52 protein-coding genes, 1 tRNA gene, 1 pseudogene and 1 riboswitch (2 of these 55 only partly in view) are annotated in these 57671 nt (G+C 37.6%); of the genes and pseudogenes, 34 read left to right on the top strand and 20 right to left on the bottom strand.

What is annotated here, in order from left to right; translation table 11 throughout:
* The 3 genes from KHA97_RS15550 to KHA97_RS15540 form a co-directional block, all read right to left on the bottom strand.
* Positions 1 to 99 carry the 5' portion of a class I SAM-dependent methyltransferase gene (locus KHA97_RS15550; RefSeq protein WP_213125610.1) on the bottom strand. 669 nt of this gene lie to the left of the window's left edge, so only the first 99 of its 768 coding nucleotides appear in the window; the start codon lies at positions 97 to 99; the stop codon falls past the left edge of the window.
* Positions 100 to 493: 394 nt separating this feature from the next.
* Complete coding sequence (locus KHA97_RS15545) at positions 494 to 1405, bottom strand: VOC family protein (protein ID WP_213125609.1); 912 nt, start codon at positions 1403 to 1405, stop codon at positions 494 to 496.
* A 15-nt stretch (positions 1406 to 1420) separates the two neighbouring features.
* Entirely contained in the window at positions 1421 to 2146 is a 726-nt protein-coding gene (locus KHA97_RS15540) for an alpha/beta fold hydrolase (RefSeq protein ID WP_213125608.1), read from the bottom strand.
* Between the two features lie 232 nt (positions 2147 to 2378).
* Here KHA97_RS15540 and KHA97_RS15535 point away from each other — a divergent pair, with 232 nt between their 5' ends.
* The 4 genes from KHA97_RS15535 (at position 2379) to KHA97_RS15520 (ending at position 5980) form a co-directional block, all read left to right on the top strand.
* Positions 2379 to 2813: a YciI family protein gene (locus KHA97_RS15535; protein WP_213125607.1), complete on the top strand. Its 435-nt coding sequence runs from the start codon at positions 2379 to 2381 to the stop codon at positions 2811 to 2813.
* Positions 2814 to 2977: 164 nt separating this feature from the next.
* A complete protein-coding gene (locus KHA97_RS15530; RefSeq protein WP_213125606.1) occupies positions 2978 to 3412 on the top strand; it encodes a YciI family protein in 435 nt (144 codons plus the stop codon).
* A gap of 2 nt (positions 3413 to 3414) precedes the next feature.
* On the top strand, positions 3415 to 4674 hold the full coding sequence (locus KHA97_RS15525) for an RNA polymerase sigma factor (protein WP_233713590.1): 1260 nt from the start codon (positions 3415 to 3417) through the stop codon (positions 4672 to 4674).
* A 289-nt stretch (positions 4675 to 4963) separates the two neighbouring features.
* Positions 4964 to 5980, top strand: coding sequence for a leucine-rich repeat domain-containing protein (locus KHA97_RS15520; protein ID WP_213125604.1), 1017 nt, complete (start codon positions 4964 to 4966; stop codon positions 5978 to 5980).
* Positions 5981 to 6039: 59 nt separating this feature from the next.
* On the opposite strand, the gene KHA97_RS15515 is transcribed toward KHA97_RS15520, so the two are convergent.
* Together KHA97_RS15515 and KHA97_RS15510 are read right to left on the bottom strand one after the other, a co-directional pair.
* On the bottom strand, positions 6040 to 6726 hold the full coding sequence (locus KHA97_RS15515) for a lysophospholipid acyltransferase family protein (protein WP_233713501.1): 687 nt from the start codon (positions 6724 to 6726) through the stop codon (positions 6040 to 6042).
* Positions 6723 to 7454 carry a glycosyltransferase family 2 protein gene (locus KHA97_RS15510; protein WP_213125603.1) on the bottom strand — a complete coding sequence of 244 codons (732 nt, stop codon included), beginning with the start codon at positions 7452 to 7454 and terminating at the stop codon, positions 6723 to 6725. Before KHA97_RS15510 ends, KHA97_RS15515 begins: the two co-directional genes overlap by 4 nt.
* Before the next feature lie 465 nt (positions 7455 to 7919).
* Between KHA97_RS15510 and KHA97_RS15505 the strand changes: the two genes are divergently transcribed.
* The 7 genes from KHA97_RS15505 (at position 7920) to KHA97_RS15475 (ending at position 15491) form a co-directional block, all read left to right on the top strand.
* Positions 7920 to 7995, top strand: a tRNA-Phe gene (locus tag KHA97_RS15505).
* Positions 7996 to 8425: 430 nt separating this feature from the next.
* The gene (locus KHA97_RS15500) at positions 8426 to 9862 is read left to right on the top strand and encodes a M23 family metallopeptidase (RefSeq protein ID WP_213125602.1); all 1437 of its coding nucleotides are present in this window, start codon (positions 8426 to 8428) and stop codon (positions 9860 to 9862) included.
* Between the two features lie 160 nt (positions 9863 to 10022).
* On the top strand, positions 10023 to 10730 hold the full coding sequence (gene yycF, locus KHA97_RS15495) for a response regulator YycF (protein ID WP_213125601.1): 708 nt from the start codon (positions 10023 to 10025) through the stop codon (positions 10728 to 10730).
* 4 nt (positions 10731 to 10734) lie between these two features.
* Positions 10735 to 12558 carry a cell wall metabolism sensor histidine kinase WalK gene (walK, locus tag KHA97_RS15490; RefSeq protein ID WP_213125600.1) on the top strand — a complete coding sequence of 608 codons (1824 nt, stop codon included), beginning with the start codon at positions 10735 to 10737 and terminating at the stop codon, positions 12556 to 12558.
* Complete coding sequence (locus tag KHA97_RS15485; RefSeq protein WP_213125599.1) at positions 12555 to 13904, top strand: YycH family regulatory protein; 1350 nt, start codon at positions 12555 to 12557, stop codon at positions 13902 to 13904. The genes walK and KHA97_RS15485 overlap by 4 nt, the downstream gene beginning before the upstream one ends.
* On the top strand, positions 13891 to 14691 hold the full coding sequence (locus KHA97_RS15480; RefSeq protein WP_213125598.1) for a two-component system regulatory protein YycI: 801 nt from the start codon (positions 13891 to 13893) through the stop codon (positions 14689 to 14691). The genes KHA97_RS15485 and KHA97_RS15480 overlap by 14 nt, the downstream gene beginning before the upstream one ends.
* A gap of 5 nt (positions 14692 to 14696) precedes the next feature.
* The gene (locus tag KHA97_RS15475) at positions 14697 to 15491 is read left to right on the top strand and encodes an MBL fold metallo-hydrolase (RefSeq protein WP_213125597.1); all 795 of its coding nucleotides are present in this window, start codon (positions 14697 to 14699) and stop codon (positions 15489 to 15491) included.
* A gap of 414 nt (positions 15492 to 15905) precedes the next feature.
* Here the strand turns inward: KHA97_RS15475 and KHA97_RS24485 are convergent, their stop codons facing one another.
* Positions 15906 to 17873 carry a LuxR C-terminal-related transcriptional regulator gene (locus KHA97_RS24485; RefSeq protein WP_213125596.1) on the bottom strand — a complete coding sequence of 656 codons (1968 nt, stop codon included), beginning with the start codon at positions 17871 to 17873 and terminating at the stop codon, positions 15906 to 15908.
* A 107-nt stretch (positions 17874 to 17980) separates the two neighbouring features.
* Between KHA97_RS24485 and KHA97_RS15465 the strand changes: the two genes are divergently transcribed.
* The 3 genes from KHA97_RS15465 to KHA97_RS15455 all read left to right on the top strand — a co-directional run bounded on the left by KHA97_RS15465 (position 17981) and on the right by KHA97_RS15455 (position 20410).
* Positions 17981 to 18700, top strand: coding sequence for a hypothetical protein (locus KHA97_RS15465; protein ID WP_213125595.1), 720 nt, complete (start codon positions 17981 to 17983; stop codon positions 18698 to 18700).
* Between the two features lie 309 nt (positions 18701 to 19009).
* Complete coding sequence (locus tag KHA97_RS15460) at positions 19010 to 19930, top strand: phosphotransferase (RefSeq protein WP_213125593.1); 921 nt, start codon at positions 19010 to 19012, stop codon at positions 19928 to 19930.
* A gap of 240 nt (positions 19931 to 20170) precedes the next feature.
* Positions 20171 to 20410, top strand: coding sequence for a hypothetical protein (locus tag KHA97_RS15455; RefSeq protein ID WP_233713586.1), 240 nt, complete (start codon positions 20171 to 20173; stop codon positions 20408 to 20410).
* Positions 20411 to 20509: 99 nt separating this feature from the next.
* Here the strand turns inward: KHA97_RS15455 and KHA97_RS24655 are convergent, their stop codons facing one another.
* On the bottom strand, positions 20510 to 20644 hold the full coding sequence (locus KHA97_RS24655; protein ID WP_213125811.1) for a Spo0E family sporulation regulatory protein-aspartic acid phosphatase: 135 nt from the start codon (positions 20642 to 20644) through the stop codon (positions 20510 to 20512).
* A 258-nt stretch (positions 20645 to 20902) separates the two neighbouring features.
* Positions 20903 to 22006, bottom strand: coding sequence for a nitric oxide synthase oxygenase (locus KHA97_RS15445; protein WP_233713500.1), 1104 nt, complete (start codon positions 22004 to 22006; stop codon positions 20903 to 20905).
* 352 nt (positions 22007 to 22358) lie between these two features.
* On the opposite strand from KHA97_RS15445, the gene KHA97_RS15440 reads away from it, so the two are divergent.
* The 6 genes from KHA97_RS15440 (at position 22359) to KHA97_RS15415 (ending at position 29652) form a co-directional block, all read left to right on the top strand.
* A complete protein-coding gene (locus tag KHA97_RS15440; protein WP_213125590.1) occupies positions 22359 to 23576 on the top strand; it encodes a S1C family serine protease in 1218 nt (405 codons plus the stop codon).
* 171 nt (positions 23577 to 23747) lie between these two features.
* Positions 23748 to 23906 (top strand): CxxH/CxxC protein, encoded by a 159-nt coding sequence (locus tag KHA97_RS15435; protein WP_213125589.1) that lies wholly within the window; start codon positions 23748 to 23750, stop codon positions 23904 to 23906.
* Between the two features lie 195 nt (positions 23907 to 24101).
* The gene (gene rlmH / locus KHA97_RS15430) at positions 24102 to 24581 is read left to right on the top strand and encodes a 23S rRNA (pseudouridine(1915)-N(3))-methyltransferase RlmH (RefSeq protein ID WP_213125588.1); all 480 of its coding nucleotides are present in this window, start codon (positions 24102 to 24104) and stop codon (positions 24579 to 24581) included.
* 587 nt (positions 24582 to 25168) lie between these two features.
* The gene (locus KHA97_RS15425) at positions 25169 to 26419 is read left to right on the top strand and encodes a GTPase family protein (protein ID WP_213125587.1); all 1251 of its coding nucleotides are present in this window, start codon (positions 25169 to 25171) and stop codon (positions 26417 to 26419) included.
* Between the two features lie 837 nt (positions 26420 to 27256).
* A complete protein-coding gene (locus KHA97_RS15420) occupies positions 27257 to 28396 on the top strand; it encodes a DNA cytosine methyltransferase (RefSeq protein ID WP_213125586.1) in 1140 nt (379 codons plus the stop codon).
* A gap of 8 nt (positions 28397 to 28404) precedes the next feature.
* A complete protein-coding gene (locus tag KHA97_RS15415) occupies positions 28405 to 29652 on the top strand; it encodes a DNA cytosine methyltransferase (protein WP_213125585.1) in 1248 nt (415 codons plus the stop codon).
* A gap of 488 nt (positions 29653 to 30140) precedes the next feature.
* Here the strand turns inward: KHA97_RS15415 and KHA97_RS15410 are convergent, their stop codons facing one another.
* On the bottom strand, positions 30141 to 31313 hold the full coding sequence (locus KHA97_RS15410; protein WP_213125584.1) for a DNA cytosine methyltransferase: 1173 nt from the start codon (positions 31311 to 31313) through the stop codon (positions 30141 to 30143).
* Between the two features lie 87 nt (positions 31314 to 31400).
* Here KHA97_RS15410 and KHA97_RS15405 point away from each other — a divergent pair, with 87 nt between their 5' ends.
* A complete protein-coding gene (locus KHA97_RS15405) occupies positions 31401 to 32351 on the top strand; it encodes a restriction endonuclease PLD domain-containing protein (protein WP_213125583.1) in 951 nt (316 codons plus the stop codon).
* A 19-nt stretch (positions 32352 to 32370) separates the two neighbouring features.
* Here KHA97_RS15405 and KHA97_RS15400 read toward each other — a convergent pair whose 3' ends face one another.
* Complete coding sequence (locus KHA97_RS15400) at positions 32371 to 32793, bottom strand: very short patch repair endonuclease (RefSeq protein WP_213125582.1); 423 nt, start codon at positions 32791 to 32793, stop codon at positions 32371 to 32373.
* 87 nt (positions 32794 to 32880) lie between these two features.
* Here KHA97_RS15400 and KHA97_RS15395 point away from each other — a divergent pair, with 87 nt between their 5' ends.
* From KHA97_RS15395 to KHA97_RS15370, 6 genes are read left to right on the top strand one after another with little or no spacing between them, the layout of a single operon-like run.
* Positions 32881 to 35610, top strand: a complete 2730-nt coding sequence (locus tag KHA97_RS15395) for a Z1 domain-containing protein (protein ID WP_213125581.1) — start codon at positions 32881 to 32883, stop codon at positions 35608 to 35610.
* A gap of 3 nt (positions 35611 to 35613) precedes the next feature.
* Positions 35614 to 37647 carry a hypothetical protein gene (locus KHA97_RS15390; protein ID WP_213125580.1) on the top strand — a complete coding sequence of 678 codons (2034 nt, stop codon included), beginning with the start codon at positions 35614 to 35616 and terminating at the stop codon, positions 37645 to 37647.
* 3 nt (positions 37648 to 37650) lie between these two features.
* Complete coding sequence (locus KHA97_RS15385) at positions 37651 to 38595, top strand: P-loop NTPase family protein (RefSeq protein WP_213125579.1); 945 nt, start codon at positions 37651 to 37653, stop codon at positions 38593 to 38595.
* A gap of 6 nt (positions 38596 to 38601) precedes the next feature.
* The gene (locus KHA97_RS15380; RefSeq protein WP_213125577.1) at positions 38602 to 39321 is read left to right on the top strand and encodes a DUF6339 family protein; all 720 of its coding nucleotides are present in this window, start codon (positions 38602 to 38604) and stop codon (positions 39319 to 39321) included.
* A complete protein-coding gene (locus KHA97_RS15375; RefSeq protein WP_233713499.1) occupies positions 39278 to 40639 on the top strand; it encodes a DNA cytosine methyltransferase in 1362 nt (453 codons plus the stop codon). Before KHA97_RS15380 ends, KHA97_RS15375 begins: the two co-directional genes overlap by 44 nt.
* Positions 40636 to 41550: a PD-(D/E)XK motif protein gene (locus tag KHA97_RS15370; RefSeq protein ID WP_213125576.1), complete on the top strand. Its 915-nt coding sequence runs from the start codon at positions 40636 to 40638 to the stop codon at positions 41548 to 41550. Before KHA97_RS15375 ends, KHA97_RS15370 begins: the two co-directional genes overlap by 4 nt.
* 901 nt (positions 41551 to 42451) lie before the next feature.
* On the opposite strand, the gene dacB is transcribed toward KHA97_RS15370, so the two are convergent.
* From dacB to KHA97_RS15350, 4 genes are all read right to left on the bottom strand, one after another.
* Complete coding sequence (dacB, locus tag KHA97_RS15365; RefSeq protein ID WP_233713498.1) at positions 42452 to 44056, bottom strand: D-alanyl-D-alanine carboxypeptidase/D-alanyl-D-alanine endopeptidase; 1605 nt, start codon at positions 44054 to 44056, stop codon at positions 42452 to 42454.
* A 171-nt stretch (positions 44057 to 44227) separates the two neighbouring features.
* A complete protein-coding gene (locus KHA97_RS15360) occupies positions 44228 to 45172 on the bottom strand; it encodes an aldo/keto reductase family protein (RefSeq protein WP_213125575.1) in 945 nt (314 codons plus the stop codon).
* A 343-nt stretch (positions 45173 to 45515) separates the two neighbouring features.
* On the bottom strand, positions 45516 to 45857 hold the full coding sequence (locus KHA97_RS15355; RefSeq protein WP_213125574.1) for a rhodanese-like domain-containing protein: 342 nt from the start codon (positions 45855 to 45857) through the stop codon (positions 45516 to 45518).
* 15 nt (positions 45858 to 45872) lie between these two features.
* Positions 45873 to 46139 carry an adhesin gene (locus KHA97_RS15350; RefSeq protein WP_213125573.1) on the bottom strand — a complete coding sequence of 89 codons (267 nt, stop codon included), beginning with the start codon at positions 46137 to 46139 and terminating at the stop codon, positions 45873 to 45875.
* A gap of 287 nt (positions 46140 to 46426) precedes the next feature.
* On the opposite strand from KHA97_RS15350, the gene KHA97_RS15345 reads away from it, so the two are divergent.
* The 3 genes from KHA97_RS15345 to KHA97_RS15335 all read left to right on the top strand — a co-directional run bounded on the left by KHA97_RS15345 (position 46427) and on the right by KHA97_RS15335 (position 50071).
* A complete protein-coding gene (locus tag KHA97_RS15345) occupies positions 46427 to 47902 on the top strand; it encodes a multicopper oxidase family protein (protein ID WP_233713497.1) in 1476 nt (491 codons plus the stop codon).
* Between the two features lie 437 nt (positions 47903 to 48339).
* Positions 48340 to 49785: an HD-GYP domain-containing protein gene (locus tag KHA97_RS15340; RefSeq protein ID WP_213125572.1), complete on the top strand. Its 1446-nt coding sequence runs from the start codon at positions 48340 to 48342 to the stop codon at positions 49783 to 49785.
* Positions 49786 to 49912: 127 nt separating this feature from the next.
* Positions 49913 to 50071, top strand: coding sequence for a hypothetical protein (locus KHA97_RS15335; protein ID WP_213125571.1), 159 nt, complete (start codon positions 49913 to 49915; stop codon positions 50069 to 50071).
* Positions 50072 to 50390: 319 nt separating this feature from the next.
* Here KHA97_RS15335 and KHA97_RS15330 read toward each other — a convergent pair whose 3' ends face one another.
* Positions 50391 to 50705, bottom strand: a complete 315-nt coding sequence (locus tag KHA97_RS15330) for a DUF2628 domain-containing protein (protein WP_213125570.1) — start codon at positions 50703 to 50705, stop codon at positions 50391 to 50393.
* A gap of 409 nt (positions 50706 to 51114) precedes the next feature.
* The gene (locus tag KHA97_RS15325) at positions 51115 to 51855 is read right to left on the bottom strand and encodes a glucose 1-dehydrogenase (RefSeq protein WP_213125569.1); all 741 of its coding nucleotides are present in this window, start codon (positions 51853 to 51855) and stop codon (positions 51115 to 51117) included.
* Between the two features lie 177 nt (positions 51856 to 52032).
* Between KHA97_RS15325 and KHA97_RS15320 the strand changes: the two genes are divergently transcribed.
* Entirely contained in the window at positions 52033 to 52623 is a 591-nt protein-coding gene (locus KHA97_RS15320; protein WP_233713496.1) for a TetR/AcrR family transcriptional regulator, read from the top strand.
* Positions 52624 to 52992: 369 nt separating this feature from the next.
* Positions 52993 to 53619 (top strand): annotated as a pseudogene (locus KHA97_RS15315) (RNA-guided endonuclease TnpB family protein); the annotation flags it as partial.
* A gap of 416 nt (positions 53620 to 54035) precedes the next feature.
* Here KHA97_RS15315 and KHA97_RS15310 read toward each other — a convergent pair.
* The gene (locus tag KHA97_RS15310) at positions 54036 to 54632 is read right to left on the bottom strand and encodes a DJ-1/PfpI family protein (RefSeq protein ID WP_213125567.1); all 597 of its coding nucleotides are present in this window, start codon (positions 54630 to 54632) and stop codon (positions 54036 to 54038) included.
* A gap of 47 nt (positions 54633 to 54679) precedes the next feature.
* Positions 54680 to 54762, bottom strand: a riboswitch (ZMP/ZTP riboswitch).
* 575 nt (positions 54763 to 55337) lie between these two features.
* On the opposite strand from KHA97_RS15310, the gene KHA97_RS15305 reads away from it, so the two are divergent.
* Together KHA97_RS15305 and KHA97_RS15300 are read left to right on the top strand one after the other, a co-directional pair.
* Complete coding sequence (locus KHA97_RS15305; protein ID WP_213125566.1) at positions 55338 to 55709, top strand: hypothetical protein; 372 nt, start codon at positions 55338 to 55340, stop codon at positions 55707 to 55709.
* Between the two features lie 75 nt (positions 55710 to 55784).
* Positions 55785 to 56300 carry a hypothetical protein gene (locus tag KHA97_RS15300; protein WP_213125565.1) on the top strand — a complete coding sequence of 172 codons (516 nt, stop codon included), beginning with the start codon at positions 55785 to 55787 and terminating at the stop codon, positions 56298 to 56300.
* A 184-nt stretch (positions 56301 to 56484) separates the two neighbouring features.
* On the opposite strand, the gene KHA97_RS15295 is transcribed toward KHA97_RS15300, so the two are convergent.
* The 3 genes in view from KHA97_RS15295 to KHA97_RS15290 are tightly spaced (at most 49 nt apart) and all read right to left on the bottom strand, a layout consistent with a single transcriptional unit that may run on beyond the window.
* Positions 56485 to 57075, bottom strand: a complete 591-nt coding sequence (locus tag KHA97_RS15295; RefSeq protein WP_213125564.1) for a TetR/AcrR family transcriptional regulator — start codon at positions 57073 to 57075, stop codon at positions 56485 to 56487.
* 49 nt (positions 57076 to 57124) lie between these two features.
* Entirely contained in the window at positions 57125 to 57478 is a 354-nt protein-coding gene (locus KHA97_RS24075; RefSeq protein ID WP_325167462.1) for an alpha/beta fold hydrolase, read from the bottom strand.
* A 6-nt stretch (positions 57479 to 57484) separates the two neighbouring features.
* Positions 57485 to 57671, bottom strand: partial view of an alpha/beta fold hydrolase gene (locus KHA97_RS15290; RefSeq protein ID WP_233713494.1) — the final stretch only. The gene runs 509 nt beyond the window's last position; only the last 187 of its 696 coding nucleotides appear in the window; its start codon lies beyond the right edge, outside the window — the gene reads right to left on this strand; the stop codon is at positions 57485 to 57487.

Below are 57671 nucleotides of genomic sequence, written 5' to 3'. Positions count from 1 at the left end.
TTCTTTTATATAGTTATAAATCCTCAGATCAGTTTGCCTATAACTGGAATACTTCTGCCCATTCTCATCATAATTAAAGCCGGGGTCCTTTATATTCATTTGAAGCCACCTCCATTTATTTTGTAAAAAGATGTGTTTTTTAACTACTGATTTATTTATTCTTGTTCAACTAAACAGTGCTCCGTTATTTTTGAAGAATCATAACCGTTATCTTAATAAAGCCATTGCTGTAATTTGGGAATCAATTCTTTGTAATGAACTATAAAGTCTTTGATAGTAAGAACTGCAAAATATGCAGAATCCTCTTACTGAATGATCGCCACCATAATAAATATGATTTTAGGGTTAGAAAATTACTTCCGTTGATATTAAAAGGACCACACATTTAGACATATCTAAAATGTGTGGTCAATGAAAAACACCATTTCACTTAAGCAATTCCCTTAATTCTTTTATTGCTATTCCATACAACCAAGTGGTGAAAGTATTTTCTCTATTCCTTATACGCTTTCTGTATCTCCGCAAGATCAAGCTTCTTCATTTTAAGGATTACCTTATTAATACGGTCAATTTGTTCTGGTGTGCTACTCGCCATGATCTCGTCCATTTCTCTCGGGACAATCTGCCAGGACACGCCAAACTTATCTTTCAGCCAACCGCATTGCTCGGCTTCGGGAACGGCAGATAGCTTATCCCAGTAGTAATCAATTTCTTCTTGTGTGTCGCAATATACCATAAAGGAGATGGCCTCGTTGAAACTGAAATTATGATCTTGCGCGCTATCCATTCCTGCAAACCACTGATTTTCAAGCATGAAATCAGCAAACATGAGAGTTCCTTCTTTGTCAGGTTCCATGCCCCCAGGGTAGCGGGCCATTAGGCCTTGCTTTGAATTCCTAAATACGGATAAATAAAAATTGATAGCTTCTTCCGCTTTACCGCATCTATCACCGACAAACATGAGAGAAGGCAATATAGGAGGCCTCTCATCACCTTCTGGATTGGTCAGGATTAACTGCCATGACAAACCAAACTTATCTTGAATCCAGCCATATTTCTCACTAAACGGATACTTTTCAAGTGGCATTAACACTGTGCCGCCTTCGGACAATTTGTTCCAAACCTCATTAATTTTTTCACTCGCGTCTTTTTCTCGTGATGGGTCAAAATTAACGAAGAAAGACACCGACGGATTGAATTTGAAATAAGGCCCTGCACTGATTGCCATGAACTTTTGTCCCCACAATTCAAAAGAGATTAATTGGGCGTCGCCAGATGGTGTGTCATGCAGTGTTGTTTTATTCGTAATTCTGGAGTCCGGAAAAATAGAAGTATAAAATTCTGCCGCTTCATGCGCCTCTTTGTCATACCACAAATGCGGAACGATGGTTTGATTTGTTGTCATGGTTATCCCTCCTAATTATTTTGATTTTGCTCGCTGTGCAATATCACCTATAACTGAAGCTAGCTCCCCTGGACGCGACCACATAGGCCAGTGGTGTGTCGGCAGGTCAATGTATGTGACGTCATTCAGTTCTGCAAGTTCCTTCAGCCATGAATGCCCTTCTTTGACAAAAGCTTTCATCTCATCAGACGAGTGTGACGTGCAGATAACGATGCTAGGCACATCGAGTCGCTTATCGTTTTCTAAAACAGATTCCTCTCGTACAGCACCACCCGGTTCGGGAATCGCTCGCTGCTTTAATAGGTTACGGTGTTCGTCGCTCATCCCGCGGATATCGGCCTCATCGAGTTCCTCCCACAGAGGCAACGGCATCTCGATACCCTCGAAGTTAGAAAATACCGGTCCCTTTGAAGGAAAAGTATCAACATAGACCATAGCTGCGATCTGTTCGGGCATACGATCACTTACGGCGTAACCAGGAACTGCGGCTCCACTATGAACGGCGAGTACGACAGGTTTCCCAGCATCTCTCACAGCATCACATATCGCATCGATGTGGTCGGACAGGTTAACAACGGAACGGTCAGCATCAGCTGATTCGAGACCAGGCAAGGTGAGAGCCTTAACGTTATGACCATCAGAACGGAGAGCAGTGGCGACGTCATCCCACGCCCATTCGCCGAGCCAGAATCCAGGTACAAGGATGATAGGTGCATAATCAGACGAAATTTTAGAGTTCATAAAAATCTTCCACCTTTATAGTCAAATTTTTTCCTAGGCCAGTTTAGAAATCTTTACAAGACTAATTCCATAAAAAGATTATATTATCCTGTTAGTTTGCAGGAACTTTTTCACTAAAGGAAGAAATTTTAAAATAAAAGTTTTAGTTGTGTCGATTTAGTCCAATTCAATTCGTTGTATAAATAGAAGCCGTAAATGAAGCTTCACCAAAAAAATTTAGGAGGCAATAAAAATGAGATTTATGATAATCGTAAAAGCAACAACAGATTCTGAGGCAGGGATGCTTCCTAGCCCGGAGCTTATTGATGCCATGATGAAGTATAATGAGGAATTGGTAAAAGCAGGAGTATTGCTGGCTGGGGATGGTTTGCAGCCAAGTTCGAAGGGAATCCGAATTTCTTATCCGGAGCCAGGAGGAAGTCCAAAAGTTGTGGATGGACCTTTTACTGAAACGAAAGAATTAATCGCTGGTTATACACTCATTGAGGTTAAATCTAGGGAAGAAGCAATTGAATGGGCATTGCGCATGCCGGATCCACACGGATTTGGACAAGGCCAGATTGAGTTAAGGCAGGTTTTTGAGGCGGAGGATTTAACGGATAATCCTGAATTAATTGAGAAAGAAGAAGCATTACGCAAGCAAGTTGAGGAGCAGAAACAAAAGTGACGATGCCTGATACTAATTATCCTGTTTTTATTTGCAGGAACTTTTTCTATAGAGGAAGAAATTTTAAAATAAATGTTTTAAGTTGTGTCGATTTAGTCTAATTCCGATCGTTGTATAAATAGAAAGAAAACGAAGTTTCAACAAAAAATTAGGAGGCAGTAAGAATGAGATTTATGATGATCGTAAAAGCAACGTCAGAAACAGAGGCAGGAGTACTGCCGAGCCAGGAACTTATCGATGCGATGATGAAGTATAACGAGGAATTGGTAAAAGCAGGAGTTTTACTGGCCGGAGATGGTTTACATCCAAGTTCTAAGGGAATCAGAATTTCTTATCCAGAACCAGGTGGCAGTCCCAAAATTGTAGACGGACCTTTTACTGAAACGAAAGAGTTAATCGCAGGTTATTATTTAATTGATGTTAAATCTAGGGAAGAGGCGATTGAATGGGCACTGCGCATGCCGGATGCCCCCGGAGTTGAACAGGGCGAGATAGAGTTAAGGCAGGTTTTTGAAGCGGCGGATTTAACGGACAATCCTGAATTGATAGCGAAAGAAGAAGCATTACGCAAACAAGTTGAGGAGCAAAATCAAAAGTGACAATGCCTGATACTAAAAGAAAGATTGATGCCATATGGCGGATGGAATCAGCGAAGCTTATTGCTGCTTTAACACGAATGGTTCGGGATGTGGGTTTGGCTGAAGACCTGGCGCACGATGCCTTGGTGACCGCGCTTGAGCGATGGCCAGAGACAGGTATTCCAGAAAAACCTGGTGCATGGTTGATGACTACGGCAAAAAGGCGTGCGATAGATTTTTTACGCAGAAATAAGCTGCGTGATCAGAAGTATGCAGAATTGGCCTATAACCGGGATTTATATACAGAGGATGACGTAGACCCAGCAATAGACAAGGAGATTGATGACGATCTCCTTCGTCTCATTTTTATGACATGCCATCCAGTACTTTCACAAGAAGCAAGAGTCGCCTTGACATTGCGTTTACTTTGCGGTCTTACAACGGATGAAATAGCTCGTTCATTCATTACATCTGAATCAACCATTGCTCAAAGGATTGTCAGAGCGAAAAGGACCCTTCGTTCTGCTAACATACCTTTCGAGGTGCCAACAGGTGAGGAATTAAATGCCCGTCTGTCAGCAGTGCTTAAAGTCATTTACATAATGTTTAATGAAGGATATTCGGCTACCTCCGGGGACGACTGGATTCGTCCGCTTCTTTGTCAGGAAGCACTCAGGCTAGGGAGGATCATCGCTGAGATCATTCCGGATGAACCAGAAGTCCACGGATTAGTTGCCTTAATGGAGCTCCAATCTTCGCGGCTTAAAACCCGTGTTAGCCCCACGGGAGAACCCATATTGCTAATGGATCAAAACCGTGCGAAGTGGGATCAGTTGCTTATTCGCCGTGGATTAGCGGCGCTAGAACGCAGCCAAAAACTTGGACGTACTCTTGGTCCATATACGTTGCAGGCTGCCATTTCTGCATGCCATGCTCAGGCGCGTACGGCAGAGGAAACGAATTGGACTCGCATTGTCGCACTATACGAAGCGTTAGCGATGGTCATGCTCTCTCCAATCGTTGAATTAAACCGAGCGGTCGCGATATCGATGGCATTTGGTCCGGCCTATGGATTGCAAATTGTCGACGAGATAAGTACGGAGCCTTCATTAAAGGAATACCATCTCTTGCCGAGCATACGAGGGGATTTTCTGATGAAGCTGGGACGATTCGAGGAAGCTCGTACAGAATTTGAAAAGGCTGCGTCGATGACTCGGAATGTCCGCGAGCAGGAGCTTTTATTGAAACGAGCTGCTGAGTGTGAATCCGACGAAAAACGTTAAGTATCCCCACATATCGAGGCCAACTTATTCAAGTTGTCCTTTATTTTTTGGAGGATTGCTTTTCTTTCTGGAAGAAAGTCTTCCTCACCTATTAGACGAAGCATGTGGTACCGGGATGAATAAAAAAACAAGAGGAGAGAGATTATTTCTAAACCTGCTTTTCGGTATATTTCACGTTCACCGCATGTAATGACAAGGCTCATAATGGATGTAAGTATTGAAAATATACTAGAAAAATAGTAATATTTTACATGGAAAAACTTTACTATACACCAGGGGGTCTTACAACATGAAGCAATTCAAATTTTTAATGATCGCAATTATAAGTACGATTTTTCTAAGTACAGGTTGTGGCAATACGTCAAAAGATGCAACTACAGAAAAAGTGGAGTCTAGTAAGAATCATACCGTTGATAAAGAAACAAAACCTGCTCTAAAAAAAGAAATTATTAATAATAGTGTTATCAAGGATCAAGTGCTAAGAGAGTTGATCTTTGCAGACTTTTCATCGGGTGAAGGAGAAGAAATGGATCCTACATTCCCAACAAAACACGATTTAGCTAGTCTCACTGAATTATCCTATAATGGTAAAAAGAAAAAAAGAAAAATACAAAGTTTAGAAGGACTCGAGTATGCGGTTAATTTAGAAGAACTAGACTTTAGGAATAATGCGATTGAAGATTTTTCACCGTTAAAAAATTTAGAATTACTATATAAATTGGATCTTTCGAACAATCAAATTGAGAATATAGAACCTTTAAAAGACATACCAAATTTAGGTGAAGTCAATCTTAATAAAAATAAAATTAAAGATATAACACCTTTGCAGGTGGTGCCAATAGGTATAGGACGTGTAGAATTTGATGATAATTTAATAGAGGAAATCCCTTTAAATATTCCTCTTTTTAAATATACAGGGTTGGAATTAATATTTTCGAATAACCAAATTAAAAATATTGCAGGTTTAAGTGAACTTGAAGAAATCGGTTATTTGGATCTTTCAAATAATTTAATTGAAGATATTTCTCCGTTACAAAATGTAAAAACCTCCTATGAGGGATTCATTGATCTTTCTAATAATAAAATTAAAACTTTACCTTCCTTACAGGGGATTCAACAGGCAAATACGCTAAATCTTTCAAATAATCAAATTCAAGATGTTTCTCCTTTAAAAAACATTGAAGTATCTGAACTCCATCTTGAAGGGAATCCAGTTGAAGAGATTTCTCCATTAGAGAATACTATGATTTATTCAGTATATATAGACGGCAAAACAATCTTTCAAGAAGATATAGGAGATTATTAAGGAATCTTAAATTCTTGTAAAAATGAACACCTAAAGATCAAAATCACAACTATAAAAAGTCAAGTATCCCCACATATAGAGGCCAACTTATTCAAGTTGTCCTTTATTTTTTGGAGGACCACTCTTCTTTCTGAAAGAAAGTCTTCCTTACCAGAAAAAATAATTTTCTCTCCTGTAATGATCAAACGACTTCTTTTACTCGCGTAGAGAGGCACAAAACAAACATGCTGACCCGTTTTTCGATAATAATATTTTTCCAAATAGAGAAACCCATCGTACATATTCTTCGTTTCAGAAGATGCATCCTGATAATCAATATCTGGAAAAATGACAATGCTTTCTCCTTTTTGCAGTACGTCTACACTTAACTCGATCGTTTTTATTATTTTTTTTGATCCCCGATAAACAGGAATACTGCGTCCGGAGGTTAATAGTTTAGAGATGCAAAAAGAAATCGGCCAGGCAATTAGTTTGGCCAGCATCCGATTCCACCCGAATCTTTTCGTAAAAGTATAGTCTGCATAATGCTTGAAGCAAGTTTTCTGATTCATAAATACATCAAGAATCCATGCGTGAAGATGTTGTGGAAACGAAAGAAGAATGATAAAAGGCCCGAAGAGGTTTTGGTGATGGGCAATATAGACGGTCGGCTCTTTGCTAGTTGTAGGGGCAAAAACAGAATATCTCCGATAAAAAATACGGATGAAGGCTCGCACAAAACGAAAAAATGGTCCGTAAAATCTCAAGATCTTTTCCACCTATCTATTATTTGTTCCTTGAAAGGGAATAGCCCTCGAATCATGTTTTTTAAAATTCTCCAAGAATCGATTCCAGGTTGAAAATGAGAGCTGGCATTTTGATCAAAATACAAAGTTTGGATAGGGATTTCATAGATGTTAAGCCCTCTTTTAACCGCATTGATCAGCATATTGATTTCATATTCGTAGCGCTCTCCTTTTAGCTTAACAATCCAACGTAGTTCCTTCTTCGGAATTCCTCTTAAACCTGTTTGAGTATCCTTGAGCCTCCTTCTAAAAAGGAGATGAAAAATAAAGCTAGTCACCCTATTTCCAAGATTACTTCGAGCAGGAACATCAGAATCGTTAAAATTACGAACCCCCAATATGAGTCCTTGATCGATATTTGTTAATGTCTTTGCTATTTTACAAACATCTTCAATGGAATGTTGACCATCTGCATCAACTGTGATGACGCCTGAAAAGGATAGATTTTGTTCCAAAAGATAGCGAAAGGCTGTTTTCAACGCTCTTCCTTTTCCTTTATTGATAGGGTGTGTCAACACTTTGCATTCTTCAATTCTACTTAAACGCATGAAGATAGGCGTCAACTCTTCAAAGCTACCATCATTGACGACAATGATTTGGGGAAAGCCTTCTTTTAGTAAAGACTGTACATACTCAAGCAAATCTTCGGTTGGGTTCAGTGCTGGTATTACGATTGCACAATTATTCATTTCGCAACCCCGTTTCAAAGATAAAAATAGAAGATAATAGTCTTTTCCCTTATTATCATCATATGAACATCGAGGAGCAGTTAGACTAAAGGCGTAGAATGATAGATGCAAAAAATAGGATAAAAGAATCAGGATAATAGTTTTGTCGAAAGTGAGAAATTTTTGTCGTAAAATGTTGTCTACTATTAAAAGTTTATGATAATATTATTTTTATCATCTCTAAAAGTAACGAAATTGGTTAAATGTAGTAACAACCTATCGAATATTTCCGGGTTTGGAAGTACTCTTAGAAGAGTATAAAAGGAGTAAAGAGTAAATTTTTGGTAGTTCAGTTGGTAGAGCACGGAGGTAAACATCCCTGATTCCGTTAAGCAGCCGTATCCAACGAATCCCCTCTTGCCTAACCCCACTGAGTTGGGGACGAAGGACAATCGGATCAACGTAAGCGGAACTAAAACTTAATATGGCTCGGTAGCTCAGTCGGTAGAGCAAAGGACTGAAAATCCTTGTGTCGGCGGTTCGATTCCGTCCCGAGCCACCATTCCCACAAAAAGTATTGCGATGACGTAGCCTCTCGTGGTGCTTTTTTTTCGTTTGGTGGAAAATGTAATAAAAACGTTACTACAAATATCATAAGAAAAAACTGGATAAAGCCAATGTCATGTCTAAAAACACATTGTCGTAACAATTTTGTAATATAAATTACTTAGGAATGTAACATGACGAAAAATTCAGTTATTTAACTATAAAAATGTGTAAGGTCTTGTGAATAAAGGGTTTGTTGGCTCTATATTCATGCTTTCTCCACCTGAAATGACAACATTTATACAATTATATTACATTGTTTCACATTGTCTCATTTTGAAAGATTTATATGTTAAAGTAAAAAGCAGTAAACTGACTCTGCAACTAAATACCTACTATACATACTAAAAAATGATGCAGGAAGTTAATTTTTAGGGGGAAAACAAATGAATAAGGGAGTTAATCAGCTGCCCAGGAAGAGCGCAACATCTAGGCTTTTGCTGAAATGCATGGTGTTTCTGTGCGCTTTTATGATGATCTCATCATCTGTTGCTGCTGAGACAAAACTCGAAACAGTATTTCACGTGTATATGGACGACCAATATGTAGGAACAGTGTCGAATAAAAGCGTAATCGAAAATGCTGTCGAAAAACTAATTCACGCACAACAAGATAATTATAAGGACTTCAACTTACAACTAGGAAACAAACTTACATATATATCTGAGCAAGTATTTCGATCAAATGCAGATAACAATGCCGTCCTTAAACAAGTTGAAGAATTGGCGACTGTCAAAGCTGCCGCTACAGCTGTTATGGTAGATGGTAAAGCGATCGCCTATGTCAAAGACAGCAAAGACGCGGAGCAGGTTATTAACGAGTTAAAACTGCAATACGTTTCTGCGAAAGACTTATCCTTCGTAAACATGCTAGAGGCTTCAAAAGAAAAACTTCCAGAAATTAAAAAAGACGAAACTCGTGTACTGAATGTTGCGATTGAGGAACCATTCTTTTTCAAAGAGGAAAAAGCGGATCCGAAAAACGTCTTATCTTATGAAGATGCAGTGAAACTCTTGCAAAAAGGGACGCTTGAAGAGAAAAAGCATGTCGTCGAAAAAGGCGAGGCGCTTGAACTCATTGCGGAAAAATATGACTTGACCTTGAAACAGTTGAAAGAACTGAATAAAGGGATTACGGAAGATTCCATCCTTCAAATTGGGCAAGAATTGAATACAGTTGTAACGAAACCACTTCTTCATGTCGTCGTAGAGCGCGAGAAATACCAAGAAGATACCGTTCCGTTTGAAAGAGAAGTCGTTGAAGACAACTCAATGCCAAAAGGCGAAACGAAGATTAAGCAAGAAGGTAAGAGCGGGAAAACCGCATTTGTTTATAAAGTCAAAGAAGTTAATGGTCAACAGACGAATAAAGAAGTAATCAAAGAAACAGTGCTTGAAAATCCTGTGAAGCAGATTACAATCAAAGGAACAAAAGTGATTCCGTCAAGAGGTACCGGCAAATTTGCATGGCCAACGAATGGCGGATACGTTTCAAGTGGAATGGGTCAACGCTGGGGTACCATGCATAAAGGAATCGACATCGCAAGACCTAGCAACTACACGATCAAAGCAGCCGACAATGGAGTTGTCGTAGAAGCAGGCTGGAATAATGGTGGCTACGGCAATAAAATTGTCATCGACCATCAAAACGGCTACCGTACTGTATATGCTCATCTAAAATCGATTGGTGTATCAGTCGGACAGAGAGTTGAAAAAGGCTCTGCCATAGGCGTGATGGGAAGTACTGGGGATTCAACTGGAACGCATCTTCATTTTGAAGTATATCAAAATGGACAGCTCCGAAATCCACAAAGCTTTTTTTAAAAGCATGATTCAAGAAGCCGAAACATAATTAAAGAGACAGAATCTAAAGGGCAAAGCTTCCTTGGACCTGTCTCTTTTCTTATGCTAAAATTAAAGAGATTAAGTGTAAAATCAGACTACGTTCACATAAATAGATTATTTGTAAAGGGGAAAAGTGGCCATGGATAAAAAGATACTTGTTGTTGACGACGAAAAGCCAATTGCAGACATTCTTCAGTTCAATCTTACAAAAGAAGGTTTTACGGTGCAGTGTGCATATGACGGGGACGAGGCATTGAAGCTCGTTGAAGAATTTAAGCCGGATATGATCTTGCTCGATATCATGCTTCCGAACCGCGACGGCATGGAAGTGTGCAGGGAAGTGCGCAAAAAATACGAAATGCCGATCATCATGTTGACCGCAAAAGATTCGGAAATTGATAAAGTACTGGGGCTTGAGCTTGGTGCGGACGATTATGTGACAAAGCCATTCAGTACGAGGGAATTGATTGCGCGTGTGAAAGCGAATATGCGCCGTCACGCACAGGTTGCTCAGCAATCAGATGAAGACGAAAACAGTGAGATTACCGTTGGGAATTTAACGATCCATCCTAACGCATATGTCGTATCAAAAAATGGGGAGACGATTGAGCTTACCCATCGTGAATTTGAACTCCTTCACTATTTGGCGAAGCACATCGGCCAAGTAATGACAAGGGAGCATTTACTGCAAACCGTATGGGGCTATGATTATTTTGGAGACGTGCGTACAGTTGACGTAACCGTAAGACGTCTACGTGAAAAAATTGAAGATAATCCTAGCCATCCAAACTGGATCGTAACGAGAAGGGGAGTAGGCTACTACTTACGCACACCTGAACAGGAGTAAGCACATGCAAAAAGTAAGCTTTTTCAGGTCGATACACATTAAATTTGTGTTGATCTATGTCTTATTAATCATGATTGCCATGCAGATCATCGGCGTTTATTTTGTCGGAAAGCTAGAAGATCAGCTCGTGGCGAACTTTCAAAAAGGAATAGAAGGCCGCCTGCCATTACTTGAATACAATATTCGTGAAGAAATGGTAAAAGATCGTTCAGCCGAAGACGCCCTTCCGTTAGAAGAAGATATTAAAAAGATTCTCTTCGACTTTTCCGCAAATGATATTTCTGAAGTGCGCATCATTAATAAAAGAAGCGTCATTATTGGGACATCTGAACCGAGCAATGCAGCGCTCGTTGGGCAAAAGTCGACCGATATTTTGGTAAAAAGAACACTCGAGGGAGAAGTAGAAGATAAAATCTACTTTGATAAACATTCCGAAGGTCGTATTTGGGTGTTGACCTCTCCAATCAAACAAGCCGGCGAAGTAATTGGCGCCATTTATATTGTTGCCAACATCGAGACTGTCTTCCAACAAATGGATGAAATCAATAGCATCTTTATAACAGGAACTGTTATTGCGATGTTCATTACGGCGATTCTTGGGATAGTGCTCGCAAGAATGATTACACGACCGATTTCTGATATGAGGCGGCAAGCGACCGCAATGGCAAAAGGGAACTTCTCGAGAAAGGTCCGAGTGTACGGGAACGACGAGATTGGACAACTCGCTTATTCCTTTAATAACTTGACGAAAAAATTGCAGGAATCGCAGGCGATGACTGAAGGAGAGAGGCGTAAGCTTTTATCCGTGCTCTCGTATATGACGGACGGGGTTATTGCGACAGACCGGAAAGGAAAGGTCATTTTAATCAATGAACGAGCGGCTGAAATGCTGGACGTTTCACGTGAAACAGTCATTTCTCAACCGATCACAGAACTGCTCGATCTAAACGAAGATTATACGTTTGAGGAGCTGCTTGAGGAAAAAGAATCACTTATCCTAGATTACAGCACTCCTGAAAACCATTTAATTTTACGGGCTAATATGTCCGTCATTCAGCGCGAAACCGGATTTGTGAACGGACTAATTGTTGTACTTCATGACGTAACGGAGCAGGAAAAGCTGGATGCGGAGCGCAGGGACTTCGTTTCGAACGTATCCCATGAATTGCGGACTCCACTAACGACAATGAGAAGTTATTTAGAGGCGTTAAAAGATGGAGCGATGAAAGATGATTCGCTCGGACCTCGATTCTTAAGCATCACGCAGCTTGAAACGGAACGAATGATTCGCCTCGTTAATGATTTATTGCAGCTTTCCAAGATGGATAGAAGAAATTTTGACATTCACCCGACATGGGTCGATTTCGTCACATTCTTCAATTACATCATCGATCGCTTTGAAATGACGAAGGAGCGCAATGTAAATTTCCGAAGACTATTTCCTAAAGAAGCCGTTTTTGTGGAAATTGATGAGGACAAGCTTACACAAGTTATTGATAACATCATCTCTAATGCGCTGAAGTATTCGCCAGAAGGAGGCACCATCACCTTCCGGATAAAAGTACTGGATGACAAAATTGAAGTTAGCATCAGTGACCAAGGAATTGGAATTCCAAAAGAAAATATACAAAAAGTCTTTGAACGTTTTTATCGCGTTGACCGCGCAAGGACGAGACAGCTTGGAGGAACTGGTCTAGGTCTGGCCATCGCGAAAGAAATGATAGGAGCCCATGGGGGCGATATTTGGGCGAAGAGCAAGGAAGGAAAAGGGACGACGATTTTATTCACCCTGCCTTATGACCCTGGACAAGAGGATGATTGGCTGTGAGATATGAAACAGTTAAGTCAATAGCGTTGACCGTGCTCGTAGCTTTAAGTATCTTTCTGACTTGGAGTTTATGGACATACAAGCCTAAATACGAGTTTCCGGACACGAAATACGTCCATAAAATCTCGATTGCGGATCAAAAGGATGCTGCACAACTCATCAAGCCGATAAAGGTGCTTTTTGACATAGATGATGAGGTTTTTGGAACAGTGTACGATGAGGATATTAATAGCATATTATCACAAATGAGCACGTGGAACATTTATAACCTTGGTGGTGCGAGAATCCTCAATCCGGAAAAAATAGAGGAATTATCACATCCAGATAAGGGTAATCGGGTTGAAATTACGTTTCCCGATTTAGTCCCTTTTGATTTGTATAAAGGGATCCTCCATTTTGAAGGGGATGTACTTCCGAACGCATCTTTTGATCGAATTGTCATTGACTTAGATGGTGATGGAAAAGGTGGTTCGTCTGTTTCCTTTATCTCGACAAGTGAAGGGCGAGAATACAAAAGCAATGTGAATGCAGAAAGAGTTGCTACACTACTGAACGACACGAGAGCAAAAAAGAATGTATACGACGAATACACAGCCATGGAAATAAAAGGACCAGAAGAGAAAATGCGGACGATTTATGTAACAGCCAAAGAAAAACAAATGTCCATCAATCAATATGCAATAGAGTATTTCAGCCCTGAAAAATTTAAAGCTGCCTTATTTCGAGATCCAGCGAAAGTGAGAAGAGACGACATACATTCTGCTGGAGAAAAATATACAGATGACAGAAGTCTCATGAATGTGGATTTTACAACGAATATGATTGAGTATATTAATCCAGGAATGGAGACCGTTACTGAAACTCCTTACAGCAATAGTGATGTCTTGAAAAGAAGCATTGATTTTGTCAATGAGCATTGGGGCTGGACGGGTAATTATCGCTACTTTAATATGTCCTTGTATGAAAAGAAAACGATCTTTCAATTATTTAAAAATAATTTCCCCATTTTCAACGAGCAAGGGATGACAAGTATTCTCCTAAATTGGGGGAACGAAGAAATTTACCGTTATAAGCGTCCTTATTTCTCGATTAAAGTAAACATAGAATTACCAGGAAGAATAGAAAAAGTGCTACCTTCTGGTGAATCGGTATTGAATAAATTACTAAAGGATCCAAATTTCAAACCCGAAATGTTTGAGTCGATGCTAATTGGCTATAAACTCTCGAAGAGCACCGAACTTACAGATGTAATTGATCTTGAACCTTCCTGGTATTACCTCTATGGTGGTTCTTGGATTCGTTATGATCTGGATGACAAGAGGGGGGATATGGGTGGATTGGAATAGAATAAAATCAATTTTTATTATCGCATTCCTCATCCTTGATATTTTCCTCTTTTCTCAGCTAATGACAAAGACTAGGCAATTTGAAATGAAAAGTGACGCATCAGTAGAAGAAAATTTAAAAGCGGACATTCAATACAATAACCTGCCGAAGGATGTCGTGAAAGATCATTACATGAGCGCCAATACAAAGGTCTTTACAAACGAAGAACTAGCGAAAATAGAAGATAAAATCGAGATTACGGAAGATGGAGCCACAATTCATGTGATACTCAATAAGCCAATTGTCGTTAATGAAAAACAGGACTTTATTGAATTAAATGATTTTGTTTATTCCCATGTCCTTAACGGTGAAAATTATAGCTTTTGGAAGTATGATAAAGAAGAAAAAACCGTTACGTATTATCAAAAAATAGACGGTAAAGTGTTATTTATGAATCAAAGTGGCCATCTTGTTTTTGAAGTAAATGATGCTGGAGAAGCCATTTCATATGACCAAACAATGCTCACCTCATTCGATCCGATTAGCGACAATGAAGAAGTGTATCCGGCATTGAAAGCATTAGAAGCCCTTTATTCAAAAGGAGCCTTAAAATCTGGCGCCAAAGTGGAGGCGGAGCTAGGCTATCATACACTAGTCAATATGGAAGCGACACAAGTATTAACCCCGACTTGGCATTTTCTCGTAAAAAATAAGGACGGTTCAGTCGAAAATTTACTCGTAAATGCTTTCGAAGGGCAAATCATCCAAGCACAACAACAAACGAATGAGAAAACAAAAATGGAGTGAACTGAATGTCAATGCAATTCAGTGTGCTGGCGAGCGGCAGTTCCGGCAATGCCATTTATATTGAAACGGAAAACCATTCCTTCTTAGTCGATGCGGGTTTGAGCGGCAAGCAAATGGACAAGCTCTTTCAAGAAATCGACCGCGACCCGGCGAAGTTGAATGGAATTCTCGTCACACATGAACATAGTGATCATATAAAAGGGCTAGGTGTCATGGCCCGTAAATATAAACTACCAATCTATGCAAATGAGAGAACATGGCAGGCGATGGACGGCATGATTGGAGAAATTAAAGTAGAGCAGAAATTTGTATTCGGAATGGAAACGGTGAAAACATTCGGCGGACTCGATATTGAGTCATTTGGCGTCTCGCATGATGCAGCAGAACCGATGTTTTACATATTTCGTTCAGGCGGAAAAAAACTCGTACTGATTACCGATACAGGATATGTTAGCGACCGCATGAAAGGACTTATTTCCAATGCGGATATGTATGTATTTGAAAGCAACCATGATATTCAAATGCTACAAATGGGCAGATATCCATGGAGTGTAAAACGAAGAATATTAAGCGATGTCGGGCATGTGTCGAATGAAGATGCAGCGCTTGCGATGAGTGACGTCATTGGCGATAAGACAAAGCGGATTTACCTTGCGCATTTAAGTCGTGATAATAATATGAAGGATCTTGCACGGATGAGCGTGCAGCAGACGTTGGAAGCGAAAGATATGCCGGTTGGGAAGCAGTTTGAGCTGTTTGATACGGATCCGTCTGTGCCAACGGTGTTAACAGCTGTTTAGATAAGGCAAGATGAAGAAAAGAATGAAGACATTCGAGTAATTTGCGGATGAATTCGTTCTTTTTTATTTTAGAATGTTTTCTTACTTGGACGTTGATTTCCGCTTCAGGCGGCTCGCTTTCCGCGGGGAGTTAGGGAGCCTCCTCGGCACTGCGTGCCTGTGGGGTCTCTCGTATACTCTTTTTCCCGCAGGAGTCTCGCCACCTTCCGCTGCAATCAACTTGTACCAAAATCAAACTATAAGTTTTACAAAGAGTGTATCTAAAAAACAGTCCACGTTACTGTGAGACCGTCCATTTCCATACTAAATATATATACTAATACCTTTATTAATTAGAGAACCCTAAATCAATTGAATACCAACTAAAAAAGTTGAAATTGAAAATATTAAGAGGGAAAAATCATTTAAAGTTCCTTAACTCTGCAGCATTAGGTGTATAAACTGTGCTCTGTTCTTAACGCCAGTCTTTTGAAATATATTTCCAATGTGTTTTTTAACAGTTACAATGCTAATGTGTAGATCATCTGCAATTTCCTCATTTGTTTTACAACATAATAGTAGATTTGCTACTTCTTGTTCCCGTCTCGTAAAAGAGAATTTGTGAGACCGTGGTAAGGCATACCCCGCCTGTTCCATCTTATTGTCTAAAAAAGAATAAAAATTTTCACCTCGCAAATCTAGTACGAACGTGGAGGCTGGAAAATTCTCGCCGAAATCATAGTGGATGAGATCGGGTATTCGCTGAAAGCCTAACGATTCTAGAACCATGCCAAGTCCAGGGTAAGCAATTGAAGTGACAAGAAAACGATTGGGGCCAATATACGATAAGATGCCTTTTAAAATATCTGAGCGGACTATTTCATCGGTCATAGGAACAATGGAATCAAACATCCGAAGAAACCAATTAGATCCTTGCTTTAAATCAGATTCTGACTTAGAGGCATAATGAAGATAATGTCCAATTACGGGCTGCTCACGTAAATAGTCGATGTACTTATGTATAGGCAACACGATAGATAAACCAATCATCTCCCTATCCTCATTCCTTAGTAATCGAACGCTATCTCCACCAAATTCAAGAAGTTCCTGAGGGCGAATTAGTTCAAATTCATTACAAATTATGGTTAGATGTTGTTCTTCCGTCATACCGTCTAATTCTATTTGTTCTGCCGAAAGAGTTACTGATTGTTTTCGCCTTTGGATATAATCGAGTACTTCCTGGTACATCGACGGATTCATCCATTCAAAATAGTTTGTCGATTGAACTTTGCCTTTAAAATACAGGTCTTGTACATAAGGAACCCCTGTGAAGAAATAAAAATGATAGAACTTCTCGACAAGCCCATCCTGTTGTTTCTTAAAAGAATCCTTTAGTCGATGATAATAATAAAAAGCACATCGTTTTATGTATTCATTGTAAAGGTTCGGCAACCTTCGTTGGAAATTGGTATAAACGGCTTCTCTAACAAGGTCATGGATATACCAGCCTTTTTTCGAAGGTCTACAAAAGGAAAGACTCGTCAGTTGATGGAATAACGATGAGGGAATCTCTTTCTGCAATACATACTCTAAAATCTCTTGATTAAACTGAAACAATAATGAAGAGACGGTAACCAAGTCCTTAAGCTTACTGTCTGGTATGCACTCGTACCAATATCGACTCATCTCGTCAATTACTCCATCATGTACATGCTCAAGTGAAACATATGCGTTTGACTGAATCATAGAAAGGGCTAAGGCAATGGAGAGGGCATGTCCGCGAGTAATTTTCCATATGGTATTACATGTATTAACGTCTAAGTGATGACTCGATAGTAGATTCAAAACCTCTTGGTAGGAAAAAGGCTGAACTTCTTTGAATGTTATTCGCCACTGTGGGTGTAAATCCGTTAACCAATGAGAGGGTAACATCTGCGTACTCGTTATGACTATCCGTACCCGGGGATCTAATTTACTAATAAGATGTAATCGAATGAATACATCCTGAGATAAAATATATTCATAACCGTCTATCGCAAAAACGACAGATTTATTTTTAACGATTCCATTAATAATAGAAGCAGCTCTCTGAAGAGAGTCTATAACCGGTGAATCATGATATTTGTCGTCCTTACCTAAGGTCTGGAACAATTGCTGAACAAATAAGCCTTCGGAATACATTGAATCTTTACCGTTCACCAAAATCCATTCGAAATTCATTCCCTTTGCAATCTTTGCAAATTGGTCCAACAATGTAGTTTTACCTACTCCGCTAATGCCTTGTAGATACAACATGTTCCCAAACTGACGTTTTTCTGGTATCTGCCGCAGGAATTCCTCGAATTGTCTTCGCTCCCGCTTTCTAATCAGATGATAATAATCGTCTACAGCACCTAAGGTCATCCCCTTAACCTCCAGATAAAAAGTATACCTAGGTATAATATTATTCAGAAATATAATGAATTACAATATATTGGAAAATATTTAATAATTATTGGAGGAAGATGCAAATGAAAGTAAGCGAAGAAAAACTGTGGTTACATTTTCTATCGAGGTGGATGTTTGTTTTACCTCTACCCATTCTCCTTTTGTTTCTCTCCATAGGGATATTATTGAGCTCAAGCGGTAATGCCCCTATCGAGTTGGCCTATATGATTGCAGCTTCAAAAGTTCCGCTAGGACTAAGATTGTTAGGACTCGCCCTCAATTTGTTATGGGGGTCAGTTGCGATATTCTTCATTGCATTAGCTCGTCTCTATCGAATTGAATACCCAATCAAAAGCACTTTCTTAGGAGCAATCGGCGTTGGTTTCATCATACCAATGTCAGCCGGAAATCTTCAGTGGACTGTCGCTATGGATATGGCAAATCGGTATATCCATGCTTCAGCTGAACAAAAGGAAATCATCGAACAGATTCAAATGACTGTTTTCCAAATTGTAGAATCAAGGATTGATGTGGCAGATTTATTCTGGGGGTTAGGATTAATCCTATTTTTCCTTATGGCTCGAAAGACCATTCCAATGTTTATTCATGTTTTATATCTTATATCAGCTGCTATCATGCTATTAGCCTATTTATCACTTGTTTTCGGATTCATATTTCCTTTCGCTACCATTCCAGTATTCTGGCTGGTCACTCTTATTGCTCACATCTCTCTTGGAATTGTGTTTCTTAAAAAGAGGAAAGCTACCACTTCCATTGAGATAGCGAATTCCGAAAAGATGTAACAAATGTAAAAAGTTTGATCTAAAAACCTGTTATATAGAGGATTTTTTCTTAATCCGTAAATGGGCCAGATTATTGAATAAACATTTAAAAATCTAAAGCATTATAAAGATATTATTAAGCGAAAAAGCAGGATATTGAGTAAAAGTTTAGAATTAAGATGTGTAATGTTTTTTGGAGTGGAGCGAAATGCTTTTTTACAAGATATTAAGAGATAATAGTTATTTTTTCATGGATTATGTTTGGATTAATCAAAGGTTCGATTTTATTGAAAATGGAAATGGCCACAATATTAAAGGAGACTAATTAAGATGGATAGCAGTATCGAGAGTGCTGAGTTTGAGTGGGTTAAGAATATGATTATAAATAATTTTGAGAACATGAAAATTATTCATATCAAGCATCTTGGTGAGGGCATGATGAGTCGTTGCTATCTGATCAATCATGAGGTCGTATTTCGATTTCCAAAGGAAAAAGACGGAGCTATTGATACAGAAAAAGAAATAAAGGCGTTACCGAACCTAAAAAAACATATTTCACTAAACATACCGGAATTTATTTATTGTGGGAAACAAGATAATGGTTATCCTTTTGTCGGCTATAGATTATTACCAGGAGAGCCCATGGATGAACAACTATTTTGCTCATTACCATCAGAAACAAAGAATAAAATCGCCCATCAAATCGCTGAGTTTATGGATCAGATCAGTTTATACAGTGTTGAACAGGCGAAAAACTTAAAGATACCTGAAAAGAATTTCTATCAATATTACTTAGACATTTTCAATGAGGTGAAGGAAAAAGCCTTTGCTAAAATCAATAAAGATATGCAAATATATATTTCTTATCAATTTGAAACATACCTGAAAAATAAAAACCATTTCACATATTCACCTAAGCTCCTTCATGCTGATTTATCGATGGACCATTTATTATTTGATCAAAAGAGGCAAGAATTAACTGGAATCATCGATTTTGGTGACTTAAAGATTGGTGACCCTGATTATGAATATGTATATTTGTTGGAAGAGTGTGGAGAAGCATTTTCAAAAAAAGTGATGGAACTGAGAGAGGAAGAAAATGTTCAAGAAAAGTACGAAAAGCTCTCCTTTTTCCTGACAGCTGATAACGTTGTACTATTATTGGAAGGTCTAAATAGAAATAATAGAGAGATGTTTGAAGAAGCAGTAGATATCATTCAGTGTGAAATGAAGGCAAAACATATTGGATGACCTTTATTAAAACCGAGATTATTTTCAAATGAAGAAACATATTGTGTGAATACAAAAATGACGATACTGTGCAATAAATTTGAAACGGATATTTATCAATAAGGGCGCAATTCTTGTACAAGGAATTGTGTCTTTTTCAGTTATCCTCGTGATTAAATTAGAAATCCTTTTGTTTGTTACATAGTAACCATTAAAGAATTGGATACTAATTAGAAAGCAAAAAGGAGTGATACTGTGGCTATGTGCCCTATATGTAACTCGTTTAAAGAATTAGAAATATATTGTTCGGAATGTAGTTTTCGATTAGAAGACTCAGGTAAGGTATCTGATTTTTTAGACCCTTACGGTCATTATAATGATCAAGAAACTGTAAAAATGGGTGATGGCTATCCCAATACAGCGAAAGATCAGATTTGCCCTCATTTAATGTACTGTAACAATTGTGGACGTAATGAGGTGGAGTTCGTTCAAGAAGAATAGCTAGTCAAATGAAAATATCTAACAGTTAATGAACACTTCGAAAACAAAACGCATAAAGGTGAGAATCCTCCCCTAGAAGATTTTCAGTATTAAGCATATTTATTCTTTAGATTTTATCAGACGCTCAAAATCATTTAATAATGCATCCAGCTTTTGGCTTGTTTCTATAACTTCCGGGTCTGACAGAAGTTTAGCTTTTGCAAGTTCATTAAGTTGCTTTCTTAAATTTTGAATTTGTTGACTGAGCTATTCAATATGTTTATTCTTCATATTTTTCTCCAAGTTTTTTATCAGTTTCTGTTACAAAGGAAAAAATATGCATGGCTCAGGGGAGATTATCTAATGCAGTACCCGGATGAGTATAAACGGGCATACGACATAAAGAGCGGCGCAGAGAGGGGAGTATCCTCCCCTAAGCAATATTATTCTTTGTCTGGAGTATCTAAACGAAGAACTCAACAGACGAGATAATCATTTTTTGGAACTGTCCGTTTAGTTTGATTGAGGGTCCTTTTGATAAAAGTAGTTTGGAGTTAATATTTCATTGTTATATGGATTATGGAAAATATGAGTTGTTGCAGGTGATAAAGGTGGAATAAGCCATGCCCAATTGCCTGTGATAGGTCGACCATTTTTCATTTCATTTTCTTCAAATTTTTTAAATTGCTTTGCTGCAGTATGATGGTCGACAAGGGTTACACCAGCTTTTTGATAAGAATGTATAACGGCGATATTTAATTCAATTAGAGCTTTGTCTATCCACAGTGATCCATTTTGCTTAGTATCTAATCCCATTATTTTTGCGACTTTTGGTAATAAATTATAGCGGGCTTGATCTGCTAAGTTTCTTGCTCCAATTTCAGTGCCCATATACCAACCATTAAACGGAGCCATCGGGTAATCTATTCCGCCTATCTCTAAACGCATGTCTGAAATAATTGGAACAGCATACCACTTTACACCTAGCTCCTTAAAACTATCAAGTTGTGGGTGAGTTATCGACACTTCTTGAATGATTTCATTGGGAATTTTAAATAATTGAGGTTTTTTCTCTGACTCTTGGATAACTAGAGGAAGAATATCAAAAGGAGTTTTGTTCCCTTGCCATCCCATTTTTTCGCACATTTTGGTCAGCTTGATAGATGTTGAATCACCAATTATTTTATCGCCCTCTTTGTATCCGGCATAACGTAATAATTGATGGTTCCAAATTCTGATGGGATCGGTTCCATTTTTTCGAGGCGCAAAGATCGTAATTGCAGGTCGAATTTTCCCATCATTTGTAGCAAAATCAATATGTTTAACTAATTTTTTATATGCATCTTCTGCTATAAGTACATCTCGTGCATCAAAAACATGTAGGGTATCCCATAGTAATCGTCCAATACAACGATTACTGTTACGCCAAGCCATTTTTGCTCCGTGTGTTAATTCAAAAGTCTTATGAACGTAAGTTCCAGTAACATTTATTTCATTTTTTATTTCTTGAATTCGTTTCAACTTTTTTGTTTCGGGTATTCCGAGTTCATCGTAACAACTTTCTATAAATTGTATTGCTTCAAGTAGTAAATTATTAATTTTAGTAGACTGAACCATTAGTATCAACTCCATACTTCTAGCTTATCATCGATACATGACTGTAATAATGAAATAATTTGTAAATTTATTGAATTATTATTGAGGAAGATTCCAATATCTACACGGAATTAAGTCGATTTTATTGAACAATTCGAAAACAATATGTAGTAGCTTCTTCAATACGAACGGGCAATTTTTAATTAATGATGGACGATTCGATACTATCCAAACGAGTTAACATCTTCTATACACCGATGAAAAGTCTACTCTCTGTTGGCTTAATATTTTGTTATTTCTTCTCAAATTATTATAATATGTATTTATAAAGGCAAACTAAGAGGTATGGAGCTATAGAAAGGGAAGGTGTTTTATGGGATTTTACGATGATCACAACCCAAACCGCTATCGACCGAAACGTGGGAGATCTGGTTTTTTTACTGGATTGATAGGGGGAATTATAGGAGCCTTACTTGTTGCTATTATCTACCCGAATATTTTGGGCAACAAAAACGAAACGGATTTAAATACAGCGCGAATTGAAACGAATCAAGGAACGGAAGATAATAATGTAACGAAAAATCTCTCTCTTGATGTGACGACAGACGTGACGAAAGCGGTTGGAAGTGCGAGTAAAGGAGTGGTCGGAATTACGAATATCCAGTCAGCCAACTTCTGGTCGGGAACAGGTCAAGAACAAGAAGCTGGTGTTGGTTCAGGAGTTATTTATAAAAAGGCCGGGGATGCTGCCTATATTGTAACGAATAACCATGTTGTTGAAGGTGCCACCCAATTGGAAGTAACTTTGCAAGACGGAACGAAGGTAGCCGCTAAGCTAAGAGGGACAGATGTATGGTCTGATTTGGCGGTTGTCGAAATCAGTTCAAAAGGAATCGGAAATGAACAAGTAAATCAATTTGGAGATTCTGATGCATTAAAAATTGGTGAACCTGTGCTTGCAATTGGAAACCCATTAGGACTGCAGTTTTCTGGTTCTGTCACACAAGGAATCGTATCAGGTGTGAATCGTACGGTACCTGTTGACATTAACAATGACGGAATCCCAGATTGGAATGCGGAAGTTATCCAAACGGATGCTGCCATAAACCCTGGGAACAGTGGAGGAGCTTTAATTAATATTGCTGGACAGGTCGTCGGAATCAACTCGATGAAAATTGCCCAAAGCGCCGTTGAAGGAATCGGATTTTCTATTCCGGTCAACTATGTCGTCCCCATTATTAATGATCTTGAGGCATATGGAAAAGTGAAACGTCCTGCGATGGGAGTCACCCTTCGAAACGTAGCTGAAATCTCTGCTTACCATCAGCAGCAAACATTGAAACTGCCTCCTGATGTAACAGAAGGAATTATGATTGAATCGATCGTACCGAATTCCCCTGCTGATAAGGCAGGCTTAAGGGAAATGGATGTCATCGTTCAACTAGATAATGAAAAAGTGGCAGATGTTATAGAACTAAGAAAACATTTATACAACACGAAAAAAGTCGGCGATTCCATGTCAGTCACTTATTATCGAGGTGGAAAGAAAGAACAAGTAACCTTAAAACTGACGGATGAAACACGCATGTAAAGTAGAGAGGAAGCGGGAAAGCGAATGATGGCTTTCTCGCTTTTTCATTTGATGATACAATGAATTGTGGATAAACAAGAGGAAAAATGTGCATAAGGTGGATAACTTTTAAAGAATTGTGGATAGTTACTATATAAAAGTAATGCAAAACAACAGAAAGAAGGAATTAACATGATTTATTGCTGCAAAGAACATGTAGAATTAGCACTGGATGTCATCGTGGATGAATACGAAACATTTCCAATTTTAGAGGAAATAAAAACAGAGGATGGATTATCCACACCCTGTGAATATTGCGAAAATCCAGCTGCATATATTGTGGGGAACTAATATTCGCATACAAAATGTGGATACATTTTGGGGATATGTGGATAACTCCTGTGTATAAGTTGTTTGTAATATGTGTGTAATATGTTTATAACTATAGTTCAGGGTAAGAAGTCCCGAATAATATGTAAATTGGTTAAAGACTTTAGAAAAAGTGTGTTTTAACCACTACCCGTTAATGAAGAGAGGGAAACCATTGTGAATATCACAATCATCACCGTCGGAAAACTAAAAGAAAAATACTTAAAACAAGGCATTGATGAATACTTGAAGCGCCTTTCCGCCTATGCAAAAGTAGACATCATCGAAATCCCAGACGAAAAAGCCCCCGAAATCCTAAGCGAAAACGAAATGCTCCAAGTCAAAGCCAAAGAAGGCTCCCGCATCCTCTCCAAAATCCACCCCGACGCCCACGTCATCGCCCTCGCCATCGAAGGCAAAATGAAAACATCCGAAGAATTCGCCGAGCGGATTGATCACCTTGCTACATACGGAAAGAGCAAGATCGTGTTTGTGATTGGTGGTTCGTTGGGGTTGAGTGAAGATGTTATGAAGCGAGCGGATGAAACTTTGTCGTTTTCAAAGATGACATTTCCACATCAGTTGATGAGGTTAATTTTGGTGGAGCAGGTGTATAGGGCGTTTAGGATAATTAAGGGGGAACCATATCATAAGTAACTGCAAACTAAAGAACGAAAAAGGAATTGTAACAGTATAATCCCTTTTTCGTTCCAGTGAAACTTAATATATATATTATCAAATTTGTTAGGTTACAACATTATTAGATTAGAAAAGATTATATTTTAGTTTTTAAGGTAAATGTTAACGATATACAAACTTTCTATTTCAAGAACATCAAACAGAGCCAGAAATATCGATAGTCCTCTCCAAATCATTAGTCATTTTCCATAATCAAATGCATTTTTGCCACTATCTCATATGCAACGATATATTAATTATATGTTATTTTTAACTATATACTTTATTAAGAAACCTTTCCTAAATATTAATTTAGATAAAACAAGAATTTTTTCCTATTAAATATAGTTAATGCTACCGATTGCTTAAAGATTTTTATTTTGAAATGTTATAATATTCCTATAAATTATGTTATTCGTAGAAACTATAAAAATGACATAGAAGTTTGATTTTAATAATGTTATCGGTCTTGGTGAAGCGACAGTAGAGTTTAATTGAGGTATTTCATCTATTTGTGGAGAGAACAGGTTTGGGAAAAGGAAGTAATTTAATAGGGGGTTTTAGGAATGGCAATTGATAAAGAAAAGACAAGAGAACTTTTAAAGTCAATCGATGAATTATTCGATGTTATAGCTGTTGGATTAAATGAAAATACAAAAAATTTTCTAAAAAAAATGGTTATGGGGCCTGCAATTGAAGAAATTAGAAAATTAGTAGAAGATAGTCGTCCTCCGATTATGTTATTAATGGGTAGAAGTGGTCATGGAAAATCTTCAATAATAAATGCTTTAGCAGGAAAAGAAGTAGCTGCAGTAAATGATGTAAAACCAGAAACACCTGAATCCGTTCCATATGTTATTACATTTCCAGAATTACATTCAACATGGCAGATAGTAGATACTAGAGGAATATTTGAAACAACAAAGCCTACACACTCTCTAGAAGAAGATGCAGTGACAGTTTTAAAGAATAGTATAATAAAATATAATCCTGACGTAATAATGCATGTAATTAGCACACCTGAAACAAGAAATCTATCCAATGACTTTGAAGTTTATAATGAAATAATGGAAACGGTTAAGAAAGAACATAAGCTAAGAATTCCAACTATTTTGGTTCTAAATAAAGCTGATACTATTGGGAATCCTAGAGAGTGGCCGCCAGAAGAAAATGCAAAAAAAGCGGGACATTTATTAGAAATTATTGATTATATGGCTGATGATGTATTGAAACTGGAAGGATTGCCTATTAATAAAAATTATCCATACTATGGGTATGAGACAACAGACAATAATTATGTAGGAATTATTCCTGTTTCTTCATTAGAGGGGGATTTGTGGAATATAAGCACTTTATCTGATTTAATAGGTAACCATCTTGATGAATCAGCACAATTGGATTTTTTTCAAGCACAAAAGAGATCAGAACAGCTTAGAAAAATTTCATCTTCACTTATAAAAAGATTTACAGGAATTGCAGGCGGCATAGGTAGTTCACCTATTCCTTTATCTGATATTTCTTTGCTAACTCCTCTACAAATGTTAATGATATCTATAATTGGGGCTTTATCCGGAAGAGAATTATCAAAAAATACTGCGCTTGAATATTTAGGAGCGGTGGGTGTTAATGTTGGAGCAGCTATTGGAATTAGAGAAGGCGCAAGGCAATTATTAAAACTAATTCCAGTGGGAGGTGCTTTATTGTCAGGATCAGTCGCTGCAGCTGCTACTTATTCTATTGGAAAGTCAGCAGAAGCCTACTTTTTCTACAATAAAAAGGTAGATCCCGAGGAAATTAAGAAAGAGATAAATAAATAATAATGTATTATAGTGCCTATGCCGATTTTTAATAGGAGAAAGGAACACACAATCTTTCAGGGGGCTATTTCTCCATTTATTGTGTTGTTTCGAGACAGGTTATAGATTGGAAAATCAACTATAATACGTAAAAATCACAAACTAATCTAACAACTAAAGAATAATTAATAATTATTAAAATATAGAAAAATGTTGGTGATCAACATACGGGTTGTAGTTTATTTAATTGGTGATATTTATATAAAGAAAAAAACTGATTTTTATTAACAGGTTAAAGGGGAAGAGAAAATAATCTCTTCCTCTTGTTTTTAATGGAAAATTAAAAACTTGCCAAAAGGATGGATTTTTTTAGGGAATAGAGATAAATAAGTTAGCAGAATACATACAGGGTTTATAAGAGCATATATAATAACTCTTTCCGAGGAGAAAGATTTTGCGATGAAAAAATCAATTGGTATGGAATTTGTAATAAAATGAACACTTAGAACTAGGACATACAGAAATCAATATTATACGGCATTAAGGAAATAGTAAGAAGATACAGATATAATAAAATCATAAACCTTATACTTAGAGAATCAAATACTCATATTTGCTGTTACCTCTTGTTTAATAGATTCCAAACTTTCTATAGTTATTAGGATTTTACAAAATATAAATAATAATCTGCCCATTCACCAATATATTCCATTTTAATTGAACTAAAAGTAATGTTGAAATATTCCATTAAGGCTCTGTATATAAAAAAAAGCATGTCAAAGAGTGATATAATAGAAATATAGATTTCTTAAATAAAATAAGTATAATGCTGAGATATAAAAGAACGGAGAATAGAAAATGAGCAATAATAATAACCTGACTGTATTGGATCTTTTTTGTGGATGTGGTGGTTTGTCACAAGGATTCATAGATGCTGGTTATAATGTCCTTTTGGGAGTTGATTTTGATAAGGCTGCTCTAACAACATACAAAAAAAATCATAAAAATTCAGATGTTTTATTTGCAGACCTGTCAAATGCTGAAAGCATGGAAGAAATAGAAAAAAAACTTAACGGGAAAAATGCAGATGTTATAATTGGCGGGCCTCCTTGCCAAGGTTTTTCTCTAACCGGTTCTCGAAACATTAACGATACTCGAAATAAGCTTTATTTGGCAGTAGTAAAGGCTGTTAAGAAATTTGAGCCCAAAGCTTTCTTAATTGAAAACGTTCCCGGCATTGTAACATTATATAATGGTGTAGTTAAACAGCAAATTATAAATACATTTGAAGATATGGGATACAATGTAACTGTTTCTGCAAAGCCCCTTCTTGCTGCTGATTATGGTGTGCCACAAATGAGAAAAAGGATGTTCTTTATTGGATTTAAACAAGGATTAGGGTATTTTGAATTTCCAAAAGCAACACATACTCCGGAAAATTATATAACTTGCGGTGATGCCATAAGCGATTTGCAAAGTCGAGAGGAAGAATTAGGGCAAGAAGTTGATAGTTATATAATGCCACCACAGTCACCCTATCAAGAGTTTACGAGAAAAGATAGTGAAAGGCTGTACAACCATGTGGCAACGAAGCACACTGAATATGTTAAGTGGGTAATAAGTCAAGTCCCAGAGGGTGGTAATTATAAAGATTTGCCACCAGGTGTAGGAGATAGCAGAAAGTTTAATGAAGCTTGGACCAGATATCATAGTGGAATGCCCTCTCGTACAATTGATACAGGTCATAGAAATCATTTTCATTACAAATATAATAGAGTTCCGACTATTAGAGAAAATGCAAGACTTCAATCCTTTAGAGATGATTTTATTTTCTTAGGAACACGTACTCAACAAAACAGACAAGTCGGTAATGCTGTACCTCCTTTATTATCCTATAATTTAGCTGTTGCTATTAACCAACACTTTGAGGATGTTAAAACTGGCAAAATAAGAGACGAATATCAAAAACAATTATTGCTAGAAATTAACGGTATATAGGTTATGTTATGAAAAAAATAAATACCTTGGAGCTATTTGTTGGTTGCGGCGGACTTCTTGATGGCTTTGAAAAGTCAAAATTATATAACATGGTTGCTAGTGTTGAGTGGCAGAAATATGCTTGCGATACATTAATTAATAGACTTAAAAAGAAATATAATTACTCGGATGCAGAAAAAAGAGTCATTCATTTTGACATACAACGAACAGAGGAATTAATTCAAGGCTGGAAAAACGATGAAACTTATGAATCTAATAATGGGTTAAACCGGATTATTAAAAAAAGAACTATAGATGTTATTGTAGGTGGTCCACCTTGTCAGGCCTATTCACTTGCAGGGAGAATTCAAGATAAACATGGAATGAAAAATGATTATCGTAACTATTTGTTTGAAAGTTATCTTAAAATAGTTAAAGTATATAAACCAAAATTATTTGTTTTTGAAAATGTCGAAGGAATGTTATCAGCTGCCCCGGATGGAGAGAATATTGTAGACAAAATTAAATCGGGTTTTAACGAAATTGGTTTTGATGTAATTGATGATATAAGAAGCTTTGCATTATTAGATTTGTCCGAGTATGGGGTTCCGCAAAAAAGAAAACGAGTAATTTTAGTTGGGTTAAATAGAAGCTATTTTGGTGCTGATAGAAAAAAAAACCAAGAAACCCTTAATTACTTTTATAAGCATATATTAGATAGATATAAATCTAAGGAAATACCAACAGTTCATAGTGCTATAAGTGATTTACCTCCTATATATCCATCTGAGGTTGATTATCGTGAAGGTGGTAAGAAGTTTTCTCATTATTGGAACAAAAAAGAGATAAAATGGCATATGCCGAGATACCATAACAGACGTGATATAGAAATATTTAGATCTTTAGCAGAGGATATAGCTACCGGGGAAAATAAGTTTCAATCTGTGGATGCCCTAAAAACTCTGTATACTGAAAAAACGGGTAAAACATCAAATGTTCATAAATATTATGTATTAAGATGGGATCAACCAAGCAATACGATACCTGCGCATTTAAAAAAAGATGGTCTAAGACATATTCATCCTGACCCTAAGCAAGCAAGATCGATAACTGTACGCGAAGCTGCCAGATTACAAACATTTGATGATGATTTTGAATTTATGGGAAGTATGGTTCAAAACTATGAAATGATTGGAAATGCAGTACCCCCGGAATTCGCCAGACGATTAGCTTGTGCTATTTATGATTTATTAGTACATAATGGATTGGGAGTTTAGTTCAGATAACTGAACGTCACTAAAACCAAAACTATAAATGATGCATTTTAAAAATATAAAAATCTATATAAAGAAATATAAAATATTGGATAGCTTTAATTCTTAAATGAGAATTAAGGCTTTTTTATATAGGCATTTTTACTTGATCAAGTTTATTTATCCCAAATTATAGATGACTAAGTTTTAAGATATTACCTAGATATTTAGGATAACTTTCTGTTTTGACAGTAACCTATTTCAATTCACCTAATATATTTTGGTAAAAACGCCCATTTATACTTAATCAATTACTAATGCCTTCAATTTGGGTTAAGTAAATTACTAAATTCCAATTGTCTAAATTTGTAAGAAGTGTAGAAGAAAGTAGGAATTTATAGTAAAATAGTAATGAAAAGTTTAATTTTTATAATTATTTGAGAACGTTACCAAAATAGGAAAAAAATGCTTCACAACTTACGAAGCATTCTTTAACTGAATAAAACTTAAGTTTAAATATTGAAAGCAATTTGCTTTTCGGTTGGAGAAAGGTTTTCAAAAACTAATTTCTGCTTTTCTTTTAATTGATTGGTATCAAAAGAAGGTTCGATTGAATCGTACGAAATACCAGCAAAAGATTTAAGTATCGACTCAAAAACAATCTGGGCACCTTGGGGCGGAACAGCCATACCAATCTGCTTTCTTACTGATTCTTTATTTCCGAACAAAAGATAATCATCAGGGAAAGTCTGTAGTCTTGCACGCTCACGATTGGTCAAAGCTCTTAGTTCTTTCCAGTGATACATATGAGTACCGCCGCCTCCGCTTCCGGTTACTGTATAGGCAGGACGAGAAGGATCTAATCTCTTATAAATGGAACTTAATTTTGCTCCTTTTACTTTAAGTCGCAAATGTTCTGGTATACCTGGATACCATGCATTTGCTCCGGGCGGTATATGACTGAGCATTTCCTTAACCCGGGCTGTATGTTTTGGCAACTCATTATTAGGTGCCTCAGCCGCAATTGGAGGATTCATGATTGCGTCGAAAGAAGTCCGAAATTGTGACGGATCTGTTATTGTTGGTGCTGGAACTTTAAATGTAATCCCCTGTTCAGTCAGGTCATTTCTAATTCCCACTATTATGATGCGATGACGAGCTTGCGGAACTCCATATTCTTCGAACTTGTATAAGTGAGGGGTTAAAGTATAACCACATTCTTGAAGTTCCAATAGGATTTGAATGAAGGCTTGTCCTTCATTCGCACTCTGCAGGCCACCCACGTTTTCGGCAACAAAAAACTTAGGTTGGTAGTTTTTCAGAACCTTAATACCGTATGAATAAAGAGGACCAAATTTACCGTTTAGTCCATGTTTCTCGCCGACTAGGCTATAATCATTGCAGGGGAAACCAAATGAAAAACAATCGATTTCACCTAAAATGGATTTATCACCGATTGGCAGCTTTTCTACTGGCCCGCAATATACTGATTCATCATCTAGGTTTCCGCAAATATTGTACCGGAATGTAGTGCAAGCATCAGGGTCGTAGTCATTGGCCCATTCATGCTCAATTCGCCACTCTTTAAGTGGAAGTCCAGTTTCGGGATCATAAATTTGAGCATTTTTTGCACCTAAACTTAGACCTCCTGGTCCGCTAAATAGTTCACCTTTTTTAAATATCATTTTAATTCTCCTTTATCAGGGAATAAGAACTTATGTTCTTGCATACCCTTATAAGTTGATTTTACACTTAAATGGCGGTGAAATAAAGTGACAATTTACGACAATGATTTAATACATGCTGTAATAGATTCTCCTTATAGGAAAGGAAATAGGCATCTATCAGTTGTAACTGGCTATGCGTCAGCACCTTTTATTTTGGAATTGTTACAGAAATACAAAGATTTAAGACTAGAAGTAATTGTCGGAATGGCAAAGCAAGACCCCATTGATGTATGGACTCATAAAGAATTTAAAAGAATGGTTGAGAAATACGATAGACTTTCAATTAAATATTTTGTGGGAGAAAGACCTATTCATTCAAAGATATATTATTGGTATCCAACACTCGATTTGCCGGAGTTGATTTTTGTCGGATCGGCAAACTTGACCAGGAATGGTTTCATCAACTTCCAAGAAGTCTTAGCTGAGGTTGAAATGGATAATCCGATGAGACGGTTGCAGGAAAAAGAGTTAGTAGAATGCATAAAAGAAAATGTCGAGCAGTATTTAACCTTTTCATATGCTAACGATCAAGAGGAAATAGATACAAACTTACTTAAAACAATGGCAAAGGGAAAAGAATTTGTTGATCTTCCGTTGACGGAGTTAAATTCAAAAGATAGAAAGGTTCATAAAAAGAGCGGATTGAATTGGGGGCAAAGAAAAGGGCGGAACAAAAATCAGGCATATATACCAGTCCCTCTTAAAATCCACAAAGAAATGCCAGATTTTTTTCCCGCACGAAGTGAAAGATTCACACTTTTAACCGATGATGCTGAAAGTTTCGTGTGTGTAATGGCACAAGACAACGCAAAGGCGATAGAATCTTCTTATGATAACAGCTTAATCGGTCACTATTTTAGGAAGAGGCTAGGGCTAGAGCCCGGTGCTGAAGTAAAGATAGAGCACTTGGATGAATACGGTAGAGATGCTGTAAGGATTTATAAAATTAATACAGAAACTTACTACATGGACTTTGCAGTGCCCAATACCGAATAGAAAGGCTATATTGTCCCTTTTAGTCGTGAGTGCTTTTAGATTTATGGATGAAGAATACTGTTTCTTTTACCGTATTCTCAAATTCTTTTCTAATACTGTGTTCCCAAATGCGTTTAATATGCCATCCGTTTTCCTGGTAATACTTTGTTACTTCTCGATCGCGTTCGATGTTTCTCAGGATTTTTTTATCCCAATATTCCTGGTTACTTTTGGGTCTAGTGAAATGGATGGGACAGGCATGCCAAAAACAGGAATCAATGAAAATAACAATTTTGTATTTTTGAATAGCGATATCGGGATTTCCGAATAGCTTTCTAACGTTTCTTCTAAATCGAATGCCATTGGCCCATAGAGCTTTTGAGAATAGGGATTCAATTTTTGATACAGAGCGAATGGCTGCCATATTTTTGCTTCGCTGCTCTCTTGTTATTTTATCGGGCATAGGAATCTCCTCTAAGTTATGGAAATCAATATAATTATCATTACCCATTTTTATGCAAAACAAAAAGTTTAAAGGGAGGATCTAAATATGAGTGATTACTCTTCTATAAAATATGATGAGAAAAGAAATGTAATACGAAATTTAAAAGAAAAGGGTAGGGACTGGAATTATATCGCTACATACGGCAGGAATAACGATGAAGAATTACAGGAATCTCTTGATTTTATGTTTGAAATGGGGACGTTTAACTATAAAATCTCTGCAGAAGAATGGAAGGGGATTGTAAGAGAACAAAAAGAAATTGAGGAAAGGGCAAAGGAAGTTGTTATGGTTTCCGGGGGAGTAGAGCAAGGCTCTCTTGAAGTTCCGAAGCATGAAAGAAGTGCGTGGCAAATGTATATAGAAAAGCTAAGAAGTCAAAAGTGGAGTCCGGATGCAATTAATGAGCTGGAAAATTCCACTTTAGCTATTCTCCGCAAAATAAGTCAAGATACATCAGAAACAGGACCGAGAAAAGGATTGATGATTGGTCATGTTCAATCCGGAAAGACGGCTAGCATGGCAGGACTTATGGCCATGGCTGCTGACCATGGATGGAATATGTTTATTGTTCTATCAGGAATTATAGAAAATCTTAGGCTGCAGACAGAAAATAGATTGATTGGAGACCTTACATATAAAACTGGAAATTTAAGTTGGAGGGCTTTGAATAATCTTTCTAAAAGATCACCTTTGTCTGTCCGTACACAGTCACTTTCTTTTGACCTAAACTCGAGGGACCGTTACTTTACTGTTTGCCTCAAAAATAAAACACGTCTAGAGAATTTGATCAAGTGGCTTTACGAAGATAAACATAAGCTTGCGCAAATGAAAATTTTAATCATTGACGATGAGGCTGATCAAGCAGGTATTAATACATCTGATATTGATACGCAGGATAGAACGGCAATTAATTCACGTATCATCAAACTAGTAGAGGGGATTGGAAAGGACAAGGCAGGTGCGATGAATTATATCAGCTACACCGCAACTCCGTACGCTAATGTCCTAAATGAGGCAGGACCAGGCACCCTTTATCCAAAGGATTTTATTGGTCTACTACCTACCTCAACTGAATACTTTGGGCCAAAACAAATCTTTGGAGTAGAGGACTCTGAATACCAAGGCCTTAACATTATCCGGAGAATTGGTGATGAAGAAATTCAGGAAATTAATGAGATGCAAAAGCAAATTAGGGACTATAGGATGACGCCTGCACTCGAGGAAGCTATCTGTTGGTTCCTTTGTGCGGTTTCGATGATGCGGAATAATGGATACCAAAAGCCTATAAGCATGCTAATTCATACAAGTCACTTAACAGGGGTTCACGGTGAAATAGCGGATATGATCTCGACATGGCTGAAAAGCAAGACCGATAAAGAAATTATTGCACTTTGCAAAAAAGTTTTTGAAAGGGAAGAATATCAGTTTACGGTTAATGATCTCTTTGACTCTTTCAAAGGGTATTCCGTTAAGAGGGATCAAATCAATGGGTATCCGAAGTTCGAAGAAATTATAACCGAAATTATTGAACTAAAGAACCAAGTTAGCCATATACGGCTTGGTGACGATGAAAGTCTTGAGTATCATAACGGGATTCATCTGTGCATTGATAATTGCCGTTTCAATGGGGTGGACGATGAAAACAATTTTGTCCGACTGGCCTATCCTGAAAAAAATAGGCTTGAACGGATGGACAAGGCTCCAGTATTTATGGTAATCGGGGGCAACACGCTCAGCAGGGGGCTCACCTTGGAAGGGCTTGTCAGCACTTACTTCCTTCGTGTCGGCAAACAAGCTGATACATTAATGCAAATGGGCAGGTGGTTCGGGTATCGTCATGGCTATGAACTATATCCGAGGATTTGGATGACTGAAGATACACGCGAAAAGTTTGTCTTTTTGGCAACCCTTGAAGAAGAACTACGCGATGATCTTCAAACCTTTCGAGATGGCGGAGCCTCACCCGAGGAATATGGCCTTAGGATTAAAAATTCTCCTAAATTGTCTTGGCTGCGAATTACAAATGCAAACAGAAGCCAAGGCGCTATTGCTACTGATTGGGACTTTAGCGGTACATCGAACCAGACGGTAGTCTTTGATCTGGATCCAACAATTTTAAAGCGCAATATCAAGGTTACAGAAAACCTACTGAACGGTCTACCCCATCCAGAGGAAAGCCCATTGAATAAATCTTTGGTCTGGAAAAATGTCGATTTTGAAATGCTAAGGGTGAAATTTTTTAGCCAATACACTGTAAGTAAAAATGCGACTGCTCTTAAGGATATGGATGTTTTTTGTGAGTGGTATGAAAAAGTGAAAAACGAAATTGGATTTACCGGGTGGAGTGTAATAGTTGGAGGAACAAGGGAAGGTGAAAAGTGGAATATTGGAGGAAAGGCAATCGGAAAGATTACGAGGGCAATTAAATCCAATAATGCCAAAAACACTATCAGCATTGGTGTCTTGCGTGCGCCAGCGGATCTATATGCTGATTTTACAAAGGAAGATCTTCAAAAGGCTGAAATTAGTGCTAATTCAAAGTTAGAGATTTCTAATAGTGCTGTAAATTTCAAAAGGGAGCAGGTTGGGTTAGATAAAACTCCACAACTGATTATCTATCGGATTGATAAGAGCAAAAACAATGAGATTGCAGAAGACATTATCGGAATCAGTGTAGTTGTGCCTGGAGCAAAGACGGGCAAGAGTTATGCGAAGCGATTGACCATAGACCTCGATCGTTTTGTGGTTGGTACGGGAACTGATGTGGAGGAATAAATAATGAAGATTGAGATTGCTAAGCACGAGAGAATGTCTGAGAGCGGTAGTTCGCTTTTAAGACTCATCCAAAATGAAAATATGCCACTCTTGGACCTGCTAATCAGGGAGGCTGTACAGAACAGCCTTGATGCCGGTAAGCCAGGAGTTGGTCATGTAAATATAAATATAGGAGTAAATCATTTTAAAGCCGAAGATCTTGCAGGTGAGATGGAAGGAATAGGGGAAACACTGAAACAACGATTTAAAGAATCCCGTAATTACTGTCTCTATGTGGAAGACTCTAATACATCGGGACTGACCGGTCCACTTTCGGTTAAAGAAGTGAAAGATAACGATTTTGGCAACTTTCAGAAATTAGTCTATGAAATTAGTAAACCTCAGAGGCAAGAAGGTGCTGGTGGCTCATGGGGGCTTGGAAAAACAATTTATTTCCGACTTGGGATCGGACTAGTTTTCTACTATACTCGAATTGAAAAAGATGGCGGCTATGAACACCGCTTAGCGGCAACTATGGTAGAGAATGAGGAAAAAGAAAATTCGATTATTCCTGCAGTTGGAGACCTTCCGAAACGTGGTATAGCCTGGTGGGGAGCAGATGCAGGAGATGGAACGACCTTGCCATTGACTAATGAAGAAGAAATAAAGAGAATTCTTGATATTTTTGGTACTGATATGTTTTCAGCTAACCAGACAGGCACCAAAATCATTATTCCTTTTATAGACAAACAAGAACTACTTCAAAAGACAGTTATGGAAGGTGATGGGGAAAATTGGTGGAATGAATCAATTGAGGAATACCTGAAAATTGCTTTCCAACGTTGGTATGCTCCTAGGATAGATAACAAGTTCTATAAATATGGTAATTATCTAAGAGCTAGTATTGCAGGAAAACAAATAGTTTATGAAAATATGGAAACCGTCTTTAAAGTTATTCAAGATCTTTATAATAAAGCAGCAGGAAAAAAGGCGCGTCCAAGTAGCTATAGCAAAAAAATAAATGTTGAAGAAATTCCAATTAGAAAAGATTTCATATCGACGGATGCCGGGAATGTTGCTTTTGTAAAGCTGAAGATGGAAGACCTGCAAATGCAACCTCCGTATAATAATCCGAATCCTTATACCTTTCTCAATATCCATGATCGAGCTGAGGCCGGGAATTATCCTATAATATGTTATACAAGAAAGCCTGGTATGATTGTTAATTACGAAATTAGTGGTTCTTGGTTGATCAATGTTGACAATACAGGAGGATCTGAGTTTCTGTTAGCTATTTATGTGCCTAATTCAGAGCTTAAACTGAAGGATCCAAGCGAAGTGGCAGATCTTGAAGGATACCTTAGAAAGGGAGAAAAGGCAGATCATACAGCATGGTACGACATTAATCTCGGGGAAAGGCCATCCAATATAGTCAACCGGATCAGCAAAGGAGTCTCCAAGAAAATTGCAGATGTTGCAAACGAAAATCTAAATAAAGAAATTATAAACAAAAAGTCGAGGCTTGGAACCCTATTAGGCAGACAGTTAATGCCGCCTACTAATTTCGGAAAGAAGGCAACAGGCAGAGGAGGTTCCGGTGGTAATGGAGGTGGAGGAGGCAGGAAAAAGACTAGCTTTGCTTTATTGCCAGACGTCATTTATGAAGATGGATATGTAACCCTTGGCTTTGAATTGTTTATGAGAAGGCCAGTGAAAGAATGTAGAATTGAACTGAACGTTAGTTCAGAAACGGGTTTGATTAAGGGGAAAAATTGGGAACAAGACGTTATCCAAAAAAAATTCCCATTTGAGATTTCGGAAATTAGAAATATTATCGTAAACGGAGAGAAGGAGACGGTTTTCGTAGAAGATGAAATACCCGAAATAGATAGTTTTATCACGGGAATGATCCGGACGCCTGAGTTCAATACCTTAGTAGGCTTTGAAATTAAAAGAGAAACAAATGAAGATATTATGAACGTAACAGGTGAAATCCGTATTGAAAATAGGGAAGAAGGATTGGAGTTAGCCGTCACTCCACATTTTACGGAGGAGTAAAATATGCAGAATACAATACCGTTATATCGTTCCATAGACGAAAATTTGTTCAAAAAAATCGGTTATGAAGTGGAACCTGTAATGTTTTCTCATTATTTCGAAGAAGAAGAGCGGACTTTTACTCTTGCAGAAGAGGGAGAAGAAAAGCCCAATGTTTACTTAATGAATGATAAAGAGGGAATATGGGATCCTAATATCCACGATTTGACTATTCGTCAACGATGTAGTCTCGAAAACCCTGGTTTTCTGTTTGGATCATCAGGAGTAGCAACCAAAGACTCGCGCCTTGGCATTGCCGTAAATTGGTATTCTCGCAGTTCAAGTATGAGAAGCATTGAACCACTCTCTACAATTGTGGCCGATGAGGTTGGACCTAGAGAATTTGATATTGAAGTCACATATAAACCCGGACAATTACGTGGTTCAGTAGTTATTGAAACGGTCCTTTATCTAGAGAATCCCGGCAAATGGTCGGAACCAGGCTATGCCACTAAAGTAGGCACAATACTTGGCGTATTGGACAGTAAAACCCTTTACATTGATGGTGAGGGTTCTGAGTTTCCGATTGTTGAGATAGAGGATCCTGCTAAGCCCCTTTGGTGGGTAGAATGTAATTGGACTGATCCGATGATCGACTTATTTGATCAGGAAAATGTTCGTATTTACTTAAACCTTAAACATAGATATGCAAAGGATCTTAACCTTAGGAAGGGAATTGCTCAATCTCCCTTGTTAATAGAAATCCTAGCCTCCTCTTTCCAGATCATAATTAACGAACTCGGTCAAAGCCAAGATTGGGCTGATATCAAAATTGGACAAAATGTTGAAAAGGGATCCATCGGAGAGGCAATCTATTATTTTCTAAACACGTTCGGTTGGGACACATCAAGCTCAGAAAAGCTGGCAAGGACAATAAGGGAAGATTTATACAGCAGGTTTGTGGGGTGATAAGTTATGATTGGAAGAATAACAAGGAAGGAAGCCGAAGAACTTTTTGCAACTTGGCAGGAAACTGGCAAGGTTTCTCTAGGGAAGTTATCAGAATATAGTCAGTCGCAAAGGGAACATCTTCTAGGCATTGAAGAAAGGGCAATAAAGCAATTAGCGTCACAGGGAGAGCAAAAAGGTAACTATTATAAATTTGATCTGTTTTTTTCCCTTGAACTCTATAAGTATTTAACTATTGAGAATAGAGTTACGGAGCGAGAAGCTTCAGATGACGACTTTTGGCGGTATATTTCAATGAAATTGATTCCAGATATTGTGGAACGTCGTTGGGACGGGCTGAAAGCACCACGATTCTATCAGGAATCTAGGAGGATTTGGGTAAAAGTCCTTTGGTGGTATATCCATCTTTCTTGGCAAGGAAGCGTCGATGATACCTATGAAATACTGAAACATAATACGACTGATACCGTTGTCCAATTAGTAGAACGTCCAGGAACGGGTGGATATCGAGTCTCTCTTTCTAGGGAACTGATGAGGCATTTTGGCCGTTTAGCCGAAGAGGATCCGGATAATCATACTACGGAGATGTTTCGTAAGGTTATGCGCCTAAACACTGCTCGGACAAAAGTTATCGAGCCTGCCTTGACAATTGGCGGGGAAACAGAATATGTAAAGGAGCTTTTTGAATACTTCAATGAAACATACAGAGCAATACAGCGTACTTGATTTATTTTCCGGGTGCGGGGGATTGGCGCTTGGTTTTCAAAATGCCGGGTTTATAATTGCTGGCGGGATTGAAATTGATCAGGCAGCTGCAACTACGGCTTCCTACAATCTCTTTTGGCGAAACGGGATTGATCATGAACACCTCTGTGAAGATATAACGAAAAGCAGAGTGGATATCCTAAATTTCGACGTAAAAACTAGGCCCGTAGTAATTGGAGGTCCGCCTTGTCAAGCCTATTCAATAGCTGGACGTGCAAAGCTGAATTCACTCGGGGAGAATCGCTCTTTTCATCTTGATTCTCGGGGGCAACTATACCAAGATTTTCTCCGCTTTGCCCTCAAACTTGATGCACAGGCAGTTGTGATGGAAAATGTCCCAGATTCAGTAAATTATAATGGTGAGAATATCCCCCATACAGTATGTGAAATTCTCGAGGAAAACGGCTATGATTCAGTCTGGACCATACTGAATTCTGCAGATTATGGAGTTCCTCAGATTAGGGAAAGGGTAATCGTGATGGCTGTTAAAAAAGAAGTAGGGGAACTTTTGCAAATGCCAGTTCCTTCGCACAACAGACACAGTGATTATCGAACCCAAAATGAAGCAAGATTTCCAAGTTTTATGAGTTCCAAATTTTTCAGGGAACCGAACAAACCTGCTGATGATGCTCCTAAATGGGTCACCGTAGGGGATGCATTCTCAGATTTGCCCTCGTTATTCTCTGATCCGGATCAGCCGTATGTTCCAGTAAAATTAAATGTCAGGTTACCATATAAACTTGAACCGCAAAATAATTTTCAAAAACAAATGCGTTCTATGTCTGGCAAGGTAAGTGGACATGCTTTTAGGAAGACAATAAGAGATTTTAAGATATTTAATGATATGGCGCCTGGTGACAATTATCTGAATGCACTTGAAATTGCTAATGTCCACTTAAAAAAAGCATTAAAAGAGAGGAAAGTAAATCAGAAAGACCATCCTGAAGAATACAAAAAGATCAAAAAAGAATTTGTTCCTCCATACTCAGCAGATAAATTCATTAGCAAATGGCGTAAATTAGATCCATGGAAACCTTCACATACAGTAGTTGCCCATCTAGGAACAGATACTTATAGCCATATTCATCCTTGGGAACCACGCGGTATAACCGTGAGAGAAGCAGCGCGTCTTCAATCTTTCCCTGACGACTTTGTATTTAATTGCACGATGAGTGATGCATTTAAACAAATAGGAAATGCCGTTCCTCCGTTGATGTCAAAAGCAATAGCAAAAGCAATGAAGGAAAATTTGAGTATTGCAAAGGAGGTTGTTAGATGAGACTTGTACAGGAAATCCGAAGTGGATTTGCATCTTTAAGAAGTGGAAGAGCTCTCCCTCTTACAGAGGTCGGTAATTATCCTGCCTATGTACTTCGGATTGGCACAAGTTATGGAGTAGTTATAGAGGTATCACCAGACGTTAAAATCAATGAGCGTTTTTCGAATGTGCGGTATGCTACTGAAGAATATGAAATTGATGGCAGACGGATTAACTTTTTATATCTTTCAAGCGATATGGAACACCTAAGGAACGAATTTGCCAATATCTGTGGTGCACTTGTTGATCCTGGGGAAAAAGGAATAGAAAGAGAGAAAATAGTAAAAGCCCCCCTAAAGTGGTGGGAACAGATGAAAGAGCTTTTGGGGAATAGAAATGTTGATAGCTCACCTTATAACGTTTTAGGCGAAATGGTTGCATACTATTATTTAATTACAAATGGAAAGGAAGTAAACTGGATTGGCCAGATTAACGGATCAGTAGACTTTGAGAGCAATGATATGGATTATGAAGTAAAGTCGACAACGATGCGGTATGATTCAATGATTCAAATCAGCAGTCAGTTCCAGTTGCAGGCTGGAAAAGATATAAAGATCTTTTTCTTGCGATTTGAAGAGTCTGCCCATGGAACGTCTATTGACGACCTTGTTGAAATGCTAGTAAAGGCAGGAGCAGATCGGAATAAGATAGAAGAATCGTTAATTTGTGGGGGCTATGAAAAGTATTCCACAGGGAGAAACCGGAAATATAAGTTACTTGAAATGCGTCTTTATGATGTAAATGAACGATTTCCGACGATTATCAGAGAGAGGTTCGCTGACTATGGAATCCCGCAAAACGTAGTCAAAATCAATTATACAATAGACCTCGATGGGTTGGAGTATAAAGATTTAACAGTTTCATTGATTTAAGGAAAAGCTATCTAAATAGAATGATACTAAAGTAGAAAATACTTTAAAGAATAGACATTTAAAGATCAAAGGTCTCTCATTGTTTATTTTTAAATAGATTTATTCACTTGCCAAATACAGTTTTTTGGCAAGTGAATAAATCTAACCTATATACGCATCCTCATTCTCCGCAACCCTAAAATCATTCCAATCCTGTATCCCATAATGTTTTTTCAGGCTCTAATCATTCAATAAAATAGTTTTCAAGATTTTTATCTAAAAGCAAGGGAAATTGCGAAAGAAAAGTTTAAAGAATATAATGGTCAAATTCTTGAAAAGAATAAAACCTTTTTAGTGAAAGTAGTAGAAGGAAAAAATATAGGGGTCTTTGTAAAGTCTATAAGAAGGCCTACGGAGTATGTTTTAATTTTAAAGAAGCATATGGATGCTCAACAGAATAATTTTTACGTCGCCCTTGTAATATTTTCATGAGATGCAGAACCTGAAGTATTTTTAATGCCTGCTAAGGCTTTCTTAGAACCCAATGATTTACTTAGGGATAGGCCAAATTATAAAGAACCAGAGTTTGGAATGAATGTATCAAATAGAAATATGATATTCTAGTATCTAATGAACTTGACAGGTACATTAAAAAAATAGACTTATAAAGAATGGATATTGATAAAAGTACTGAATTAGATAGGGTTGCTATTCTAATACGAAATTGGCTATTGGAAGACGTTTTCTCCATTATATACAACCGGAAAAACGATACAATCCTCCAGAAAAAAGTCAAAACTCCCCGGTAACGATGTCAACTCCGGCAAAAAGGTGCCCACCTCTCGGAAGTTTGACATCCCCGTCAAGAAAACAAAAAAAGGGATTCACCCCATCAGGTGAATCCCACTTATAACCCATATCCTCATTTCCCGTCACCATCAAACCGATGCTCCGCCAACATCATCACAATTTGGTCTTGGATCTCAGATATATACCCTCTGATAAAATTATTTATCATGATCGAAAAAACAAGTTTTTCATTATCTTCTGTTGTGACGTATCCTGACAGAGTACTAACCCCGTCTAACGAGCCCGTTTTTGCATGCACTTTTCCGTTTGCTGCGCTCTCAGCCATTCGATAGCCCAGAGTTCCGCTGCCAAAGCGACCATATTCTCCTACTCCTGGCAGGGATGTTTCGAAAATGGGAAACCAATCTTTTTTCTGAATTTCATATAACATCCTTGTCAGTTCATTCGGAGGAATCAAATTACTATGAGATAAGCCTGATCCATCTTCAATTTTTACATTATTCCGATTCACACCTAATTTTGCAACGGTTTCACCGATTACTCTTAGGCCAACATCCCAACTGCCTTCTCCGTAAATCACTTTCCCCATTTCTTTTACAAGTGTTTCACCGTGGATATTATTGCTTAATTTCATAAAAGGTAATAATAACTCTTCCAATGTCATTGATTTTTTGGAAGTTAACATTTGCGCGATTTCGGGTGTTTCGTCTATCTTCATATTGACGGCATCATTTAATTTTATTCCTTGTTCTTCTAATGACTTTTTAAAAACATCCAATGCATAGCCAGTCGGCTCCCATACAGAAAGTATCTCACCCACGCTTTTTCCTTCAAGAGGAATCGTTCCTTCAATGATGATTTGGTTTGTGCCATGTACTCGATCAATAGTCAGCGTATCCGTTTCTCCCTTATTTCCGGTTTTCGCTTTATTAATGATTTTTAGATAATCCGTTTCAGGTTTCAAAATCACATTTGGACTGGCACCATTTTTATCCCCAGGCGCGACTTCGATAAGGATTGTTCCTGCATCAAAATCATCATTCGGGGATAAAGTAAGTGCTGATATTTGAGCACCGTAATAATTATTTTCGTTCGACACATTCAACCCTTGTGAATGGCGCACATTGTCATACCACCGATCATCTCCAATTAAATCACCATTGATTTGATCGATGCCTTTATTTTTAAGCTTACGGGCAAACTGATCGAAATCTGCCTTTCTTAAGGTCGGGTCCCCTTTTCCTTTTAAATACACATTTCCATCCAGCACCCGATTCTTTACTTTTCCATCCGTTAATACTTCTGTTTTAAATTGATACCCAGGTCCAAGCGTCTCCAATGCAACAGCGGCCGTTATCATTTTCAAATTAGAAGCCGGCCGTAAACGCGTATCACCGAAATTCGAATAAATCAGTTCTCCATCACTTGCTTTTCTAATACTGACACCCGTGACCGCCCCTTCAAGACGGGGATCTTGTAAAATTTCTTCAATTTTCTTTGATAGCGGTTTGGACTCTTTCACTTCTTCAGGCAAAACAACCGCAGCAATCGCCAATCTTTTCTCACTCAATGTGATCAGCCGTAATGTAGGTAACTTATTTATGACTACCGGGGTGTCTGATTTTGCCATGGATTGAGTTCCGGGTATGAAAAGAAGAACAGCCATTAAGATGCTAATTTTCATAGCTATTTTGTATTTAGAAAAATATCCTGCCATATTGAACCCCTATTATATGTATTTTTTGCTATGAGATATCCTTTTATAATTATTATACCAAAGTCTGCAAAAAATTACTTAGTCTATTCTAAATTTTCCGAATTCAATCTGCACAAGATGTTTATACGAAAAGCTCCCATTCTCTAACTAGAGTCAGGGAGCTTCAACCACTTAAGCTAAAATTTTATCTATTTTTTCAACAACATCCGCTGGAAGTTCTAACTTAGCACCCTCAACATTCGCTTCGATTTGTTCCGGACGGCTTGCTCCTACAAGTGCGCTTGCAACGTTCGGCTGTCTCAATACCCATGCAAGGGCTAAGGCAGGAAGGGTTGTGTTGATTTCTTTTGCGATTACTGCTAATTTTTCAACTTTAGCAAAATTGGTTTCGCTAAAATAATTTGTGACAGAAGAATTGATTTCATCATTGGCAGCACGGCTATCTTCCGGAACACTTCCACTTTTATATTTACCAGTCAACATTCCTTGACCGAGCGGTGAGTAGACAACTTGGGAAATACCGTATTTTTCAGAAACAGGAATGACTTCCTTTTCAATATTGCGACTCAGCATATTATATAGCGGCTGATTCACAACGATGCGATCGAGTAAATATTTATCTGCGATTCCAACTGCTTCTTCAATTTGGGCGGCACTCCACTCACTGACCCCTGCATAGAGGATTTTTCCTTGGCGAATGAGGTCGTCAATGACGCGCAATGTTTCATCAACAGGAGTTTCTGTATCGTACCTGTGGCAATAAAAGACATCGACATAATCCAAATCTAACCGTTTGAGGCTGTTATGTACTTGCTCGAAGATGTGTTTACGGGAAAGACCGCGGTCATTTGGTCCATCTCCCATTGGTCCAAACGCTTTCGTCGTAATTACGTAAGATTCACGCGGATACTCCTTCAAAGCCTTACCCATTACCTTTTCAGCTTCACCACGCTCATACACGTTGGCGGAATCAAAAAAGTTTATTCCGAGTTCATACGCTTTATGGATTGTCTTTTCAGCGGTATTATCCTCAACCGATTTACCATAGGTAAGCCAACTGCCTAAACTGATTTCACTTACTTTTAAACCTGAACGTCCTAGTCTGCGATACTTCATTTCGATAACCCCTCTCATAATCTGAATATTTTGTATCCATCATTTAATAAAACGTAAATTCTGTCAACTAATCACTCTTACAGTCTATGAATTTATTATCTCCCTAAGAGTTGAACATGATGCAATGAAAAAAAGTCTATTTGAAAAATGAAGGATTTGCCATTTTAATGAGGGAAAAAGGAAGAAGAAAATGGTCCCTATTCATTCCTAGGTTATGTGCAGCCTTCCTCCAATGATACAGAGCTGGAGGGAGGACCTTATGGTAATAAGGCCGCCGATTTTGCTGCCTGGTGACACAATCGGAATTGTAACATTAGGTAGTCCGCTAGAGCCAAGTGTACTCTTATTTCGTTTTTAGATATTCCTTCCATGCCGTAATGCCACCTTCCAAAACAGTAACATTGTAGTTGCGCGCAGATAAAACGTTCGCACATTTTGTGGCGGAATTTCCAGTTGTACATGTCACGATGATTTCTTTGTCTTTTGGTAAGGACTCATTAGCCAGATTTTCGGCCTCCTCAAGATTGAAGATTTCTTCCTTATGTATATTGTAACTATCGACCTTGGGTCCATCTATATGAAAATCATGGTACTTTTCCTCAGCTCTTACGTCTAAAAGGGTTACCTTTTCGTGTGCGCTCATTTTTTGAAATAATTCCCCGGGTGTAATCACCTTTATATTCATGCTACCATTCTCCTTTCAAGAATAACTTCCTGGAATAGTTAAAACTAATCCCGACCCGTTTTCATTTTCCTCTATATCCAATGTTAAGATATCGGTGCCTGTTACGCTTGGATCAAACGCCACTTGAATCCCTTTTATCGTTTGAATGCGGTCAAATTCATGTGGCTCATCTATTGCTAAAGCAATTTGGGGTCCAGAACTGGCACTTGGAACCGTATATAAACGAATTCCTACTATCCCCGATCTTTCCAATAATTGCTTTGCATCATCAGTTATGTACATTATTTTCTCCTCCTAATACATCTACAATACAACATTCATCCGTTCAATGTGTATCCAAACATGCAACTCAAACAGTGTGATTCCCTATGTCCATTTTACAAGATTTTATTAATGGACAATACAAATGGCACCGATTTTAGTTAATGTGAAATACATCTGGATATTGTGTGCCAATTTTATGAAGAAATCAGAATTACCAATGGATCATCGAGAAATGGTAGTACAATAGTCTATATGTTATTAAAATATTCAACTACCAATGAGTAAGAAAGGAAGTAAAGAAAAGATTGAAATCACTTCATATATATTTTGCACTAATGATTACGCTGCTTGCTATTAGTTTGGCAGGTTGCGGAAAAGAGGAAGTCGTAACGAATGTAGGTAAGTTAGAGTTCGAACAGCCATTAAATATTCCACCACTACTGGAAGCCACGATGGAATCGGATGGTTCAAAACATTTTACATTAACAATGCAAACGGGAAGGACAGAGTTTTTACCAGGTAAAATGGCAGACACATCGGGTATCAATGGTACCTATTTAGGTCCCACTATTAGGGCCGCGCGAGGTGACAAGGTATCTTTCGATGTTGTAAATGATTTGGGTGAACAATCCACTTTACATTGGCATGGTATGAAGTTGCCAGCTGTTATGGATGGTGGGCCGCACCAAATGATTGATGCAGGAAAGACGTGGTCACCACATTGGACAATTGACCAACCGTCTGCCACTGTCTGGTACCATCCTCACTTACATGGGAAAACAGCGGAGCATGTATATCGAGGGCTAGCAGGGATGTTTATTATCGATGATGAGGACTCTAAAAAACTTCCTTCCAATTATGGTATTGATGACATTCCACTCATTGTACAAGATAAATTGTTTACGGATGATGGAAAGTTTCTAGAGGATGACGAGGGGATATTTGGCACACTTGGTGATGAAATACTTATCAATGGCACGTATGACCCTTATCTTAAAGTAACTGCAAGCCAAGTTCGTTTTCGGTTGCTTAATGGCTCAAATGCAAGAGCCTACCATTTTGGTTTTAACGATGGTAAGACTTTCAAGCTTGTAGCAAATGATGCTGGGCTTCTACAAGAGCCGGTCACAATGGATCGCATTATGTTAAGTCCAGGTGAACGTGCAGAAATTGTTGTTGAGTTCGAGCCAGGAGAGGAAGCAATTCTCCACAGTTTTAATGGACATGCCGGTATCGATAGTGGCGAATTTGATTTGTTAAAAATTATTGCGGCACCTGAATTAGCGGAGTCAGCTCCAATAGACGGACAGCTTTCAACCGTTCCAGAAATCGAGGCCCCAGAGAATGCCAGAGTTCGCCAATTCAAATTAACGATGGAGAACAAGATTAATGATAAATATATGGATATGTACAGAATTGATGAGGTAGTTCCAGCTGGTGCGACGGAAATATGGGAGATCAATAATTTTGGCCATTCTCATAATTTTCATATTCATAATGCGGCATTTCGTGTCTTGAGCGTAAATGATAAGGAACCTCCGGAGTACGAAAGGGGAAGAAAGGATACCGTTTTTATCCCTAATGGGTCAAACGTAAAAATTGTTGTAGAGTTTGGTAATTATGCTGACCCCCATTACCCGCTCATGTATCACTGCCATTTATTGCGTCATGAAGATGATGGCATGATGGGCCAATTTTTACTCGTTGAACCTGGCACGGAATCGGAAGTGCCAACCACATTACCTAAAAAGGAAAATAAAGATGGACATGATGGTCATTAATAAATGAAAGTCTTAATGGGTAAGGTGAATAATATTTTTCTTTTGAATGTAGAAACGTTCATTAATTTATACGATTAAAAATGGAGAGGTGGCAAATTACCTCTCCATTTTGTTGTATTTTACTATAGTAAATGAGATTGTATAGAACAATGCTGTGAAAAGCAGAAAAAAGGTGCCCAGTCCGGAATGCTTTAATATTCCGAGGATCAGGCACCTTTAATCGCTTGAAGTTTGGAGGGGAAATGTAAGCTCTGAACGAGCAGTTGATAAAAAGGACGAGCCAGTTAAAAGTCTTAATTAGTAACATATATAGAATCCTAGAGGAGGTCTATCAGTTTTCAAATAAAGTTGATAGTATATACGAGTTAACTAAATTTTTTGTATAATATGAAAGTAAATAGGTATTATCAACTCGTATAAAGCATGGAGGAAATCATTTGAAAAACTATAGCTTTATTGGACCATTAATAGCAGTTGCCCTACCGTTTGCCATATTTGAATTTTTAAGAGGTGGGCTTTTTGATGATCCTTTATTTATAATGCCTAGGGGACACTTTTATATTGTGAGTGCAGTTTCTATATTATCGACAATACTTGCTATAGCTGTTGGGGTTGTTGGGAAAAGACTAAGAAATATTAAGATTAGCTTTTTAGCTTTATCCTTCATTTCTCTTGCTCTTGTGTTTGCTTTACATGGTTTATCTACACCACACTTTTTGCTTCCTGAAACACATATACCGGGTGTTGCAGCACAGTTAAGTATGTTATTAGCTACTATATGGTTATGGTTATCTTCTTTACCCTCTGATCATAAATTTGTTGAAAAACTATCACAGCGACAAAGTATGCTTGTTCCAGGTTGGATATTAGCCTTAAGTATTTTTGGTATAGCATCAATTAATTTTCCAAATATAATGCATTTTATTCCATTAAATGTAAAACCTCTTAATTGGTTTGTTACTGCTATCGTCTTACTACTAAATATAATTACTATTACTCGATATTATCGAACTTATAGATTTTCAAGGTTCCCTCTTCAGATATCGATTGTCTATAGTGCAGGCTGGTTTATTGTATCCCAGCTTATCATGATTTTGGGAGAGATATGGAGGCTAAGTTGGTGGATATATCATTTTCTATTATTAGCCTCAATGATTGTTATGCTTATTGGGTTAATTAAGCAGTATGTAGTGAGGGGGAGTTTTGTAGGCGCTATCCGCGCATTATTTACAAACGATCCATTTGAAAGAATTACAAATAGTGCTTCGCCAAGTGTTAAAGCTCTAGTAGTTACTACAGAAAAAAAAGATACATATACAATGGGCCATACTTTTAGAGTAACCATGTATGCATTAAAACTAGGAGAAGAACTCAAGTTAAAACCAGAACAACTAAGGGCAATAGCTCAAGGAGCACTCGTTCATGATGTAGGGAAAATAAGTATACCAGATTCGATTCTCAACAAGCCTGGTAAACTATCCAGTGAGGAAAGAGAAACTATAGAGACACATCCAGTGAATGGTTACGAAATGTGTAGAGACCTTGGCTTTATGAAAGAAGAGCTCAGTATCATACGCTCTCATCATGAAAAATGGGATGGCAGCGGTTATCCTGACAAGCTTCAAGGGGAAGAAATAGGGCTTTTAGCTAGAATAGTAGCTGTTGCGGATGTTTATGATGCTCTTACTTCTGAGAGATCCTATCGAAAAGCATGGACCCATAACGAAGCCGTAAAGTATTTAATTGAGCAAAAAGGAATTCACTTTGACCCTAAATTTGTAGATGCATGGGTTAACTTGTGTGAACGAAACCCGACTGTTTATCAATATCCATCTAGTACAATAAATAATGATACTACTAGTTCATTGATTTCTTCATTTTAGATTTTTTGTGCTATTTGGGAAAAAAATTCTGGAATAAATTGTTCCAATTTACTATAAACTTATCAAAAAAAAATTTAGATAGTGTATATTTTTTTGCATTTCCAGCCTCAATAGAAACATCATGGTCATGGTGAATCGTATCATAAATGATAGCGATACAAAATTTGTACATTTAAAATTAAAGCTTTCAACAGGATTTTTTCAAGCAGATAGTCCAAGAACGCAGAATGGAAATCCAGTTTACTTAAATAGTGGTGGAGAAGACCAACAGCAGGAGATATTGTAACATTTAATATGCGATTTAACGGTGGTTATAAAAATATTAATGCCACTTTTACGAGCATTGGTGATGGAAACTGGAAAGTTGAAAGTGATTGGTTAGTAGGAAAGAAATAGGGATATTTGAAGTTCGATTGTGATTCCATTAACAACAAAGGGTCAATTTTCACTGTAAGTACGGTGAGGACTGACCCTTTTTCGGTTGATAAATTCAACAAAATTGAAAACTAATATACGCTATTTCAGAAGACTCTACTACAAATTTTGGGATAAAAAAGGCTATCCATAGAGAACACTATCTGCTCCTTTTGGCTAGCCCTGTTGAATTATGCAGTTCTCGAAATGATTTGATTGCTTTCCAATAGATTTCTTGTTTCGTCGTTAGCTGGTTGGTAGCCTTTTTCAATCAATTCTTTAATGTAGATTTTATTGTAGACAAAGGAAAAAACAATTCCAGGTATCCATGCACCAAGTCCAAATGTGAATGCACCTACCGCAGCGGAAATAATAAACATAATTGCCGCCCATTTTAAGTCACCACGAAAAAGTGCAGGGAAGAACCCGAAAAAGAATGTAGTCCAGCTGAATCCAATTTTTACTTCCTTTGTTACACCGCCGGAGTTTTTTAATACAGCTTTCATCTAATAACCCCCTTTTAATTAATGAGTAGAATAGGGATAAGATTAATTTATAAGATATAAGACCTATCTACCATTCCTCTATTCTCATCTCATAGAACTATAATACCATAATATTTGACAAAAAATAGTAAGTTTTTTACATCAAAACCTTTTGTCTGCATATTTTTTGTTCTGCCTTATCTCGCGTTTCTTCATCGGCTAACTTACCTCCCAGCCCAAAACGTCCTTTTAAATCTGGGAAGTAGTTACTACCTATTATGTCGATTAGTACGTATATTTCTTTTTGAAACTATAAAGCTGGTTTACTAAATAAAAGAAAAAACACATAAGAATTAAAACAGCCTGGAAGTAATTCCTCCAGACTGTGCCCATTTTTAGTAATAAGAAATATAAAACTTCCTTTAAAGAATTACTGTGCTGATAATCCTCCGTCAATGATAAATTCTGATCCAGTAGAATAGCTAGATTCATCGGAGGCGAGAAAAAGTACCATATTGGTTACTTCTTCAGGTTCCGCAGTCCTTTTTAGCGGAATCACTTTAGCCATTTCATTAAGAATATCTTGAAGCTCTTCGGCAGCTGTCATTGGTGTTTTGATAATTCCAGGATGTACTGAATTTACACGTATACCATATTGGCCAAACTCCAATGCGGCAGCTTTAGTCATGCCTCTAACCGCAAATTTTGATGCGTTGTAGGCGAGATTATTTGCTTGTCCCCTAATACCTGACAGGGAAGATATATTAACAATCGATCCATTTTCTGTTTTACGCATAGAGGGTATTACTGCTTTCATTCCTAAAAAGATAGACGTTTGATTAATTTCGATCACTCTTCGGTAGTTTTCTTCCGAGTGATTTTCTAAGGATTCACTATGTGCAATGCCTGCATTATTGACCAATATACTAATAGGGCCAAATGTATTTTCAGTTTCACTAACAACACTTTCCCAATCAGACCCATTTGTTACATCATGCTTGATAAATTTTGCATTTTCACCTAGTTCCTTCGCTAACTCTTCCCCTTCTTTTTCTAGGATATCAGTAATAACCACTTTTGCTCCTTCTTTTATAAACCTGCGTGCGTGAGAAGCCCCCATTCCACGAGCTCCACCTGTAATGACTGCCACTTTTTCATCAAGTCTTCCCATTCCTAATCCCTCCAACTATAATTTAATAGGTTTTAGTCATGCCTTATGATAAATGTACATGGAGTTTATTTAGAGTATAATAGGGTGAAAGGACATACACAATGAAAATATTCATAATATTCAACATATAGAGAGGTTTTGTTCAAAAAAATATAAATAATGAACAGTGGGGATATTATGTCCGAAAAATATTTGTATCCTGATAACAGGGTAATTAAAACAAAAGAACGAGTAAAAAAATCTTTGCTTACATTGTTAAATCAAAAGAATTTTAATGATATTACAATAATGGATATCGTTAAATTAGCTAAAATAAATCGTGGGACGTTTTATAATCATTATAAGAACAAGGAACAACTACTAAATGAGATAGTAGATGAAATCATGGCTGATTTAATACATTCTTATCGTAGTCCTTATCAAAGTAATAAAAAATTAAAAATAAGCGATATATCACCATCAACCGTGAAATTATTCGATCATGTTTATAAGAACTACACCTTCTATTCCTCTATTGTTAATTCAGATATGTTACCAACTTTTCAACATAGATTGTGCCTCGAGTTATGTAGACTTGCATTATACGATGTTAGAATTTCCAATCCTAAAATAAATTCAAATTTGTATGCTAGTTATACGGCCTTTGCTACAGGTGGAATGTTGATAGAATGGGTACGAGGAGGTTTTAAATATTCTCCAGACTACATGGCTAAGCAATTGGTCGAGATACTGAATATTTCCCCAAACCAAATCATGGTAGAAAGATAAAAATAGAGCTATAAGTGATCCCCTATAAAAGCATGTCATCATAGATCCCCCAATTCTTTTATTCACTCTAAAAGGGGAATAAAAAAAATTATTCGTAGCTAGTCTTGGAATAATTGCTAGAAATTTAAAGTAGTGCACGAAAACAGGGGATTTTGAAAGTTATACTTTTAGTTTAGTGCCTGTCACTGTCCGCATTTTGTCATCGACATTATTCAGGGAGTGGCAGGCACTGTTCTGGAAAGTGAGTTTTACATTTTTATTTAATACTTCTTTTTATTGAGCATAAAGTAGAATTGTAATTATTTGTCAAAACCGAATGTTAATAAATCAAGCAATTACCGCCAGTAAAAGGGGGATGAAAATGACAAGACAGGAAGATATCATGTGTCCATCGTGGCAGAAGTAAACATTAAGCATCTTCAGAAAACCAACAAAGAAGTCGGTATCGATCTGGGCTTAACGAATTTTGCCATTTGTTCCAATGGAACGATGTATCGCAACTCTCATTATTTGCGAAAAACGGAATCAAAATTAACGAAAGAACAACGCACCCTTTCCCGCCGAGTAAAGGGTTCTTCCAATTGGCATAAGCAACGAATGAAAGTTGCATGTATCCATGAATCGATTGCTAACAAAAGAAAAGACTACTTGCACAAAGTCTCAACAGACATTATCAAAAACCACGATATTGTCTGCATCGAAGATTTACAGGTAGCCAATTTGTTAAAAAATCGTAAGGTAGCCAAAAGCATTAGCGATGTATCATGGTCAGAATTTGTCACCATGCTAACCTATAAAGCAAACTGGTATGGTAAACAAGTGCTAAAGGTAGCAAAACACTTCCCAAGCAGTCAACTATGCTCTAGCTGTGGTTACCAAAATAATTTAGTGAAAAATCTTAGGTTGCGAGAGTGGCTATGTCCCAACTGTCACATATATCATGACCGAGATGTGAACGCAAGCATAAATATCCTTACCGAGGCAAAAGGTTGTTAGCTTAATTGCTTGCCTATTCAGAACCGTAGGAACTACGGGGGTAGCCTGCTAATAAACTGTCCGATAGGGCGGTGTTCGCAGGAATCTCGTTACTTTAGTGACGAGTAGTTCAATCAACGATTTTCACCTTCTTTAGGAATGGAAACATTTTTTAAAACGTATTTTGCTTTGTCGAGAAAAGGAAAGATTAATAAGAAGGGAACCGCTAATATAATCCTTATGTCATGCATTATGCTCTATCATCAAGATGATATTCGAGTAACAACCCCGCCTTGGTCAATTCAAAAAATGACGTACAGAACACTTGCACCAATTGGAAAATTAATAGGCTATAAAGAAAAATATGAATAAAACAGCCTTCAATTACACAAAAAGCGAATCAAACCATCACTCTCCTTACAATAGCTATTAAAAGGTCAAACCTTCCAATCATATTCCATCAGTTTAGCTGTATGTTTCGCCCGTTCTTCTCCAAATAACTTACTCACTACATATAGAGACATATCAATTCCAGCAGACACACCAGCAGAGAGTATGATTTTACCATTGTCAATATAACGAGCATTCTCAATTATTTCTGCTGTTTCTGGAGCGGCTTCATTCAATTCGTCTATAGCAAGGCGATTTGTCGTAAGCTGCAATCCATCCAGCAAATTTGCTTTCGCTAAAATTAGGGCTCCTGTACAAACAGAGAGGAGAAGTTCAACGTCATTAGAAACTTCGCGAATCCATTTCGTGATGACTTCGTTTTGCATTTCTTTTCTGGATCCCCATCCTCCGGGTATGATTAAAATATCAGGCGTAGGACAGTTATAAATGGTATACGTTGGGTTGATGCTGAGATTCCCTAAAGCAATTATAGGGCGGTCGTGCTCAGCCACCGTGTAGACTTTGAAGTCCTTCCCCCGGTTGCTTCCGGTAATAAATACTTCAAACGGTCCTGTAAAATCTAAAACCTCTACATTGTCGAAGATCAAGATTGCTACATTTCTTGGTTGCCGTACTTCCTCCATACCATCATCTCCCTTAAAAAATAAAAAGTATCTGGTTTTGAGTCCAAATACTTTGCCCAGGCGTACGGCTAATATGACAATATGTGCTCCCTCGTGGTGCTCCACGTTTACGCCAGTAACACATACCAAAAAATTATTACTCCCTTTATATCAACATACACAGAAAATTACAACACATCTTTTGAGTATTTTAAGTAGTTATCCTGGACAGAGCATATCGTAAGTTACCGGGAATTTTTTCATGGATAATTAGCAAACTCTATGTACAGGCATAGTGAATTTGGTAACTAAAAAATATTGTTTTAATAGAAAACAAGGCTTTATATGCAAGTTATACATAACTTGCATATAAAGCTTTATTTAAAATAAATACTAATTATAGTTCCCATTATGGAAGAACGAAGGTATTAAATACCAAAAGATACATTGGATATTAATTTGTCAAAATACGTATTAACACATCGACATCTATTAACCCATACTCTCAATAGAGTAACGAAATAAAGTTGTTTTACACCAGAAATAAAAAGGTGTTTTCTGCCTTTCGGGAGAATATAAGATTTATTCACAAGGGAACAGGGGGAAAGAGTGGAATTCCCTACGAGTAATATCTAGCAGGTAATAAATACTTCGATTTAAAGATGGGAAAAGCAATCTTTTGTGAGATTCTGCCGAATTATTATGTCTATATAAGATGAGGATGAAATGCAAATGGTCAAAAAGAGGTTGATTTCGATTCCTGCTAAAGTAGTCAGTATTGTATTTATCGTAATTGCTATCCTTGGCCTTAGCGCAAGCACAGCGTCTCAAATTATAACTGGCGGCCATGGGGTTCTTTTATACATTATCAATGCAGTAGGAGATCTAATTGTATTGTTTGGAGCAATCCAGCTTTTTCGCGGCAATCAAAACGAGAAGGCTCTAGTCATTGTCGGTAGTATTCTTTTTGGTGCCTACGGTATCTTCACGCTGGGAGAGTCGCTTTTGGGTGGAGCAGTGACAGTTTTTATCGCATTGATATTCATCCTATTAACGAGATATGTAGTGTTTAATAATAAAAAAAAGAAGAGCTCCTGAATAATTCCTTACTACATAACCATAAATAAGCACTCATATATTGATAAAAAATAATCTGATTAAGGGGGACAGTATATGCAAGAAAAGGAATTTGTTACACATAGAAATCCAGATAGTAAATACGAAGGACTTATTGTATATGGTAATAGGGATATCGTGTTGCCTAAAAATGCACTTATTTCGATAACATTAGGCGAAAAATTTCCTGTTTGGAAAACAATTGTGAATGGGCTTGTAAGTCAATTTGTAATGAAACAGATGAAGAAATCTCCTAAATTACTTTATGCTGAAATGAAAGGTAATGTAAAGGAAGGATATGGACTTACTATGACTGTATGGGAGCCAAAGTCAATGAAACAATTCAGAGATAAAGGTGCGCATAAATTTGCTATGAGATTCTTTAGTTGGGTTTTTTATAGTGGAAAAGCCCATGCTTACTTTTTATCATACAAACATAATGGCTCTATCCCAACAAGCGATGAAGCGTATGAATTAGTAAAAAAATACGGCAGATTTTTTGATGGTGGAAAGTTGATTCGTCATAGTCGTCCTCCCATTTTTAATGAAGAGATTGAAGTGAGTTCGCAATAATGATTGCTGGTATGCAAAGACAAGCGGCGAATTGAATATCTGCCACGGGGAAAAGCGGTCAGACCCCGTGTTCGGACTATAACAACATGATCGGGTGAAGGGCAGCTAATTTTACAACTAATTAGCCCCCCTAATGATTGTTTTTTTATGATATTCCTTGTAATCGAATCAGCTTCTTTGGAAATTAATTTGTCAAAATACGTATTAACACATCCGCATCTGGTAACCCGAACTCTTCATCTATCTTTTCTTGAGTAAGAAGACTGTTAATGATGGTAAAATACCATGACAACATCTTTCGGGGTTCGCCTGGCGAAAATTCACCCGATTCCTGTCCTTTAACGAAGATAGGAATGATGGGATCAATCAGTACATTTGTTGCTTCTTCAAAGATCTGTGTGACTTTGTCGGGAACATCATCAGCAGTGCGAGCACGTTCCATTAACATAAAGGCATACATATTGTTGTCATCAAGCATGTTTTTCGTTAAGGTTCTAATTTGTTCAAAAGGAGTTCCTGGTAGGTATCCAACATACTTGAGCTCCCTTTTTGCTTCTTCCATCAATTCTTCAACGAGAGTTATGAAAAGTTCCTCTTTAGAATTAAAATAACGGTAAATTAATCCTTCACTAATGCTTGCTTCCTTAGCAATCATGCTCGTTTTCGTCCCGGTATATCCTCTGCGGGCAAATATTTTAAGTGCCGCTTGTTTTATCTGCTCTCTGCGTTCGTCGCGGATTTGATCAAGCTGCTGCTGTCTATTCAATGGAGACACCCTTCCAACCTCCGGATCTAAAAAATGTCCTATTCATTATATCATTAATCTAGAGTACTTTTGCTTTTACGTTGATAGACGCGGGGACTAGTGGACCTACTCTCTTGATTAACTCTTCAAGAAACTGATGTGGACGGGCAAAACATGCAAGATGGCCAGCATTTTTGATGAGGACAAACTCCTTATGAGGGGCTTCAATCTCATCATAATAAGCTCTAGCCAGTTCAGTTGGTGTGATAATATCATGATCTCCGTGAATAATAAAAACTGGCAGTTCGAATTGCTTCCCATATTTTTGAAAATCAAAGTTTATTAATTCATCAAATAGATGGTCAAGGGAATAATTCATACCTTTGAAAATATCTATGATATCGCTTATTTTATGTTCCGGAGAAGAAAGCATAGATGGCTAAATTAAGTCTGTAATCATATTGGGGACATCCTTAATCGCTTTAACAAGAAGCCGATTCCTCTTGTCGAAATCTTTACGACTCCATTGGGATTGATTAGGTCCCATTTTCTCAAGCAGCTGAACACCCTTCGTATTGCCTGCCTCACGGAGAGCGTTGACTGATACTGTATACAAAAGATTTTGT

Source organism: Lederbergia citri, assembly GCF_018343625.1.
In the GTDB taxonomy this organism is placed as follows: Bacteria; Bacillota; Bacilli; order Bacillales; family Bacillaceae_C; genus Lederbergia; species Lederbergia citri.
Note: the sequence above shows the minus strand (reverse complement) of the source record. Positions and strands in the feature narration are given on the sequence as shown.

Excerpts from the sequence above, each read along its gene's own strand:
- KHA97_RS15545 (WP_213125609.1), bottom strand. The coding sequence starts at position 1,405 with ATGACAACAAATCAAACCATCGTTCCGCATTTGTGGTATGACAAAGAG.
- KHA97_RS15540 (WP_213125608.1), bottom strand. The coding sequence starts at position 2,146 with ATGAACTCTAAAATTTCGTCTGATTATGCACCTATCATCCTTGTACCT.
- KHA97_RS15535 (WP_213125607.1), top strand. The coding sequence starts at position 2,379 with ATGAGATTTATGATAATCGTAAAAGCAACAACAGATTCTGAGGCAGGG.
- KHA97_RS15530 (WP_213125606.1), top strand. The coding sequence starts at position 2,978 with ATGAGATTTATGATGATCGTAAAAGCAACGTCAGAAACAGAGGCAGGA.
- KHA97_RS15525 (WP_233713590.1), top strand. The coding sequence starts at position 3,415 with ATGCCTGATACTAAAAGAAAGATTGATGCCATATGGCGGATGGAATCA.
- KHA97_RS15520 (WP_213125604.1), top strand. The coding sequence starts at position 4,964 with ATGAAGCAATTCAAATTTTTAATGATCGCAATTATAAGTACGATTTTT.
- KHA97_RS15510 (WP_213125603.1), bottom strand. The coding sequence starts at position 7,454 with ATGAATAATTGTGCAATCGTAATACCAGCACTGAACCCAACCGAAGAT.
- KHA97_RS15500 (WP_213125602.1), top strand. The coding sequence starts at position 8,426 with ATGAATAAGGGAGTTAATCAGCTGCCCAGGAAGAGCGCAACATCTAGG.
- yycF (WP_213125601.1), top strand. The coding sequence starts at position 10,023 with ATGGATAAAAAGATACTTGTTGTTGACGACGAAAAGCCAATTGCAGAC.
- walK (WP_213125600.1), top strand. The coding sequence starts at position 10,735 with ATGCAAAAAGTAAGCTTTTTCAGGTCGATACACATTAAATTTGTGTTG.
- KHA97_RS15475 (WP_213125597.1), top strand. The coding sequence starts at position 14,697 with ATGTCAATGCAATTCAGTGTGCTGGCGAGCGGCAGTTCCGGCAATGCC.
- KHA97_RS24485 (WP_213125596.1), bottom strand. The coding sequence starts at position 17,873 with ATGACCTTAGGTGCTGTAGACGATTATTATCATCTGATTAGAAAGCGG.
- KHA97_RS15465 (WP_213125595.1), top strand. The coding sequence starts at position 17,981 with ATGAAAGTAAGCGAAGAAAAACTGTGGTTACATTTTCTATCGAGGTGG.
- KHA97_RS15460 (WP_213125593.1), top strand. The coding sequence starts at position 19,010 with ATGGATAGCAGTATCGAGAGTGCTGAGTTTGAGTGGGTTAAGAATATG.
- KHA97_RS15455 (WP_233713586.1), top strand. The coding sequence starts at position 20,171 with ATGTGCCCTATATGTAACTCGTTTAAAGAATTAGAAATATATTGTTCG.
- KHA97_RS15445 (WP_233713500.1), bottom strand. The coding sequence starts at position 22,006 with ATGGTTCAGTCTACTAAAATTAATAATTTACTACTTGAAGCAATACAA.
- KHA97_RS15440 (WP_213125590.1), top strand. The coding sequence starts at position 22,359 with ATGGGATTTTACGATGATCACAACCCAAACCGCTATCGACCGAAACGT.
- KHA97_RS15435 (WP_213125589.1), top strand. The coding sequence starts at position 23,748 with ATGATTTATTGCTGCAAAGAACATGTAGAATTAGCACTGGATGTCATC.
- KHA97_RS15425 (WP_213125587.1), top strand. The coding sequence starts at position 25,169 with ATGGCAATTGATAAAGAAAAGACAAGAGAACTTTTAAAGTCAATCGAT.
- KHA97_RS15420 (WP_213125586.1), top strand. The coding sequence starts at position 27,257 with ATGAGCAATAATAATAACCTGACTGTATTGGATCTTTTTTGTGGATGT.
- KHA97_RS15415 (WP_213125585.1), top strand. The coding sequence starts at position 28,405 with ATGAAAAAAATAAATACCTTGGAGCTATTTGTTGGTTGCGGCGGACTT.
- KHA97_RS15410 (WP_213125584.1), bottom strand. The coding sequence starts at position 31,313 with ATGATATTTAAAAAAGGTGAACTATTTAGCGGACCAGGAGGTCTAAGT.
- KHA97_RS15400 (WP_213125582.1), bottom strand. The coding sequence starts at position 32,793 with ATGCCCGATAAAATAACAAGAGAGCAGCGAAGCAAAAATATGGCAGCC.
- KHA97_RS15395 (WP_213125581.1), top strand. The coding sequence starts at position 32,881 with ATGAGTGATTACTCTTCTATAAAATATGATGAGAAAAGAAATGTAATA.
- KHA97_RS15390 (WP_213125580.1), top strand. The coding sequence starts at position 35,614 with ATGAAGATTGAGATTGCTAAGCACGAGAGAATGTCTGAGAGCGGTAGT.
- KHA97_RS15385 (WP_213125579.1), top strand. The coding sequence starts at position 37,651 with ATGCAGAATACAATACCGTTATATCGTTCCATAGACGAAAATTTGTTC.
- KHA97_RS15380 (WP_213125577.1), top strand. The coding sequence starts at position 38,602 with ATGATTGGAAGAATAACAAGGAAGGAAGCCGAAGAACTTTTTGCAACT.
- KHA97_RS15370 (WP_213125576.1), top strand. The coding sequence starts at position 40,636 with ATGAGACTTGTACAGGAAATCCGAAGTGGATTTGCATCTTTAAGAAGT.
- dacB (WP_233713498.1), bottom strand. The coding sequence starts at position 44,056 with ATGGCAGGATATTTTTCTAAATACAAAATAGCTATGAAAATTAGCATC.
- KHA97_RS15360 (WP_213125575.1), bottom strand. The coding sequence starts at position 45,172 with ATGAAGTATCGCAGACTAGGACGTTCAGGTTTAAAAGTAAGTGAAATC.
- KHA97_RS15355 (WP_213125574.1), bottom strand. The coding sequence starts at position 45,857 with ATGAATATAAAGGTGATTACACCCGGGGAATTATTTCAAAAAATGAGC.
- KHA97_RS15350 (WP_213125573.1), bottom strand. The coding sequence starts at position 46,139 with ATGTACATAACTGATGATGCAAAGCAATTATTGGAAAGATCGGGGATA.
- KHA97_RS15335 (WP_213125571.1), top strand. The coding sequence starts at position 49,913 with ATGGTGAATCGTATCATAAATGATAGCGATACAAAATTTGTACATTTA.
- KHA97_RS15330 (WP_213125570.1), bottom strand. The coding sequence starts at position 50,705 with ATGAAAGCTGTATTAAAAAACTCCGGCGGTGTAACAAAGGAAGTAAAA.
- KHA97_RS15325 (WP_213125569.1), bottom strand. The coding sequence starts at position 51,855 with ATGGGAAGACTTGATGAAAAAGTGGCAGTCATTACAGGTGGAGCTCGT.
- KHA97_RS15320 (WP_233713496.1), top strand. The coding sequence starts at position 52,033 with ATGTCCGAAAAATATTTGTATCCTGATAACAGGGTAATTAAAACAAAA.
- KHA97_RS15310 (WP_213125567.1), bottom strand. The coding sequence starts at position 54,632 with ATGGAGGAAGTACGGCAACCAAGAAATGTAGCAATCTTGATCTTCGAC.
- KHA97_RS15305 (WP_213125566.1), top strand. The coding sequence starts at position 55,338 with ATGCAAATGGTCAAAAAGAGGTTGATTTCGATTCCTGCTAAAGTAGTC.
- KHA97_RS15300 (WP_213125565.1), top strand. The coding sequence starts at position 55,785 with ATGCAAGAAAAGGAATTTGTTACACATAGAAATCCAGATAGTAAATAC.
- KHA97_RS24075 (WP_325167462.1), bottom strand. The coding sequence starts at position 57,478 with ATGCTTTCTTCTCCGGAACATAAAATAAGCGATATCATAGATATTTTC.